The sequence below is a fragment of the Blautia intestinalis genome, assembly GCF_014297355.1.
Lineage (GTDB): Bacteria > Bacillota > Clostridia > Lachnospirales > Lachnospiraceae > Blautia_A > Blautia_A intestinalis.
In genome coordinates this window covers 115,344-173,014 of the sequence record NZ_JACOQE010000004.1, presented here as the reverse complement: position 1 = coordinate 173,014, position 57,671 = coordinate 115,344, and the positions used below count along the sequence as shown (strand labels likewise).

Annotated in this window: 50 protein-coding genes and 1 riboswitch (2 of these 51 cut by a window edge); of the genes, 45 read left to right on the top strand and 5 right to left on the bottom strand. The window is 44.2% G+C overall.

Annotated elements, in window-relative coordinates; all coding sequences use genetic code 11:
- The 3 genes from H8Z79_RS08930 to H8Z79_RS08920 form a co-directional block, all read right to left on the bottom strand.
- On the bottom strand, positions 1–718 hold the 5' portion of the coding sequence (locus H8Z79_RS08930) for an NCS2 family permease (RefSeq protein ID WP_118039082.1). It extends 659 nt beyond the left edge of the window; only the first 718 of its 1,377 coding nucleotides appear in the window; its start codon is at positions 716–718; its stop codon lies off the left edge, out of view.
- A gap of 34 nt (positions 719–752) precedes the next feature.
- Positions 753–2,039, bottom strand: coding sequence for an amidohydrolase family protein (locus H8Z79_RS08925; RefSeq protein WP_118039083.1), 1,287 nt, complete (start codon positions 2,037–2,039; stop codon positions 753–755).
- Between the two features lie 67 nt (positions 2,040–2,106).
- Positions 2,107–2,202, bottom strand: a riboswitch (purine riboswitch).
- 174 nt (positions 2,203–2,376) lie between these two features.
- On the bottom strand, positions 2,377–3,609 hold the full coding sequence (locus H8Z79_RS08920; protein WP_072522947.1) for an argininosuccinate synthase: 1,233 nt from the start codon (positions 3,607–3,609) through the stop codon (positions 2,377–2,379).
- A gap of 437 nt (positions 3,610–4,046) precedes the next feature.
- Here H8Z79_RS08920 and argC point away from each other — a divergent pair, with 437 nt between their 5' ends.
- The 4 genes from argC to H8Z79_RS08900 are packed head-to-tail and all read left to right on the top strand — an operon-like array spanning position 4,047 to position 8,468.
- Positions 4,047–5,087, top strand: a complete 1,041-nt coding sequence (gene argC / locus H8Z79_RS08915; RefSeq protein WP_015543274.1) for an N-acetyl-gamma-glutamyl-phosphate reductase — start codon at positions 4,047–4,049, stop codon at positions 5,085–5,087.
- Positions 5,088–5,141: 54 nt separating this feature from the next.
- Positions 5,142–6,365 (top strand): bifunctional glutamate N-acetyltransferase/amino-acid acetyltransferase ArgJ, encoded by a 1,224-nt coding sequence (argJ, locus tag H8Z79_RS08910; protein WP_118039084.1) that lies wholly within the window; start codon positions 5,142–5,144, stop codon positions 6,363–6,365.
- Positions 6,366–6,388: 23 nt separating this feature from the next.
- Positions 6,389–7,285 carry an acetylglutamate kinase gene (gene argB, locus H8Z79_RS08905; protein WP_015543276.1) on the top strand — a complete coding sequence of 299 codons (897 nt, stop codon included), beginning with the start codon at positions 6,389–6,391 and terminating at the stop codon, positions 7,283–7,285.
- Positions 7,278–8,468, top strand: coding sequence for an aspartate aminotransferase family protein (locus H8Z79_RS08900; RefSeq protein ID WP_334291041.1), 1,191 nt, complete (start codon positions 7,278–7,280; stop codon positions 8,466–8,468). The genes argB and H8Z79_RS08900 overlap by 8 nt, the downstream gene beginning before the upstream one ends.
- Positions 8,469–8,482: 14 nt before the next feature.
- Here H8Z79_RS08900 and H8Z79_RS08895 read toward each other — a convergent pair whose 3' ends face one another.
- Positions 8,483–8,857, bottom strand: coding sequence for a metal-dependent transcriptional regulator (locus H8Z79_RS08895; RefSeq protein WP_015543278.1), 375 nt, complete (start codon positions 8,855–8,857; stop codon positions 8,483–8,485).
- 443 nt (positions 8,858–9,300) lie between these two features.
- Here H8Z79_RS08895 and H8Z79_RS08890 point away from each other — a divergent pair, with 443 nt between their 5' ends.
- The 17 genes from H8Z79_RS08890 (at position 9,301) to nadA (ending at position 25,398) form a co-directional block, all read left to right on the top strand.
- On the top strand, positions 9,301–9,510 hold the full coding sequence (locus H8Z79_RS08890; RefSeq protein ID WP_072523453.1) for a FeoA family protein: 210 nt from the start codon (positions 9,301–9,303) through the stop codon (positions 9,508–9,510).
- Between the two features lie 278 nt (positions 9,511–9,788).
- Positions 9,789–10,007: a FeoA family protein gene (locus H8Z79_RS08885; RefSeq protein ID WP_015543280.1), complete on the top strand. Its 219-nt coding sequence runs from the start codon at positions 9,789–9,791 to the stop codon at positions 10,005–10,007.
- Between the two features lie 94 nt (positions 10,008–10,101).
- Positions 10,102–12,282 (top strand): ferrous iron transport protein B, encoded by a 2,181-nt coding sequence (gene feoB, locus H8Z79_RS08880; RefSeq protein WP_118039085.1) that lies wholly within the window; start codon positions 10,102–10,104, stop codon positions 12,280–12,282.
- A 136-nt stretch (positions 12,283–12,418) separates the two neighbouring features.
- Complete coding sequence (locus tag H8Z79_RS08875; protein WP_118039086.1) at positions 12,419–12,625, top strand: FeoB-associated Cys-rich membrane protein; 207 nt, start codon at positions 12,419–12,421, stop codon at positions 12,623–12,625.
- A 14-nt stretch (positions 12,626–12,639) separates the two neighbouring features.
- Positions 12,640–12,789, top strand: a complete 150-nt coding sequence (locus tag H8Z79_RS08870; protein ID WP_182001906.1) for a hypothetical protein — start codon at positions 12,640–12,642, stop codon at positions 12,787–12,789.
- Positions 12,789–13,154 carry a heavy-metal-associated domain-containing protein gene (locus H8Z79_RS08865; RefSeq protein ID WP_118039087.1) on the top strand — a complete coding sequence of 122 codons (366 nt, stop codon included), beginning with the start codon at positions 12,789–12,791 and terminating at the stop codon, positions 13,152–13,154. The genes H8Z79_RS08870 and H8Z79_RS08865 overlap by 1 nt, the downstream gene beginning before the upstream one ends.
- A gap of 203 nt (positions 13,155–13,357) precedes the next feature.
- Positions 13,358–13,789: a DMT family transporter gene (locus H8Z79_RS08860; RefSeq protein ID WP_118039088.1), complete on the top strand. Its 432-nt coding sequence runs from the start codon at positions 13,358–13,360 to the stop codon at positions 13,787–13,789.
- A 96-nt stretch (positions 13,790–13,885) separates the two neighbouring features.
- On the top strand, positions 13,886–14,590 hold the full coding sequence (locus tag H8Z79_RS08855) for a helix-hairpin-helix domain-containing protein (protein ID WP_118039089.1): 705 nt from the start codon (positions 13,886–13,888) through the stop codon (positions 14,588–14,590).
- Between the two features lie 10 nt (positions 14,591–14,600).
- A complete protein-coding gene (locus H8Z79_RS08850; RefSeq protein ID WP_015543287.1) occupies positions 14,601–15,290 on the top strand; it encodes a response regulator transcription factor in 690 nt (229 codons plus the stop codon).
- A 3-nt stretch (positions 15,291–15,293) separates the two neighbouring features.
- Positions 15,294–16,721: a sensor histidine kinase gene (locus H8Z79_RS08845; protein ID WP_015543288.1), complete on the top strand. Its 1,428-nt coding sequence runs from the start codon at positions 15,294–15,296 to the stop codon at positions 16,719–16,721.
- 10 nt (positions 16,722–16,731) lie between these two features.
- Positions 16,732–17,679: a GerMN domain-containing protein gene (locus H8Z79_RS08840; protein ID WP_118039090.1), complete on the top strand. Its 948-nt coding sequence runs from the start codon at positions 16,732–16,734 to the stop codon at positions 17,677–17,679.
- Positions 17,680–17,722: 43 nt separating this feature from the next.
- On the top strand, positions 17,723–19,900 hold the full coding sequence (locus tag H8Z79_RS08835) for a DNA internalization-related competence protein ComEC/Rec2 (RefSeq protein ID WP_118039091.1): 2,178 nt from the start codon (positions 17,723–17,725) through the stop codon (positions 19,898–19,900).
- Between the two features lie 66 nt (positions 19,901–19,966).
- Complete coding sequence (holA, locus tag H8Z79_RS08830) at positions 19,967–20,947, top strand: DNA polymerase III subunit delta (RefSeq protein WP_118039092.1); 981 nt, start codon at positions 19,967–19,969, stop codon at positions 20,945–20,947.
- Positions 20,948–21,786: 839 nt separating this feature from the next.
- Complete coding sequence (locus tag H8Z79_RS08825) at positions 21,787–23,076, top strand: L-aspartate oxidase (RefSeq protein ID WP_118039093.1); 1,290 nt, start codon at positions 21,787–21,789, stop codon at positions 23,074–23,076.
- Entirely contained in the window at positions 23,069–23,920 is an 852-nt protein-coding gene (nadC, locus tag H8Z79_RS08820) for a carboxylating nicotinate-nucleotide diphosphorylase (RefSeq protein ID WP_015543292.1), read from the top strand. The genes H8Z79_RS08825 and nadC overlap by 8 nt, the downstream gene beginning before the upstream one ends.
- Before the next feature lie 12 nt (positions 23,921–23,932).
- Positions 23,933–24,484: a transcription repressor NadR gene (locus H8Z79_RS08815; protein WP_015543293.1), complete on the top strand. Its 552-nt coding sequence runs from the start codon at positions 23,933–23,935 to the stop codon at positions 24,482–24,484.
- On the top strand, positions 24,481–25,398 hold the full coding sequence (gene nadA / locus H8Z79_RS08810; protein WP_015543294.1) for a quinolinate synthase NadA: 918 nt from the start codon (positions 24,481–24,483) through the stop codon (positions 25,396–25,398). The genes H8Z79_RS08815 and nadA overlap by 4 nt, the downstream gene beginning before the upstream one ends.
- A 143-nt stretch (positions 25,399–25,541) precedes the next feature.
- On the opposite strand, the gene rpsT is transcribed toward nadA, so the two are convergent.
- Positions 25,542–25,805, bottom strand: coding sequence for a 30S ribosomal protein S20 (gene rpsT, locus H8Z79_RS08805; RefSeq protein ID WP_118039094.1), 264 nt, complete (start codon positions 25,803–25,805; stop codon positions 25,542–25,544).
- Positions 25,806–25,974: 169 nt separating this feature from the next.
- Between rpsT and gpr the strand changes: the two genes are divergently transcribed.
- From gpr to H8Z79_RS08685, 24 genes are all read left to right on the top strand, one after another.
- The gene (gene gpr, locus H8Z79_RS08800; protein WP_015543295.1) at positions 25,975–26,907 is read left to right on the top strand and encodes a GPR endopeptidase; all 933 of its coding nucleotides are present in this window, start codon (positions 25,975–25,977) and stop codon (positions 26,905–26,907) included.
- A gap of 94 nt (positions 26,908–27,001) precedes the next feature.
- Positions 27,002–28,147 (top strand): stage II sporulation protein P, encoded by a 1,146-nt coding sequence (locus tag H8Z79_RS08795; protein ID WP_270443381.1) that lies wholly within the window; start codon positions 27,002–27,004, stop codon positions 28,145–28,147.
- 207 nt (positions 28,148–28,354) lie between these two features.
- Positions 28,355–30,163, top strand: a complete 1,809-nt coding sequence (lepA, locus tag H8Z79_RS08790) for a translation elongation factor 4 (RefSeq protein WP_015543296.1) — start codon at positions 28,355–28,357, stop codon at positions 30,161–30,163.
- Between the two features lie 65 nt (positions 30,164–30,228).
- On the top strand, positions 30,229–30,645 hold the full coding sequence (locus H8Z79_RS08785; RefSeq protein WP_015543297.1) for a hypothetical protein: 417 nt from the start codon (positions 30,229–30,231) through the stop codon (positions 30,643–30,645).
- Positions 30,629–31,777: a radical SAM family heme chaperone HemW gene (gene hemW, locus H8Z79_RS08780; protein ID WP_182279206.1), complete on the top strand. Its 1,149-nt coding sequence runs from the start codon at positions 30,629–30,631 to the stop codon at positions 31,775–31,777. Before H8Z79_RS08785 ends, hemW begins: the two co-directional genes overlap by 17 nt.
- 14 nt (positions 31,778–31,791) lie before the next feature.
- Positions 31,792–34,632 (top strand): excinuclease ABC subunit UvrA, encoded by a 2,841-nt coding sequence (gene uvrA, locus H8Z79_RS08775; protein WP_118039096.1) that lies wholly within the window; start codon positions 31,792–31,794, stop codon positions 34,630–34,632.
- A 93-nt stretch (positions 34,633–34,725) separates the two neighbouring features.
- Complete coding sequence (mreB, locus tag H8Z79_RS08770; RefSeq protein ID WP_015543299.1) at positions 34,726–35,715, top strand: rod shape-determining protein; 990 nt, start codon at positions 34,726–34,728, stop codon at positions 35,713–35,715.
- Positions 35,716–35,831: 116 nt separating this feature from the next.
- Positions 35,832–38,060, top strand: coding sequence for an SF1B family DNA helicase RecD2 (gene recD2, locus H8Z79_RS08765; RefSeq protein WP_015543301.1), 2,229 nt, complete (start codon positions 35,832–35,834; stop codon positions 38,058–38,060).
- Between the two features lie 62 nt (positions 38,061–38,122).
- A complete protein-coding gene (locus H8Z79_RS08760) occupies positions 38,123–38,839 on the top strand; it encodes a ComF family protein (protein ID WP_225876950.1) in 717 nt (238 codons plus the stop codon).
- A gap of 140 nt (positions 38,840–38,979) precedes the next feature.
- Positions 38,980–39,414, top strand: coding sequence for a hypothetical protein (locus H8Z79_RS08755; RefSeq protein ID WP_015543302.1), 435 nt, complete (start codon positions 38,980–38,982; stop codon positions 39,412–39,414).
- Positions 39,411–40,526 carry a hypothetical protein gene (locus H8Z79_RS08750; RefSeq protein ID WP_015543303.1) on the top strand — a complete coding sequence of 372 codons (1,116 nt, stop codon included), beginning with the start codon at positions 39,411–39,413 and terminating at the stop codon, positions 40,524–40,526. Before H8Z79_RS08755 ends, H8Z79_RS08750 begins: the two co-directional genes overlap by 4 nt.
- Positions 40,527–40,582: 56 nt before the next feature.
- Entirely contained in the window at positions 40,583–41,470 is an 888-nt protein-coding gene (gene cdaA, locus H8Z79_RS08745) for a diadenylate cyclase CdaA (RefSeq protein WP_118039098.1), read from the top strand.
- Positions 41,448–42,728 (top strand): CdaR family protein, encoded by a 1,281-nt coding sequence (locus H8Z79_RS08740; RefSeq protein ID WP_015543306.1) that lies wholly within the window; start codon positions 41,448–41,450, stop codon positions 42,726–42,728. The genes cdaA and H8Z79_RS08740 overlap by 23 nt, the downstream gene beginning before the upstream one ends.
- A gap of 13 nt (positions 42,729–42,741) precedes the next feature.
- The gene (locus tag H8Z79_RS08735) at positions 42,742–43,005 is read left to right on the top strand and encodes an HPr family phosphocarrier protein (RefSeq protein WP_015543307.1); all 264 of its coding nucleotides are present in this window, start codon (positions 42,742–42,744) and stop codon (positions 43,003–43,005) included.
- A gap of 33 nt (positions 43,006–43,038) precedes the next feature.
- On the top strand, positions 43,039–45,639 hold the full coding sequence (locus H8Z79_RS17265; RefSeq protein WP_118039099.1) for a L,D-transpeptidase family protein: 2,601 nt from the start codon (positions 43,039–43,041) through the stop codon (positions 45,637–45,639).
- A 54-nt stretch (positions 45,640–45,693) separates the two neighbouring features.
- Positions 45,694–46,776 carry a dTDP-glucose 4,6-dehydratase gene (gene rfbB / locus H8Z79_RS08725; RefSeq protein ID WP_015543308.1) on the top strand — a complete coding sequence of 361 codons (1,083 nt, stop codon included), beginning with the start codon at positions 45,694–45,696 and terminating at the stop codon, positions 46,774–46,776.
- Between the two features lie 199 nt (positions 46,777–46,975).
- On the top strand, positions 46,976–48,295 hold the full coding sequence (locus H8Z79_RS08720; RefSeq protein ID WP_118039100.1) for a D-alanyl-D-alanine carboxypeptidase family protein: 1,320 nt from the start codon (positions 46,976–46,978) through the stop codon (positions 48,293–48,295).
- Positions 48,296–48,340: 45 nt separating this feature from the next.
- A complete protein-coding gene (gene rfbA / locus H8Z79_RS08715) occupies positions 48,341–49,219 on the top strand; it encodes a glucose-1-phosphate thymidylyltransferase RfbA (RefSeq protein WP_015543310.1) in 879 nt (292 codons plus the stop codon).
- A gap of 1 nt (position 49,220) precedes the next feature.
- Positions 49,221–49,790, top strand: coding sequence for a dTDP-4-dehydrorhamnose 3,5-epimerase (rfbC, locus tag H8Z79_RS08710; protein WP_015543311.1), 570 nt, complete (start codon positions 49,221–49,223; stop codon positions 49,788–49,790).
- Positions 49,787–50,593: an ABC transporter permease gene (locus H8Z79_RS08705; RefSeq protein ID WP_118039101.1), complete on the top strand. Its 807-nt coding sequence runs from the start codon at positions 49,787–49,789 to the stop codon at positions 50,591–50,593. Before rfbC ends, H8Z79_RS08705 begins: the two co-directional genes overlap by 4 nt.
- A gap of 12 nt (positions 50,594–50,605) precedes the next feature.
- A complete protein-coding gene (locus tag H8Z79_RS08700; protein ID WP_015543312.1) occupies positions 50,606–51,865 on the top strand; it encodes an ABC transporter ATP-binding protein in 1,260 nt (419 codons plus the stop codon).
- Positions 51,865–54,048: a methyltransferase gene (locus H8Z79_RS08695; RefSeq protein ID WP_118039102.1), complete on the top strand. Its 2,184-nt coding sequence runs from the start codon at positions 51,865–51,867 to the stop codon at positions 54,046–54,048. Before H8Z79_RS08700 ends, H8Z79_RS08695 begins: the two co-directional genes overlap by 1 nt.
- Positions 54,049–54,058: 10 nt before the next feature.
- Positions 54,059–56,497: a glycosyltransferase family 2 protein gene (locus tag H8Z79_RS08690; RefSeq protein ID WP_118039103.1), complete on the top strand. Its 2,439-nt coding sequence runs from the start codon at positions 54,059–54,061 to the stop codon at positions 56,495–56,497.
- 21 nt (positions 56,498–56,518) lie between these two features.
- On the top strand, positions 56,519–57,671 hold the 5' portion of the coding sequence (locus H8Z79_RS08685; RefSeq protein WP_118039104.1) for a glycosyltransferase family 2 protein. The gene runs 1,292 nt beyond the window's last position; 1,153 of the gene's 2,445 nt are visible here — the first part of the coding sequence; the start codon lies at positions 56,519–56,521; its stop codon lies beyond the right edge, outside the window.

The window sequence follows — 57,671 nt, the reverse complement described above, 5'->3', positions numbered from 1 at the left end:
CCGGAAGCAGGCTGTAATAACCAAGATCTGCATTTGGCACATAAAGGTGTGTCAGCTGACAGATGATACCAAGGATCCATGTGATCAGGATTCCCCAGAGGATACCGCCTTTGACATTTTTTGCAAGGAGAATCGCAGTAACAAGGACACCGATCAGTGCAAGCAGTACTGTGATTCCCTGAGAAGAAAATGTTCCTTCTGCAACGGAAGATTTGAAAGAAAAGATGCTGACAAGTGTAGAATCATTTCCGACAACGATCTTTGCATTCTGCAGTCCGATAAATGCGATAAAGAGACCAATACCTACGGATACTGCATGTTTCAGGTTCATCGGGATGGAGTTGAAGATTGCTTCACGCACATTTGTAAGAGAAAGTAAAATAAAAATGATACCTTCTGCAAATACTGCAGCAAGCGCCTGCTGCCATGTATATCCCATACCGAGGACTACTGTGTAGGTGAAGTATGCGTTCAGGCCCATGCCGGGAGCAAGAACGAACGGATAGTTGGATAAAAGAGCCATCAGGCAGGTTGCGATAAATGCGGACAGTGCGGTTGCAGTAAAGACGGCACCGCGGTCCATGCCGGAAGCGGACAGGATGTTCGGATTGACAGCCAGAATGTAGGCCATTGTCATAAAGGTTGTGATTCCTGCCATCACTTCTGTTTTGACGTCGGTGTGGTTTTCCTTCAGGTGAAAGATTTTGTCAAGATTCATAAAAGTACCCCCTTCGTATTGTGCAGATCGTGCACTAAAAGATTTTGTTTCCGGAAACATACTTTCCGGTGATGCAATGATCATCTGAAAGATAGACAAGCCGCTCCAGCCGTTCTCGTGCAGAGAGCTGCTGAGGATGGCGGAGACTGCTGTCATCCAGAATCAGTGCATCAAACTCGTAGCCTTCCAGGAATGAGCCGACTTTTCCGAAAAATGCACCGCCGCCCATCGTGGCCATATAAAAGGCTTCTTCGAGAGAAAGCGGTTTGAGAGTGTCATCCACAAGCCTCCAGCGGAGTTTTGATACCTGAATGGCATCTGCGACTGCGCGGAGCATGGAGAGCGAATGACCGCCTGCGATATCAGTGCCGAGTCCGATGTGAAGTCCTTCATCGAGATAACGCCGTGCCGGTGCGATCCCGGAGGAAAGATTGGTGTTGGACTGTGGACAGTGGGCAATAAATATGCCGCGCTTTTTCATAAGGGAGATTTCTGCGTCAGAACTGTAGACACAGTGTGCCATGATGGTCGGACAGTTTTCGCCGCCAAAAAGACCAAACTGGTCATAGGCTTCCCCATAAAATGAAGTACCCGGACATAATTCTTTTACCCATGCGATCTCGCTTCGGTTTTCGGAAAGATGAGACTGTACCGGAAGACAATAAGTTCTCTGGATTTCCGCCAGACCGGTCATAAGTTCATCTGTGCAGGAAGGAGTGAAACGTGGGGTGAGAATCGGTTTGACATTCTCATATTTTCCTGCAGTATCAGTTAACCAGCGGACAGTATCCCGAACAGAAACAACAGCACTTTTTTCCTGAAGAGCGGCAGAGCCGTTGCGGTCCATATTTACTTTGCCGATGAAAGTCCTGAGACCGGTTTTCTCCATAAGGTCCATCAGAAGCTCAGTTGCCTCTACATGTAAAGTGCCAAAGACAGAAGCACGGGTAGTGGCGCTCTTTTTTATGTCATCGGCAAAAATAGTATAGGCTTTTGCAGCGTAGTCCGGATCCGAATATCTGGATTCTTCCGGGAATGTGACGGTGTTCAGCCAGTCAAGCAGCTCCAGATCCATATACATGCCGTGGAATGCATACTGCGGGGCATGCAGATGAAGATCAGTCATTCCGGGGATGATCAGACATGGACTGACATCGTGTACCGGAATACCGGAAAAATACTCCGGAAGCTTCGGGAAAACACCGACACTTCTGCCATCCTGACAGACAAGATAAGCGTCTTCAAGACAGGTCAGATGCCGGGAATCTGTGCTGAAACAGACGGCGCCTTTCAGTGCAAAAGTGGTTGGATTCTGTGTCATATAATCTACCTCCTTTTTGATAAACAGAGCTTTCCGCGCAAAAAAAATACCGAATATTTATGCCCGACAAGTTCCGCAAAGAACTTATAGACAACTATTACGGTAGTTGGTAGAAACGTCCAACCAATTATGGACCTATATAAGTTTCGTGATGTTGTTTATAAAATTATTATAAAATAGAGGGCGTTTTCTGTCAAATGCAATTTCAAGAATATATAGGATAATATTGCACAAAAATGTACACAAAATTTTATACAAAAAGTTAAAAGCAGAATTTCGGAGCAGATATAAAAAACCGACAGACGATAGACCGCCTGCCGGTTTGTAAGATCAATGATTATTTGTTGTTTTTATTTTTTTCTACTTCGAGTAATTTCATGGCACGAACTTTCAGCGGAAGACCAAACAGTGTGATGAATCCGTCTGCATCGTGGTGGTCATACATATCACCGGTAGTGAAGGATGCAAGAGATTCATTGTACAGGCTGTATGGAGAAGTGGTTCCTGCCTTAATGATGTTTCCTTTGTAAAGTTTGAGTTTTACTTCACCGGTAACATATTCCTGAGTGGATTTTACGAATGCTTTGATTGCATCGCAAAGTGGTGTGAACCATTTTCCTTCGTATACGACCTGAGCAAACTGGCTGCCGAGTTTCTTTTTGGCTTCCATGGTATCACGGTCAAGGCACAGCTCTTCGAGCTGTTCGTGAGCTGCCATCAGGATCGTTCCGCCAGGAGTTTCGTATACACCACGGGATTTCATGCCAACAACACGGTTTTCTACAATGTCAATGATACCGATGCCGTTTTCACCGCCGAGACGGTTCAGCTCTGTGATGATCTCAGAAACTTTCATTGCCTTGCCATTCAGTGTTTTTGGCACACCTGCTTCGAAAGTCATTGTGATCTCGGTTTCTTTATCCGGTGCTTTTTCAGGAGTAACACTTAATACAAGCATGTCATCATAGTTTGGAGCCTGAGAAGGATCTTCGAGTTCCAGACCTTCATGGCTGATGTGCCATAAGTTACGGTCACGGCTGTAGCTGTGGCTTGCGTCGAACGGAAGGTTGATTCCGTGAGCCTGACAGAATGCGATTTCATCTTCACGGGACTGCATGGTCCATACATCTGTCATTCTCCATGGAGCAATGATCTTGATGTCCGGAGCAAGTGCTTTGATTCCGAGCTCAAAACGGATCTGGTCGTTACCTTTACCGGTAGCACCGTGGCAGATTGCAACGGCATTTTCCTTACGTGCGATCTCAACAAGTTTCTTGGCGATTGCAGGACGTGCCATAGAAGTTCCGAGCAGATATTTATGCTCATATACAGCGCCTGCCTGTACGCAAGGCATTACATAGTTGTCGCAGAAATCATCAACAATGTCTTCGATGTATAATTTGGAAGCTCCGGAAAGTTTTGCTCTTTCGTCCAGACCATCCAGTTCGTTACCCTGTCCGCAGTTTACACAGCAGCAGATAACTTCATAATCAAAAGTTTCTTTCAGCCACGGGATCAGTGCTGTGGTATCAAGACCACCTGAATATGCAAGTACAACTTTTTCTTTCATAATATATTCCTCCTGAAAATAATTCTCTGCCTATTGGCAGATGCGCGAATGTTTGTTATTATAAAAGTTAAAAGATTCATACGCTTTAGCGTGATTTTGTGATAAAGCAGTGAATCATGTAACGATGTCGTTTCTCGACAAAAGGTAATATACAACATTTTTAATAAATATGCAATAGCAATCTATGAAAAAATTCAAAAAAATTTTGCATAAAAATACGCCATTAAATAGGAAATAACTAATAAAAACACATGAAAAATGAGAAAAATAAATGTAAAACAAGTGAAAAATATGTATTGCATATTATGCAAATTAGATGTATAATTTGCGCAGAGAATATCCCGTGAAGTATTTTGCAGGATACAGTATAATCATCATAGTTTATGTGGTTACCGGGAAGTAACTGCTAATTTGTGATTCAGGAGGAGAGAGAAAAAATGATCAAAGCAGGAATTATCGGAGCAACAGGATACGCTGGAAATGAGCTGGCAAGACTGCTCCTTGGACATAAAGAAGTAGAAGTGGCATGGTACGGATCAAGAAGTTACATTGATCAGAAATATGCAGATGTTTATCAGAACTTTTTTAAACTGATTGATGCAAAATGCATGGATGACAATATGGCAGCGCTTGCTGACGAAGTCGATGTGATTTTTACTGCTACACCACAGGGGCTTTGTGCATCACTTGTAAATGAAGAAATCCTTTCCAAAGCAAAGGTCATTGATCTGAGCGCGGATTTCCGTATTAAAGATGTAAAGAAATATGAAAAATGGTATGGCATCGAGCACAAAGCACCGCAGTTTATTGATGAGGCGGTTTACGGACTCTGCGAGATCAACCGTGAGGATATCAAAAAAGCAAGACTCATTGCGAACCCGGGATGTTATCCGACCTGTTCGACATTATCTGTCTACCCGCTTCTGAAAGAAGGGCTGATTGACCCGAATACGATCATTATCGATGCAAAATCAGGAACTTCAGGTGCCGGCAGGGGCGCAAAAGTAGCAAACCTTTACTGCGAAGTAAACGAAAACATCAAAGCATACGGCGTAGCAACACATCGTCATACACCGGAGATTGAAGACCAGCTCGGTTATGCATGCGGACAGGAAGTACTGATCAACTTCACACCACATCTGATTCCGATGAACAGAGGTATTCTGATCACAGCATATGCTTCTCTCAAAAAAGAAGTTTCTTATGAAGAGATAAAGGCGGCTTATGACAAATACTATGAAAATGAGACATTTGTTCGTGTTCTGGACAAAGATGTATGCCCACAGACAAAATGTGTAGAGGGCAGCAATTATGTTGATGTAAACTTCAAGATCGACCCGAGAACCAAACGTGTCATCATGATGGGGGCAATGGACAACCTTGTAAAAGGTGCAGCCGGACAGGCAGTGCAGAATATGAATCTGATGTTCGGATTTGACGAGGCAGAGGGACTTCACCAGATCCCGATGCTGCCGTAAAGAAACAGCATTATATATGAAAATATTTTATAACGCAGAGAGGAGCGTCTTATTATGAAGATCATTACCGGCGGAGTTACCGCAGCAAAAGGTTTCCGGGCAGCATCTACAGCAGCCGGAATCAAATATCAGGGAAGAACAGATATGGCGATGGTTTACAGTGAAAAACCATGTGTGGCAGCAGGAACTTTTACGACAAATATCGTAAAAGCAGCACCTGTAAAATGGGATCAGGATATCGTGTACAATCATCCGAGTGCGCAGGTGATCATCTGTAACAGCGGTATTGCTAATGCATGTACCGGCGAAGAAGGGTTTGGTTACTGCCGTGCGACTGCGAAAGCGGCAGCAGAAACTTTAAATGTAGATGAAAACAGCGTTCTTGTTGCATCTACCGGTGTTATCGGTATGCAGCTTCCAATCGAAAAGCTTTCTGCCGGTGTCAAAGCAATGGCCCCGAAGCTTCAGGGAACACTGGAAGCAGGAAATGATGCGGCGAAGGCAATCATGACAACTGATACAAAAGAAAAAGAAGTGGCTGTAGAGATTGAGGTTGGTGGTAAGACCGTTACGATCGGTGGTATGTGTAAAGGTTCCGGAATGATTCATCCGAATATGTGCACCATGCTTGGCTTTGTCACCACAGATGCATGCATTTCCAAAAAACTTCTGCAGGAAGCACTGAGCGAAGATGTAAAAGATACCTATAATATGGTATCTGTTGACGGTGATACTTCCACAAATGATACCGTACTTCTGCTTGCAAACGGTATGGCAGAAAACCCGGAGATTAATGAGAAAAACGAAGATTATCAGAAGTTCTGTGAGGCATTGAATTATATCAATACTACACTTGCAAAGAAAATTGCCGGTGACGGTGAGGGTGCAACGGCGCTGTTTGAGGTCAAGATCATTGGTGCCGAGAGCAAAGAACAGGCAGTAACTTTAAGTAAATCCATTGTTACGTCTTCGCTGACTAAAGCAGCAATTTACGGACACGATGCAAACTGGGGAAGAATCCTTTGTGCAATGGGATATTCCGGTGCACAGTTTGATCCGGAAAAAGTGAATCTTTATTTTGAAAGCAAAGCAGGAAAGATTCAGATCATCGAAAATGGTGTGGCAGTTAACTACAGCGAAGAAGAGGCAACAAAGATCCTTTCCGAAGATGCAGTGACAGCAATCGCCGATGTAAAGATGGGTGACTGCACAGCAACTGCATGGGGCTGTGACCTGACCTATGATTATATAAAAATTAACGCAGACTACCGGTCTTAAGTAAAAACGAGGAGATATGAAAAATGGTAAATCAGAAATATCTGGATAAAGCAGAAACTTTGATTGAAGCGCTTCCTTATATACAGCGTTTCAATCGTAAGATTGTAGTAGTAAAATACGGCGGAAGCGCAATGCTTGATGAAGAACTGAAAGCAAACGTTATCAAAGATGTAGTTCTTCTGAAACTTATCGGATTCAAACCGATCATCGTTCATGGCGGCGGTAAGGAAATCAGCCGCTGGGTCAATAAAGTCGGCATGGAACCACGTTTTGTCAATGGGCTGCGTGTGACAGATAAGGACACAATGGAGATTGCTGAGATGGTTCTTGCAAAAGTAAACAAAGAACTTGTCACACTGGTAGAATCTCTCGGTGTACAGGCAGTCGGCATCAGCGGAAAAGACGGCGGCCTTCTTCAGTGCCATAAGAAACTTTCCAAAGGCGAAGATATCGGCTACGTAGGCGATATCGAAAAAGTAAATCCGAAGGTACTTCAGGATCTTCTTGAGAGAGATTTCCTTCCGATTGTTTTTCCTGTTGGATTTGATACAAACTTTGATTCTTACAATATTAATGCGGACGATGCGGCATGCGCGATCGCAGAAGCTGTCCATGCAGAAAAGCTGGTTTTCCTTTCTGATATTGAAGGTGTATACAAGGACAAAGATGATCCGGATACACTGATCTCTGAGTTGCATGTACATGAAGCGGAAAAACTGATCAGCGAAGGTTATGTAGGTGGTGGAATGATCCCGAAACTTCAGAACTGCATAGATGCGATCGAAGAGGGTGTAAACAGAGTGCATATTCTGGATGGACGTATTCCGCACAGCCTCCTTCTGGAGATATTCACAAACAAAGGTATCGGAACAGCTATTTTGAGAGAAGACGGGGAGAAATATTACAATGAGTATGAATGAACAGATGAATCATGCAGAAGAAAACATTCTGCATACATATAATCGTTTCCCGGTCATGTTTGACCATGGCGAGGGATGTTATCTTTATGATACAGAGGGCAAAAAATATCTCGACTTTGCTGCCGGAATTGCAGTAAACTCACTGGGATATCATTATCCTGGCTATGATGAGGCTCTGAAAGCCCAGATCGACAAACTGACACATATTTCCAATCTTTATTATAATGAGCCGATGAGTGAAGCCGGAGAAAAACTGGTCAAAGCAAGCGGACTGTCCAAAACCTTCTTTACAAACAGTGGTACCGAAGCAATTGAAGGTGCGCTGAAAGCGGCACGTAAATATGCTTATACAAAATACGGCAAAGAAGCAGAAAAATACGAGATCATTGCGATGAATCATTCCTTCCATGGAAGAAGCATGGGAGCACTTTCTGTTACAGGAACTGAGCATTACAGAGAGCCGTTTGAGCCACTGATCGGTGGCGTGAAATTCGCAGATTTTAATGATCTGGACAGCGTCAAAGCGCAGATTACAGACAAAACATGTGCGATCATTACAGAAGTTGTACAGGGTGAAGGCGGAATTTATCCGGCGGAGAAAGAATTTCTTGAAGGGCTCCGTGCACTGTGTGATGAAAAAGACATCATTTTGATTTTTGATGAGATCCAGTGTGGGATGGGACGTACCGGATATTATTTTGCGTGGCAGTCATACGGCGTGAAACCGGATGTGATGACGTGTGCAAAAGCTCTGGGCTGCGGTGTGCCGGTCGGTGCATTTGTCCTCGGAGAAAAAGCAGCATCAGCATCTCTTATACCGGGAGATCACGGCACAACTTATGGTGGAAACCCGTTCGTATGCGCAGCTGTCAGCAAAGTGTTTGATATTTATGAAAAAGACGATATCCTTGCACATGTGCAGGAACTGACTCCGTATCTGGAAGAAAAACTGGATAAACTTGTGGATAAGTATCTGGTCGTAGCAGCCCGTCGTGGAAAAGGTTTCATGCAGGGACTGGTCATCACCGGAACAACAGTCGGAAGTATCGTTACAAAAGCACTTGAGAACGGACTTCTGGTAATTTCCGCAGGAAGCGATGTACTGCGTCTTGTACCACCGCTTGTGATCACAAAAGAAAATATCGACGAAATGGTCGAAAAATTAGAAAAGAGCCTGGCGTAATCGCCGGGCTCAAATTATTTCATATTGTTCAGATCAATGTGTTTCTTAATCGCTGCGAAGCTCTCAGAACTGATCACATGCTCGATCTTGCAGGCATCGTTAGCTGCAACGACCGGATTGACACCAAGCTTTTCCAGCCATTCAGAAAGGAAAAGATGACGTTCGTAGATTTTTTCGGCAGTTGCGCGCCCTGTCTCTGTAAGATAAAGATATCCTTCAGGAGATACGGTGATCTGATCTGTTTCGCGAAGCTTTTTCATTGCAACACTGACACTGGATTTCTTGAAGCCAAGTTCAGAGGCAACATCTACGGAACGTACAACCGGATGTGATTTGCTTAAGATTAAAATAGTTTCCAGATAATTTTCGGCAGATTCGTTTGTTTGCATTCCTTACACCCCAATTTCTTTTGATCTAATTGAAAATGATTCCTCATTTAGTTGCATAAAAATTCAAGATTATTCCTCAAATTTGTATTACTTTTATGATAACATATTTTGGCTGCAGAGACAACAAAAATGTCACTGTTCGCTTCGCTTACGGTAACGTAAAAGTTACTGTGATATATAGGCTCTTTTTGATAAATACCGGTTATATGATGCGAATATAAGTTGTGCAGAACAAATCTAAGTTAAATACAACGAATAATAGTTTTGTAAAACGAAAAAAAGTACTTGACAGCTTACAAACGTTAGCATATACTAACCAATGTAAGAAAAGTAAACAGAGTTTAACTGTGAACTTTTTTCAATAAAGAAAAAAATTCTCAACAAGGTCCTGACAGCAGAATCTGAGAATCTGAATTCAAACAGAAAGTGAGCTGATACATATGATGCCTTTAACTATGGCAGGAATCGGTGAGAAATGTAAAATCCAGAAAGTTGGCGGAAATGACGAGACAAGACGTTTTCTTGCAAACCTCGGGTTTGTAAATGATGCAGAAGTGAGTATAGTGTCTGCAATCGGCGGAAACGTGATTGTTAACATCAAAGATGCCCGTGTAGCAGTCAACTCCGATATGGCAAGACATATAATGATATGAATTAATACCAGGGTTCAAAAGCTCATGCATTGAGCGTGCTTGCACGCAGAAATGCATGGATTTGGAACCCGCCCAAACATGAGAAAGAAGCAAGTTCCATTAAGACACTATGAACAACGTGAATAGTGAATTAATGAACGCCGCGGATTTCGAATGTTTGCAGAATTGCGAAAGCTGCAAGGCAGCGGAGCAATTCGTCAGGTATTAATTATTATAAAAGTTATAAAAGCTATAAAAGCTTTAAGCAATATAACAAAGAGGAGAAAGGAGACAGAACAATGACTTTAGGTGATGCAAAAGTCGGAACTACCGTTGTTGTAACGAAAATTGAAGGAGACGGCGCATACAAACGTCGTATCATGGACATGGGAATTACAAAAGGAAGTGAGCTGTACATCAGAAAAGTTGCTCCGCTTGGAGATCCTGTAGAGATCACTGTAAGAGGTTATGAGTTATCCGTAAGAAAGAACGATGCTCAGTGCGTGCAGGTAAAATAAGTGCGCAGTAGTGTTCTGTAGGAACTATTATGAAAAATGCAACTGTGTAAGAAGCATGCAGTTACAATAAGAGGGATTAAGGAGGTAAGAAAAAATGGCAATTAAGATTGCACTTGCCGGCAACCCGAACTGTGGTAAAACAACAATGTTCAACGCATTAACGGGCGCTAACCAGTACGTAGGAAACTGGCCGGGAGTTACTGTAGAGAAAAAAGAAGGTAAATTAAAGGGAAAGAAAGGTAAAGGCGAAGACATCATCGTAACTGACCTTCCAGGTATTTATTCTCTTTCACCATACACACTGGAAGAGGTAGTCAGCCGTGACTATGTTCTCAAAGAAAATCCAGACGTAATCATTGATCTTGTCGACGCAACAAACATCGAGCGTAACCTGTATCTGACCACACAGCTGATCGAGACAGGCGTTCCGGTTGTTATCGCACTGAACATGGCAGATCTTCTTGAAAAAAGAGGAATCAAGATCGACACCAAGCGCCTTTCCATGCTGCTTGACTGCCCGATCATTGAGACATCTGCACTGAAAGGTGAAGGTCTTGACAAGCTGATCGACGAAGCAGTAAAAACTGCAAAGAAGAGCAGTGCAGATCTTCCGAAAGAAATCTTTACAAAAGAGATGGAAGAAGCAATCAGTGAAGTAAAGGAAGTTCTTCCGTCCTCCATCACAGAAGACAAGAAGAGATGGTATGCAGTAAAATTCCTCGAGAACGACGAAAAAGTAAAAGAAGCTATGAAGCTTTCTGCTTCCGGACAGTCTCTGGTAGACAGCAAACGTCAGGATCTTGAGAAAAAACATGACGATGACCTGGAGAGTATCGTAACAGACGAGAGATACAAATTCATCCAGAAGATCGTTAACACAACCGTTAAAAAAGCAAAAGACAAACTGACTGTATCTGATAAGATCGACCGCATCGTTACCAACCGTATCCTCGGCATCCCGATCTTCGTTGCAGTCATGTGGCTTGTATATTATGTATCTGTTACAACTGTTGGTACATTCGTAACAGACTGGACAAACGATGTATTCGTAGTAGCTATTCAGAACTTCTTTACAAATATCCTTACCGGCATCGGTGCAAGTGACATGGTAATGGGACTTGTAGTTGATGGTATCATCGGTGGTCTCGGTGCAGTACTTGGATTCGTTCCGCAGATGGCAATCCTGTTCCTGTTCCTGTCTATCCTTGAAGACTGTGGCTACATGGTACGTATCGCATTCGTTATGGACCGTGTATTCCGTCACTTCGGACTTTCCGGTAAGAGTTTCATTCCGCTTCTGATCTCCTCAGGATGTGGTATCCCTGGTATCATGGCTTCCAAGACCATCGAGCAGGACAATGACAGACGTCTTACTATTATGACAGCAACCTTTATTCCCTGTGGTGCAAAACTTCCGGTTATCGCTCTTATGGGTGGTGTAATTGCCGGTGAGACTGCAGGATATGCAGAGAGCTCATTTATCGCTCCGCTGATGTACTTTATCGGTATTGTAGCTGTACTTGTAGCTGCAATCATCCTTAAGAAAACAAAACCGTTTTCCGGTAAACCGGCTCCTTTCGTAATGGAGCTTCCGCAGTATCATATTCCACAGGTTAAAACAGTTCTCCTTCATGTATGGGAAAGACTGAAAGGATTTATTATCAAAGCAGGTACAATCCTCTTCCTTGCCTGCGTAGTAATGTGGTTCCTTGGTGGATTCGGATTTACAGATGGTGGATTCGGTATGGTAGAAGACAGCGCAGACAGCCTTATGGCAGCAATTGGTGGTGTGATCGCTCCGATCTTTGCTCCGCTTGGATTTGGCGAGTGGCAGCCGGTTGCAGCTTCTATCTCCGGTTTCACAGCAAAAGAAGCTATCGTATCTACCATGGGTGTTCTGGCTAATGTGGCAGGTGATACAGAAGATGCAGTAAACGTTGCAGCAGGTGTTGCAAGCTGGTTCCCGACAGGAATCGCAGCGTTCTCCTTCCTGATGTTCAACCTTCTTGATTCTCCTTGCCTTGCAGCTATCGCAACGATGGCAAAAGAAATGAATGACAGAAAATGGTTCTGGTTCGCAATTCTCTTCCAGAATATATTTGCTTACATTGTTTGCCTCTGCTTCTATCAGATCGGTTCCTTCGTAACCGGTGGAGCATTTGGAATCGGTACTGTAGTAGGATTTGCAGTGCTTATCGTAATGCTCTTCCTGCTGTTCAGACCAGATCCGTACAAAGATCAGAAAGTTTATTCCAAACGTTCTGTACAGGCATAAAAAATTATGAAATAATAAAGAGGCTGGATACAGAAATGTGTCCGGCCTCTGCTTTCAATTTATAGAAATTACTCTGTAATGAACAGAGCAGTAACTCGTGTGGTTAGCAGTATTTCATTAAGAGAGGATGAGTAAAATGCTGGCAAATATTATTATAATGATTCTGATTCTCGGATATTGTGCATTCGTGATCTATAAAAGTGTAAAGAATTCCAAAGAGGGCAAACATATGGGATGCGCCGGATGCAGTGGAAACTGTGGAAGCTGCGGTGGCGGATGCGGATGTGGAAGTGCTGCTTTTAAGGGAAGTGCACAGGAGGCATCACATAAAAAAAATATCTGAAACAGGAGGCAGACATGGGAAATTCAACTGGCTCCACGATGTATATGTTTGGAGCAGTCATTGTAATTTATATTGTGGGAGTGCTGATTTATCAGGGATATCTCTGGTTTAAGAAAAAAAGAGAACAGAAAAGAGACGAAGAGTTCAGAAGAGGTGATGAATAATGGCAAATATCATTATTATACTGATCGTGATCGTGCTGCTTGGATTTGCGCTGAAAGGCACATTCAAGCATATGAAGGGGGAAAGCCCGTGCTGCGGTGGCGGCGGTGGAAGCATTGTCCTTGACATTCCTGATAAAAAGCTGGATAATCCGGTGCTCGGAAAAAAGGTTCTCAAGATTTCCGGTATGCACTGTGAACATTGTGCAAAGGCAGTAACAGAGGCAATCAACAAAATCGACGGAGCATCCGCAAAAGTAAAGCTTTCCGAAAACGAGGCAGTCGTATCCTATGACCGTGAACTTGACGAGGAACAGCTTAAAAGAATCGTCAAAGATGCCGGATACAGAGTCGTAAGCATCAAATAATATACGGTAAATGAAATTAGATATTATTATTTTACAGATCCCGTGGCATGAAGCTGCGGGATTTTTTTGTTATGAAGGGTTGCATATGATATTTTGCTAAAAGGGATGCCTGTATAAAATACAGATTTTGTGCATATGCTGATAATAAAATCAACAGGTGGATACAGGAAAAAGAGACCACCTGATCTGTACGGAGGTATTTTATGTGGGGATTTCTGGTGGCACTGATTTCCGGCGCATTGATGAGTGTTCAGGGTGTTTTTAATACGGAAGTGACAAAACAGACCAGTCTCTGGGTATCGACCGGGTGGGTACAGCTTTCTGCGTTTGTGGTATGCGTGGCAGCGTGGCTTTTTACCGGACGGCAGAGCATTGGAGCACTCTGGCAAATTGAAAATAAATATACACTGCTGGGTGGTGTGATCGGAGCTTTTATTACGATCACGGTGATTCAGAGTATGGGTGCGCTGGGTCCGGCAAAAGCGGCAATGCTGATCGTGATCTCGCAGCTTATCGTAGCATACGTGATTGAACTTTTCGGAATGTTTGGTGTAGAGCGAGAACCTTTTGTATGGAGGAAAGTCCTTGGAATGCTGATTGCGATTGCCGGGATCGTGATTTTTAAATGGGAATAGGGGTTGTAAAACCCTGTAAAATTCGTTAAAATGAAATATGGTTAAGTATGAAAATCGGGGAAGTCTGCCGTAATGCTACGGAGGGAAGTGAACCGAATGATCATAACAAAAAAATATAAACTGATCATCTGTATTTTCTGGCTGCTTTGCAGCGTCGGATTAAGTGGCTGCCGGGATCACCGGAGTGAAATGCTGCTGACGGGTCAGGCTGAGACAGAAAATACAAAGACACCGGAAGAGACGGAAGCTGTAGATGCAGAAATAACAAAGGCAGCCAAAGAGGAAGAACAGGCGGAGCCGGTTGAGACTCCGACAGAGACTGCCGAGACTCTGGCAAAGATATTTGTGGATGTCTGTGGAGCGGTCGTAAATCCCGGTGTATATGAAATGGAAGGTGACAGCCGGATTTTTCAGGCGATCGAAGCAGCGGGAGGTTTTTTGCCGGAAGCGGCGACGAGACTTGTCAATCAGGCGCAGCCGGTCAGTGATGGTCAGCAGATTTATGTACCTACACAGGAAGAAGCAGAAGCAGGCGATTATTCGATGCAGGAAGAAAGTACATCCACTGCCATAAGTTCAGGAGGCAATACGGATGAGAGTGTTTCCGGTATGGTCAATATCAATACCGCGGATGCTGCGGCACTGAAGACACTGACAGGAATCGGAGAGGCCAAGGCACAGGCAATCCTTTCTTATCGAGAAGAACACGGAGCTTTTTCTACGGTGGAGGAAATCATGCAGGTACCCGGGATCAAAGAAAGTACATTTTCGGCGATCAAGGATAAAATAGCAGTAAAATAAGGAGAAAAGAATGAGCAGGAAAGTTTTAGTGGTGGATGACGAGAAACTGATCGTAAAAGGAATCCGTTTCAATCTGGAGCAGGATGGCATGGAGGTTGACTGTGCATACGACGGCGAGGAAGCAGTCGAGAAAGCAAAGGCAAATAAATATGACATCATTCTTCTGGATCTGATGCTTCCGAAGATGGACGGACTGGAGGTATGCCAGCAGATCAGGGAATTTTCTAATGTTCCGATCGTTATGCTGACTGCAAAAGGTGAAGATATGGACAAGATTCTGGGACTGGATTACGGTGCAGATGACTATATCACAAAACCATTCAATATTCTGGAAGTCAAGGCACGTATTAAGGCGATCATGCGTCGTGCACGTTCCGAACATGAAGAAAAAGAAAAAGCAAAGACGATCGAGTCCGGAGATCTGAAACTGGACTGCGAGAGCCGCCGTGTATTTATTGCAGGCAAGGAGATCAATCTTACCGCAAAAGAGTTTGACGTGCTGGAACTTCTGGTGTTCAACCCGAACAAAGTTTACAGCCGTGAGAACCTTCTGAATATCGTTTGGGGATATGAGTATCCGGGAGATGTCAGAACTGTGGATGTACATATCCGTCGCCTCCGCGAAAAGATCGAGACCAACCCGAGCGAGCCCAAATATGTACACACCAAATGGGGTGTAGGATATTATTTCCAGGCGTAAGATATGGTAACAAAAAAGAAAACCAAATTTTTTAAGAGCCTGCGTTTTCGCATTCTGGTCATTCTGGTCATTCTCGGAATCGTGCCGGGAATCATTGCGACACAGCTCATGATCGGCAATTATAAACAGCAGGCGATTGAGGTACGGACAGGCGAGATACGGACGCAGTGCGCAATACTCTGCAACCAGATCATTAAAGAAAATTATCTCAATGATCCGAGCCCAGAGTCGATCAACAGCAAACTCGAGGTTCTGGCCAACGCTTACGGTGGCAGGATCATGCTGGTGGACCGTGATTTTAAGGTGGTGAAAGATACCTATAATGTAGATGAAGGTAAGATACTGATCTCGCCGAAAGTGGTCAAATGTTTTAAGAGCGGAGAGGCGACTGATTATCGTGAATATGGTCAGACACTGGAACTTGCTGTTCCGGTCAGAAGTGCAGATGTGCCGCAGATGCAGGGGGCGATGCTGGTAAATGTTTCTACAAGTGCGGTGATCGCGACAGTAAGTGAGCTGGAGCAGAGGGGCATGCTGATCGTTGGAATCATCATTGTGCTGTCTGTATTTCTGGCATATATTCTGGCGGCTGTACTTGTCAAACCGCTGGCGAGGGTTACAAAGTCCATCGAAGACCTTACGGATGGGTATCAGAAGGATGAAATTTCCGTACCGGATTATACGGAGACAGAACTGATCACAGATGCATTTAATAAAATGCTGACGAGAATGAAAGTACTGGATGAATCGCGATCCGAGTTTGTGTCCAATGTGTCACATGAATTAAAGACACCGATGACTTCTATGAAAGTGCTGGCTGATTCGCTGGTTGGTCAGGAAGGCGTGCCGGAGGAACTTTATCAGGAATTTATGCGTGACATTACAGCTGAGATCGACAGAGAAAACCGTATTATCACGGATCTTCTGACACTGGTTAAAATGGACAAGAAATCAGCTGACCTTCAGATCAGCCATATGAATATCAATCAGCTCCTTGAGGACATTCTCAAGCGTCTTCGTCCGATTGCAGACAAGCGTAATATAGACCTGATCCTTGACAGTTTCCGGCCGGTAGAAGCGGACGTAGATGAGCTGAAATTTACTTCTGCGATCAGCAATCTGGTTGAAAATGCAATCAAATATAATGTGGATGACGGATGGGTACGCGTCTCAATTGATGCGGATCACAAGGATTTTTATGTCACAGTAGCAGATTCCGGAATGGGTATACCGGAGGATTCACTGGATCGTATTTTTGAGCGTTTTTATCGTGTAGATAAATCGCATTCAAGGGAGATCGGTGGAACGGGCTTAGGACTTGCGATAACAAGAAGTACGATCACAATGCATCATGGTGTGATCAAAGTATTCAGCAAAGAAGGGGAAGGAACGACATTTTCCGTTCGTGTGCCCCTGTCATATATTCCGTAGGAGGTGCCGGATGAAGAAATCAGTTAGCATACTTCTTCTGGCAGCACTGATATGCAGTCTTTTTGCAGGATGCAGCATTGAGACGAAAACGCAGTCAGGCACGGAAGAAAGTAAATACAGTTTTTATTATCTGAATGCGTCAGAAACGGTACTGAAAGAAGAACCGTATGAGCCAAAGGAAGAAACAACCGAATTTATGGTTAAAGATCTGATGCAGAAACTTGGCAAGAAAGAAGTTCTGGACGGAGGAGTCAGCCTGCTTCCGGAAGAGGTGTCGATCAATTCATATGATGTACAGGACGATCTTCTGGTCATTGATTTCAGCAAAGAGTACAGTGATATGAGTAAAGTACGTGAGATCATGACACGTGCAGGAATCGTGCAGACGCTTTTGCAGGCGCCAGACATCGCAAAGATTCGATTTACCGTAGTCGGACAGGCACTCAAAGACTCACGAAACGAAGAAATTGGTGAAATGACCGGCAAAACATTTGCAGAGTATTCCGGAAAAGACACTGAAAGCTATCGGTATGATACGTTTACGCTGTATTTTGCAGACAAAAGCGGCAAAAAGCTTGTGAAGGAAGTACGAAATGTCTATTACAGACGTTCTCTTCCGAAAGAGCGCATTGTACTTGAACAGCTTGCGAAAGGACCGATGGAAGAGGGACATTATCCGACGATATCGGAACATTCTTCTGTATTGAGTGTGATAACGGCGGATAAGATCTGTTATGTCAATATGAACAGTGCTTTCCGTGAAGGAACAGCGGATGTGTCCGAGGACATTTCGGTTTATTCTGTTGTAAATTCTATTCTGGATTCCTGTGATGCAGAAAAAGTCCAGATTTCCGTTGAGGGCAGTATGGACGGTGATTTCCAGGAAAGTCTGCCGTTATACAAATTTTATGAAAAAAATGAAGATCTTATTGCGCAGGACGACAAAAAGAAGTCCTGAGAAAATTCTATAAACATGCAGAGCCATACAGAAAGGAAAGACAATGAAAAGACGCCCGGTGTGTCTGGTCTGTCTGTTTCTGATGCTTTGTCTCTATGTGACGGATCTGGTGGGGATTTCTATGATAAACGGAAATCCGCTGCCGGTGTCTGTACAGAAGTATATTTCGGAACATCCGAAACTTACTGTAAGCGGCGAGGTGCAGGAATGTCAGGCTGAAGAGTATTCTCTTTCTGTCTATCTGAAACAAGTCTGTCTGACTGTCGGGTCAGAACAAATTCCCATTGAAAATATAAAAGTTTATCTGAATAAAGAAGAGCAGATCCGAATCGGGATGTTTTTGCGGGTCTGTGGAAAATTAGAAGAGATTCCGGGATCTCGAAATCCCGGAGAATTTGATTCAAAACAGTATTATGCATGCCGGAAAATCTATTACCAGATGAAAGACGGGGAAGTCTGTGACAAAAGTACCGGTTATTCATACTTTGGACAGTTTTTGCAGGAAATCCGCCAGAAAGCGGAAACTATACTGGACGAAGCGGCCGGGGCATATGCAGGGATTTTTCAGGCAATGATCCTTGGAGAGAGAGGAAATCTTGATGCAGAAACAAAAATGCAGTACCAGATGGCCGGAATCATGCATATACTTGCGATTTCGGGACTGCATATCAGCTTTGTCGGTATGGGCTTCTTTCGATTGTTGAAAAAGGCAGGAGCCGGAAACGGTGTGGCCGGTGCGGTCTCGGCATTTCTGATCTATGCTTATGGGATCGTGACAGGGGGAAGCGTGTCTGCAATGCGTGCGGTCGGAATGTTTCTGGTGCTGGTCGGCGCCGGAATAGCGGGGAGAAGTTATGATCTCCTAAGTGCAATGGCGCTTTCAGCAATCGTGCTTTTGCTGGACGCGCCGGCATACCTGTACAATGTGAGTTTTTTGCTGTCGTTTGGGGCGGTGATTGGAATCGGTGCCCTGACACCGGAAATCTGTTCCCTGCTTAATCTGAAAAAAAGGACAGCAAAAAGTCTTGCCGGTTCGGTAATTGTGTGGTTGATAACACTTCCGATTGCATTACACGCGTATGGAGAAGTGTCGCTTGCCGGTGTGATTCTGAATCTGCTTGTGCTGCCGACATCGGGGATTGTGCTGGCAAGTGGGATTTTTGCATTGCCGGTGGGAATATTTGTGATTGAAATTGCGAAGAGGGTAGTATTTCCGGGAAAATGTGTGCTGTTTTTATACGAAAAACTATGTGAAGTGGTGGGCTGGATACCGCACAGCACCTGGATCGCGGGAAGTCCCCAGCTGTGGCAGTGTGCGGTGTATTATGTGATGCTGGGTGTGGCTTTTACGGGAGTGAAATGGGGGAAGAAGGCAGCGTCCGTTGCTTTAGTGATATTTGCAGTCGTTTTTCTTGGATATCATTCCCGTAATGGATTAGCGATCACCTGTCTGGACATCGGGCAGGGGGACTGTTGTGTACTTAAAATGCCCGGGGGAGAGAATTTCCTGATCGATGGTGGCAGCAGTAATAAGAAAAATACTGCAGTCTATCAGATTCTTCCGTATCTGAAAAATCAGGGAATTGCGATACTTGACGGGATTTTTGTTTCACATACAGATCAGGATCATATCAGTGGGATCGAGGAACTTCTGGAACTATGCGCACAGAAGCTTACGACAGTGCGTGTCAAAAATCTGATTTTGCCGGACTGGGATACGACAGGTGGGGAGTACGAGAAGCTGAAAATGCTGGCAGAGCAGACTGGAATTCGGGTACAGACTGTCCGGGAGGGGAATCTGCTTAAAACAAAGGAAGCTCAAATAGAGATTCTGGCACCGGAAAACGGGGCGGATGGCAGTGATACGAATGAAGACGGCATGGTCATGAAAGTTCATTTTGGAAAGTTTCGGGGACTTTTTACCGGGGATATCGGGGCAGAGACTGAGAAAAAGCTGCTGGATTCAATGGAAGATGTGGACTTTCTGAAGGTGGCACATCATGGATCAAAATATTCGACCTGTCAGGGATTTCTGGATGTTGTAAGTCCTGAGATTGCGGTGATTTCCTGTTCGGCAAAGAATACATACGGTCATCCGTCGGCAGATACAATAAAAAAGCTGGAAGATTGCGGTGCGCAGGTGGAATATACGATGAAAAACGGAGCGATTACTGTGCGGACAGACGGGGAAGGAATCTGGCTGGACAGATTTATAGATTGAGAAAAAAGAAAAAATCGTCTATACTAGAGAAACAGATAGGGTGATTTTCAGGAGGATTTGTCAGCATTGAAGAATTTACAGGAAGATATTAAGACAGGCAATTTTAAAAATGCGTACCTTTTATTTGGCGAAGAAACATATCTTAAAATCCAGTATAAAGAAAAACTGATACATGCGTTGAATCCCGATGATGATACCATGAATTTCAGTAAATATGAAGGCAAAGGAATCGAAGTAAGAGAAATGATCGATCTCTGCGAGACGATGCCCTTTTTTGCAGACCGCAGAGTAGTTTTGGTAGAAAATTCGGGATTTTTCAAAAATAAATGTGACGAGCTGGCGGATTATATGAAGGAGCTTCCTGACTACCTGCGTATTATTTTTGTGGAGGAAGAAGTCGACAAACGAAACAGGATGTACAAAGCAGTCAAAAGCTGTGGCAGAATTGTGGAATTTGCAAAGCAGGATGAGAAAACTCTGATGCGCTGGGCGGCAGGAATCCTTGCGAAGGAAGGCAGAAGAATCCGTCCGGGAGATATGGAACTGTTCCTGACAAAGACCGGCACGGACATGGGAAATATCCGTATGGAGCTGGAAAAGCTGATTACGTACACGATGGGAAAAGATGTCGTCACAGCAGAGGATATCGAGGAAATCTGTACCACACGGACTGAAAACAAAATTTTTGATATGGTACGTGCCGTTACAGAAAAGAATCAGCGTAAAGCGCTGGATCTGTACAATGATCTTTTGACACTTCGTGAGCCGCCAATGAGGATTCTGTTTCTGCTTTCGAAGCAGTTCCGGCAAATGTGTTTTGCGAAGAAGATGTCGGTGGAGGGCGCTTCCCAGAATGAGATAGCCACAAGACTGGGCGTGCCGTCGTTTGCGGTGAGAAATCTGCTGGTATGTGCGAGGGCGTACAAGATTGAGGAGCTTGAAAAAGCGGAGGCGGATTTTGTAGATGCAGAGGAGGCCGTGAAGACCGGAAGACTGCAGGATGTATTGAGTGTGGAATTGTTGATAGTAAAATATAGCATGAAATAAATAAAACAAACAGGTGAGAAAAGTCTGGTGGAAGGAACAAAACCTCTGACAGCTATCCCATCTGCGAGCAGTTTCGATATCTGGTTGTACTAGGTCATGATCTGTCTGCTAAACCCATTCAGGAATGCCAGCAAACTCGCTGACGCTCAGACAGAGCTGGCATTTCTGAATAACGCAGACATTTCAGAACCAAGTACAACTACAGATATCTGCAAAGGCTCGTGGAATGGGATAGTTGTCGAGGTTTTTGTGCTTTCAGGACAGAAATAGTCTCACCTGTTTCGCTTTATTTATCTCGAGGGGGCGGTGGATGGCCGGTTGACCGGAACCGGACCGGGCGGCGGGAAAGCCGCAAACAGCAGGAGTTGCGTCAGCGCCGCCCTACGAGGGAAGGATTGTGTCATATATTGGAAAGGTGTAGCGAAAGTTCAAAAGAATAGGATGTGCAGAATTGGAAAAGTGTAGAACAGGGTTAATGGATCCGAATGGGCAACCTCTGCAGAGACTGTAGAAACCCTTAGAATTTCTGAGACTGCATTATGAGAAAAAATCGCACTGCTTGAGCCGAAGGCGAGTTTGTGATTTTTTCGAATGAGTTTAGCAGTCGAAGAAGTTCATAGTGTTTCTCAGTCTCGAAGCCGTTTTCCCATTCGGATCCATTTAGCCCTGTTACCAAATTTTTCCTGGTTGCAGTTGTCTTATATAAATTTCTTTCACCTTTACAATAATATACACAGGTGTCTTGACACCTAACATGTCGGGTAGTATAATCACAAAACAGAAAACACAAATCCAAACTCATAAGAAAATCCGGCATCACCGGTACGAGGACACAAAAAATGAAAGAAAATTACGACGTCATTATCGTAGGAACAGGAGCAGCGGGCCTTTACTGTGCCCTGAACCTCCCGGAGCGCACAAGCATCCTGATGATCACCAAACAGGAAGCGGATCAGTCTGATTCCTTCCTTGCACAGGGCGGTATCTGCATGCTGCGCGGAGAAGACGATTATAATGATTACTTTGAAGATACCATGCGTGCAGGACATTACGAAAATGACAAAAAAGCGGTTGATCTTATGATCCGCAGCTCCAACAGCATCATCCGTGATCTTCTTCAGCGCAATGTTACATTTGCGAGAACTCCGGACGGAGAACTTGATTTTACAAGAGAAGGTGCACATTCCCAGCCGAGAATTCTTTTTTATAAAGATATCACAGGCAAACAGATTACACAGACTTTACTTGAACAGGCACGCACCAGAGATAATATCGAAATCTGCGAATACATGACGATGGTCGATCTGATTTCTGACGACAATATCTGCGGCGGTATAGTTATCATGGATGAGCAGAATGAGGTTTACCCGGTACATGCGTCCAACGTTGTACTGGCATGCGGCGGACTTGGAGGCCTTTATAAGAATTCCACGAACTTCCCGCATATTGCCGGTGATGGTCTCGGAATTGCGATGAAACATCAGGTCGTTCTTGAACATCTTGATTACATACAGATTCATCCGACAACACTTTATTCTCGTAAGCCGGGCAGAAGATTCCTGATTTCCGAATCTGTCCGTGGTGAAGGGGCACTTCTCTATGACAAGAACGGACAGCGTTTTACAGATGAGCTGCAGCCACGTGATCTTCTGAGTCAGAAGATTTTCGGGCAGATGAAAAAAGACGAGACAGAATTTGTCTGGGAAGATATGCGTCCGCTGGGCGAAGATACGATTATGAAACATTTCCCGAATATTTTCCACAGATGTCTTGAAGAAGGTTTTGATCCACGCAAAGAGCCGATTCCGGTCGTTCCGGCGCAGCACTATTTCATGGGCGGAATCAAAGTTGACCTGGGAAGCCGTACTTCTATGAAGGGGCTGTATGCCTGCGGTGAGACGAGCTGTAATGGTGTTCACGGCAAAAACAGACTGGCAAGTAATTCCCTGCTGGAATCTCTGGTCTTTGCAAGAAGAGCGGCAGATGATATAATTTTCGGAAAGAAGCATGAGCCGTGCAGACTCGGTTCTGTAGATATGAAACCATATGAAGACAAAGAAGCAGTACTGGATGGTTATCACAAAATGGTATTAAAGGAAATCGAAAGGATGAAAATGAGCCATGAATGAAATTACAATGAAAATGCAGGCGGATCAGTTAATCCGTATGGCGTTGCAGGAAGATATCACGAGCGAGGATGTTTCTACAAATGCAGTAATGCCGACTGCCACAAAGGGAACCGTTGACCTGATCGCAAAAGAAGATGGAGTGGTTGCCGGACTGGAAATCTACGCGAGAGTATTTACGATCCTTGATGAAAAGACAGAAATTGATCTTCATTGCAAGGACGGAGATGAAGTAAAAAAAGGTGAGCTGATGGCCACTGTAACCGGAGATATCCGCGTACTTCTTTCCGGAGAGCGTGTTGCCCTGAACTATCTGCAGAGAATGAGTGGCATTGCAACTTACACCAGACAGGTGGCAAAGCTTCTTGAAGGAAGTAATGTGACACTTCTTGATACAAGAAAAACAACACCAAACTGCCGTGTGTTTGAAAAATATGCAGTAAGAGTCGGGGGCGGACATAACCACAGATACAACCTGTCTGATGGTGTCCTGCTGAAAGACAACCATATCGGAGCTGCGGGCAGTGTTGCAAAAGCAGTCAAGATGGCAAAAGCATATGCTCCATTTGTACGCAAGATTGAGATTGAAGTAGAGACACTTGATCAGGTAAAGGAAGCAGTTGAAGCAGGTGCAGACATTATCATGCTGGATAATATGACACCGGAAGTTATGAAACAGGCAGTTGAACTGATTGACGGAAGAGCGCAGACAGAGTGCTCCGGCAACATCACAAAAGAAAATATCCAGAAGATCCGTGAGATCGGCGTTGATTTTGTTTCCAGCGGTGCGTTGACGCATTCTGCTCCGATTCTTGACATTTCCATGAAAAACCTTCATGCAGTATAAGGAGAAAATTCTATGAATACAGGAGAACGACGCGGAGAAATATTAAAGATCCTGAAACAGACGGAAGTTCCGATTGCAGCAAGAGAACTGGCAGGACGTTTTGGGGTCAGCCGCCAGGTGATCGTGCAGGATCTGGCGGTGATCCGTGCATCCACACCGGGAATCCTCTCCACAACAAAAGGCTATGTCATGGAGCAGGACAGCAGCTGTACCCGTGAATTCAAAGTACGTCACAGTCAGGACAAGGCAGCACAGGAGCTGAATCTGATCGTGGATTGCGGCGGACACGTAAAAAATATCAGCATCAGTCACAGGGTTTACGGGCGTGTCAGTGCGGAGATGGATATCCGCTCAAGACAGGATGTCAGAGAATTTATTCAGGCACTGCAAAACAGCCGTTCTACGGTGCTCAGCAGTGCAACTTCAGGATATCATTATCATCTGATTGAAGCATCAAGTGAGGAAAGGCTGGATCTGATCCGGAATCAGCTGGAGAAAGCAGGATTTCTTGCACCACTTCAGCCGTGGGAGCAGCATACAGAGAAAGGTAATATAAAATTATGACAATACAGGAAATTCAGCAGGAGATCCTGCGAATGAAAAAAGAGCAGGATGTCTGTATTCTGGCACATGCGTATCAGGGACAGGAAATACTGGAAGTTGCAGATTATATGGGGGATTCCTATGGACTGAGTGTACAGGGAGCAAAAAGTAAATGTAAAGGTATGATCATGTGTGGTGTCCGTTTCATGGCAGAGACATGTAAAGTACTGAGTCCGGAGAAAAAAGTATGGCTTGCAAATCCTTCAGCGGGATGCCCGATGGCAGAGCAGCTTGATCTAGAGGGACTCCGTAAACTGAAAGCAGAGCATCCGGATCATACGGTTGTGGCTTATATCAACACGACTTCTGAGCTGAAAACGGAATGTGATGTTTGTGTGACATCTTCTTCGGCGGTTCAGATATGCAGTAAGATTGAAAATGATAAGATTCTGTTTATTCCGGATCCGAATCTTGGAAGATTCGTATCCGAAAAACTTCCGGAAAAATCCTTTGTTTTCTATAAAGGTGGATGTCCGAGACATATTGTTGTCAGTGCAAAAGATGTCGAAAAAGCTCGAAAAGCGCATCCGGAGGCACTTCTTCTTGTTCATCCGGAATGCCGTCAGGAAGTAGTTGAGCAGGCAGATTATATAGGTTCTACAACAGGCATTATAGATTATGCAAAAAAATCCGATGCAAAAGAATTCATCATCGGTACAGAAAACAGCATCGTTGAACACCTGCAGTTTGCATGTCCGGATAAGCAGTTTTATCCCCTTTCCGTTATGCTTACCTGCATGAATATGAAAATTACAACGTTGATGGATATTTACAATTGTCTGAAAGGAACGGGCGGAGAAGTGATTGAACTTCCGCAGGATATCGTTGATGGGGCAGGACGCTGCATTCACCGTATGGTAGAACTTGGCGGCTGATCATGCGAATAAAAGAAGAAAAGGCGGGCAGATTTTTAAAGAGATCTGTCTGCCTGATTTATAGAAATAAAAAAGACAGTCACTGACGGTTGTGACTGTCCTTTTAATTATAAGCTTATAATTAAAAATAAGTGTTTCCTGAATTAGCCAATGCTGTTGACAGCTTTAGTAAGACGGGAAATTTTTCTTGCACAGTTGTTTTTGTGATAAACACCTTTGGAAGTTGCTTTGCTGATTGTAGAGATAGCCTCTGTAAGAGCAGCCTGTGCAGCAGCTTTATTGTTTTCCTGAACTGCAGCTTCTACTTTTTTGATAGAAGTTTTAACAGCAGAGCGGATAGATTTGTTTCTTGCAGCTTTAGTTCTGTTTACTAAAATTCTCTTCTTAGCAGATTTGATGTTAGCCAATTGGTACACCTCCGTTTCAAATTCTGATATTGTGTCGTTGTTACAGAAACAGACACGGGCGCTTCTGTAAACATGCTTATATATATTAGTACATTTGGCAGGGATTGTCAATACATAATTCACGTAAAAACTACAGATAATTCTTATAAATATTACAGAAAGCAAAAATATGAAAAAACAGGAGGATGCAGATATGTCGGGGAGCAGAAGAATCAGGACGGATCTTGCGCTTGAAACAACAGAACGGTTTGCGGAGGAAAATACGGAAATAAGGGGTGTAGAGGTACATGAAGAATACGATGAAGAAAAAGATGTGCGGACGACAGTTGTAAAAATCGTGACGGAAAATGGGGCAAAATCCATGGGACGGCCACAGGGAACGTATATTACGATCGAGGCACCGGAGCTTTCGACACCGGATGAGGACTATCACAGGGAAATATCCGAAGAGATTTCGACACATCTGCGAAAACTGATCGATCTGGAAAAAGAAAAGTCGGTCCTTGTCATTGGGTTGGGAAATGCAGCGATCACTGCCGATGCGCTTGGGCCTCAGGTTGTAGATAATCTTCTGATGACGCGCCATATTATAAAAGAATATGGGCTGCGTGGAATCAAACATAAAAAAATGCACCGGATCAGCGGAATCGCCCCCGGAGTGATGGCACAGACCGGTATGGAGACTGCGGAGATCGTGCAGGGAATTGTTTCTGAGACAAAACCGGATGTCGTGGTTGCAATTGATGCGCTTGCAGCAAGGAGTGTGCGCAGGCTCAGCCGTACGATACAGATTACGGACACGGGAATTCATCCGGGCTCGGGTGTCGGAAATCATAGAAATGGTCTGACTGAGGAAAATTTACAGGTGAAGGTGATTGGAATCGGTGTGCCGACTGTGGTGGACGCAGCTACGATCGTTCATGATTCGATGGCACACCTTTTGGATACACTGGAGGAAACGGAGCAGAAGGAGTTTTTGGACGAAATGATCACTCCTAATCTGTACAGTATGTTTGTTACGCCGAAAGATGTGGATGAAACTATAAAATATCTGAGTTTCACAATATCTGAAGGTCTGAACATTGCGTTCAGTCAAGTATAATCCGAAAAAAAATATCATAGGATTATCTGAAAGGGGTGATCCTGTGTCAAAGGTCCGGCAGGTACTTTATCTTGTTTTGGAGTGTTGCATATTTGTGGTTCTGGCGATTGTGCCGGGAGTATTTGCGCTGCAGAAAAATGTATTCCGGCAGCTCCCGCTGTATCGTTTTCTGGAAGGACAGGCCGTGGAAGATCTGCAGAGACAGGATCAGGAGACATATGAAAAGCTGGTGGAGAGTAATACGCGATATCTTGGAAAGATGGTGCGTGAAGAAAATAGAGATGCGAGAGTGACACCGGAAATTACGGAGAAGCCTCAAATTATGGATTTTGCTAAAAATGAAGAAAGATCGGAGGTGACAGAAACTCCGAAACCAGAGAAGGATAATGTTCAGACGGTCAGGACAGAAGCTCCTGCGGAAGAGGAGACTGCAACAGCAGCAGCGCAGGTCGTCCCGGTGCCGGAAATCGATCTGGCACCGGAAACACTGGCAGATTATGATTATCTGATGAATCATTTTTTTATTGTAGATTCTGCTACAGAAACAACGGCAGAGCAGATCAATGCTGCTTCTTTTCTGGCAGAAGACCTTACCCTGCAAAAAGAAACAGAGGCACCGCAGATTCTTATTTATCACAGCCATTCACAGGAGACTTTCTGCGATTCAAGGGAAGGGAAAGAGGAAGACACGATCGTCGGAGTGGGAGCTTATCTCACAAAACTTCTTTCAGAAACGTACGGCTATCAGGTGATGCATGTGACGGAAAAGTTTGACCTTGCGGGAGGTGAGCTTGATCGCAGCAAAGCATATGATTATGCACGGGCATGGCTGGAGCCTGTTCTGAAAGAAAATCCTTCCATACAGGTGGTGATCGATCTGCATCGGGACGGTGTACCGGATGACCGCCGTCTGGTGACAGAGATCAACGGAAAAGAGACGGCACAGTTACTTTTTTATAATGGACTCAGCCATACGATAAACAGCGGAGATCTTTCATATCTTCCGAATCCTTATATTCAGGACAATCTGGCATTTTCATTTCAGCTGGAATATCAGGCGGCGCTTTATTATCCGGAACTTTACAGGGGGATTTATCTTGCGGGACTTCGTTATAATCTGCATCTGCGTCCGCGTGCACTGCTTCTGGAAGCGGGGGCACAGACAAATACTGTGCAGGAGGTAAAAAATGCGATGGAGCCGTTTGCAGATATTCTGGATCGGGTGCTGCAGGGAAAATAAAAATGAAGTTTCAAAAAGAAAGACTTGCAAACTAGAACGTATGTTTGTATAATGGTAGCATACAGAGACAGAAGTGGCGGAAGAACTGGACTAAAGGTAAATTTCTATGCTATAATGCCCGTGATACAATTCTTTATTATAGAAAGATTATATAAGAAAGAACTTATTTGAAATAACAGTCAGATACATAAGGAGGAACACCGCAGAATGATAGATCAGAGCAAAATCCGCAATTTCTGCATTATTGCACATATAGACCACGGGAAATCCACACTGGCAGACCGTATTATTGAGCAGACGGGTACACTGACCGAGCGTGAGATGCAGTCTCAGGTTCTTGATAATATGGAACTTGAGAGGGAACGTGGAATTACGATCAAGTCACAGGCCGTACGAATCGTATATAAGGCAAGTGACGGGGAAGAATACATTTTCAACCTGATAGATACTCCCGGACATGTCGATTTTAACTACGAGGTGTCGAGAAGTCTTGCTGCCTGCGACGGCGCAGTACTGGTCGTAGATGCGGCACAGGGAATCGAAGCACAGACACTTGCGAATGTATATCTTGCGCTGGATCATGACCTGGATGTCCTTCCGGTCATCAATAAGATCGACCTGCCAAGTGCGGATCCTGATCGTGTTGTCAGTGAGATCGAAGATGTGATCGGACTTGAGGCAGAGGATGCACCGAGGATTTCTGCGAAGACCGGTCTGAATATCGGTGAAGTGCTTGAGCAGATCGTGACAAAGATTCCGGCACCTTGCGGGGATGTAGATGCACCGCTGAAGGCGCTGATCTTTGATTCGATTTATGACGCTTATAAGGGCGTTATTGTATTCTGTCGTATTATGGACGGACGCGTAAAGAAAGGCACACAGATCCGTATGATGGCAACCGGATTTACGACAGAGGTTGTTGAAGTGGGATATTTTGGCGCAGGACAGTTTATTCCGTGTGATGAGCTGACTGCCGGTATGGTTGGATATATTACAGCAAGCATTAAAAATCTTGGTGATACCCGTGTGGGTGATACCGTTACTGATAATGAGAGACCATGTGCTGAGGCACTTCCGGGCTATAAGAAAGTACAGCCGATGGTATACTGTGGTCTGTATCCGGCAGATGGTGCGAAGTATGGTGATCTCCGTGATGCGCTGGAGAAGCTTCAGCTCAATGATGCATCACTGTTTTTTGAGCCGGAGACATCTATTGCTCTTGGATTTGGTTTCCGCTGTGGTTTCCTTGGGCTGCTTCATCTTGAAATCATTCAGGAACGTCTGGAACGAGAATATAATCTTGACCTTGTAACGACAGCGCCGGGTGTAGTCTACAAGGTATACAAGACAAACGGAGATGTTATCGAGCTGACGAATCCGTCGAATCTTCCGGATCCATCCGAGATTGAATATATGGAAGAGCCGATGGTAAATGCCGAGATCATGGTAACGACAGAATTTATCGGTGCGATCATGGATCTCTGTCAGGAACGCCGTGGACAGTATGAAGGTATGGAATATATGGAAGAAACACGTGCGCTTCTGAAATATAAACTTCCGCTGAATGAGATTATTTATGATTTCTTTGATGCGCTGAAATCCAGATCTAGAGGATATGCCTCTCTTGATTATGAGCTGTGTGGCTATGAGCGCAGTGAGCTTGTGAAGCTTGACATTCTTGTCAATAAAGAAGAAGTCGATGCACTTTCTTTTATTGTACATGCTGATACTGCTTACGAGCGTGGACGCAAGATGTGTGAGAAGCTTAAAGAAGAAATTCCGAGACAGCTCTTCGAAATTCCGATTCAGGCAGCAATCGGAAGCAAGATCATTGCCAGAGAGACCGTACGTGCCATGCGTAAGGATGTGCTTGCGAAGTGCTATGGTGGTGATATTTCCCGTAAAAAGAAACTTCTGGAGAAACAGAAGGAAGGTAAGAAACGAATGCGTCAGGTAGGTAATGTGGAGATTCCGCAGAAAGCCTTCATGAGCGTATTGAAACTGGATGATAAATAATCGTAACTGTGAGGGTACTGAACAGTTACAAATAATCTTTGTTCCCGAAGAAAGGGGAGAGGACTATGAAAATCAGATTGTTCAAAACAGTGCTTATATTATATATACTGGTTTGTTGTGTGACGCTTGCCGGATGTGGCTGTGGAAAGAAAAAGACAGATCCGGCATCGGAGCAGGTCCTTAAGATCAGCATCACACCGACGCCGTCTCCGACACCTGAACCGGAGCAGGTCGATTCCGCAGCAGTAACGACGAACGGTGATGTTACGATGGTGAATATCTATGCGGCAGAGAATCCGGGTGTAACGACATCAGCGGACAGTACCGCAGATTCAGGTAATACTGACAATTCTGAAAATACAGATAATTCGAGCGGTACGGATGATTCTGAAAATATGAGTGAATCTGACAGTTCAGATGAGTATGATAATTCCGGTGATTCATATGACTCCGAAGATCAGGGGGATGACAGTGAAGAATAACAGGAGAATTCCCCTCGAGCTGTATGTTCATATCCCGTTCTGTGTCCGTAAATGCCAGTACTGTGATTTTCTTTCCGGCCCATCGGATGAAGAGACGAAGGACAGATATATAGAAGCTTTGCTGAAAGAAATTCGTGCGGCAGAGCATACAGAAGACTATGAGATCGTTTCTGTTTTTATCGGAGGTGGAACACCTTCCGCACTGAAAGCAGAAGCGATTGCTTCTATTATGAGGACTTTACAGGAGAAATTTTTCTTCTGTGAGGATGCGGAAGTAACGATTGAAGCGAATCCGGGGACAGTAGATCCGGAGAAGCTGACGATTTACCGCAATGTCGGAATCAATCGGCTGAGTCTTGGACTGCAGTCGACAGATGCAGAAGAATTAAAGCTGCTTGGCAGGATCCACAGTTATGAAGAATTTCTGAAGAGCTATGAATGGGCGAGAGAAGCAGGATTTTCTAATATCAATATTGATCTGATGTTTGCCATTCCGGGGCAGACCGGTGAGGCATGGCGGCAGCATCTGTATCAGGTGGCAGAATTAAATCCTGAACACATTTCGGCATACAGTCTTATTATTGAAGAGGGAACTCCATTTGCAGAACAGAATCTTGATCTTCCGGATGAGGACACAGAGTATCAGATGTATGAGGACACTGCAGAGATTCTTGAAAGATATGGATATCGACAGTATGAGATTTCAAACTATGCGAAGCAGGGATATATGTGCCGGCATAATGCAGGATACTGGCAGCGCCTTGAATACCTGGGATTTGGTCTGGGTGCTTCATCTCTTTACGGGGGAATGCGTTTTTCGAATACGCATCAGATGCAGGAATACCTGACAGACAGTAGGAAACCGGAGCAGATCCGTAAAGATGTGACAGTTCTGTCACGCAATGAGCAGATCGAAGAATTTATGTTTCTTGGTCTTCGGATGACAGAGGGTATTTCTGAAAAAAATTTTGAAGAAAATTTTAATGTCCGGCTTATGGATATTTACGGAGATATCCTGCAAAAATATGAAGAAACAGGATTTATGGAACATATAGAGACAAAATGGCGACTCACACGTAAGGGAATACATGTGAGCAACCATATTCTGGCAGATTTTTTGCTGGATGAGTGACAGAGGAGAGAAAGATGGCAGAACGAACATCGGGGAAAAAATTTATTAAGATCAGAGGGGCAAATGTCAACAATCTTAAGAATTTAAGCGTGGACATTCCAAGGGACGAATTTGTGGTACTGACAGGTGTCAGTGGTTCCGGTAAGTCTTCGCTGGCTTTTGATACAATTTATGCGGAAGGGCAGAGACGGTACATGGAATCTCTGTCGTCATATGCGAGACAGTTCCTGGGACAGATGGAAAAACCGGATGTGGAATCGATCGAGGGACTTCCTCCGGCAATCTCTATTGACCAGAAATCGACCAACAGAAACCCACGTTCTACCGTGGGAACCGTTACGGAAATTTATGATTATTTTCGACTGCTGTATGCACGTATCGGTATTCCTCACTGTCCGAAATGCGGCAAAGAAATCAAGAAGCAGACTGTCGATCAGATGGTAGATCATATTATGGCACTGCCGGAGCGGACGAAACTGCAGCTGCTGGCACCGGTTGTCCGCGGTCGTAAGGGTACCCACGCAAAACTTCTGGAACAGGCAAAGAAAAGTGGCTATGTAAGGGTGCAGATTGATGGCAATCTTTATGAACTTTCCGAGGAAATCAAGCTGGATAAGAATATCAAGCATAATATTGAGGTCATTGTAGACCGTCTGGTGGTCAAACCGGGAATCGAAAAGCGCTTGTCTGATTCTATTGAGACAGTGCTGGATCTGTCAGACGGGCTTCTGATGGTCGATACGATGGATGGTAATATCCGTACATTCAGTCAGAGTTTTGCATGCCCGGATTGTCAGATCAGTATTGATGAGATTGAACCGAGAAGTTTTTCCTTCAACAATCCGTTCGGTGCATGCCCGGACTGTTTTGGTCTCGGATACAAAATGGAATTTGACATTGATCTGATGATACCGGATAAATCCTTAAGCATCTCGCAGGGCGCGATCGCTGTAATGGGCTGGCAGTCCTGTACGGATAAGGGAAGCTTTACGAGAGCAATTCTGGATGCTCTTGCAAAAGAATACAGGTTCAGTCTGGACACACCGTTTGAAGACTACCCAGACAAGATAAAAGATATTCTGATCCATGGTACAAACGGTCATGCAGTCAAAGTTTATTATAAAGGTCAGAGAGGAGAGGGAATCTATGATGTTGCTTTTCCGGGCCTGATAAAAAATGTCGAGCAGAGATACCGTGAGACAGGATCTGATGCGATGAAGCAGGAATACGAAACTTTTATGCGCATTACTCCGTGTAAGTCCTGTAAAGGCCAGCGTCTGAAAAAGGAATCTCTGGCAGTAACTGTGGGTGAACGTAATATCTATGAGCTGACTGCACTTTCCGTAGCGAAACTTAAAGTTTTTATGGAAGAACTGAAGCTGACGGAGCAACAGGAGCTGATCGGAAGACAGATTCTGAAAGAAATTCGTGCAAGAGTAGGTTTTCTTGCAGAAGTCGGACTGGATTACCTGTCTCTGAGCCGTGCGACAGCAACGCTTTCCGGGGGCGAGGCACAGAGGATCCGACTTGCGACACAGATTGGTTCCGGACTGGTCGGAGTTGCGTACATTCTGGATGAGCCGAGTATCGGTCTTCATCAGAGAGATAATGACAGACTTCTTCGTGCGTTGATGCGCCTTCGTGATCTCGGAAACAGCCTGATCGTGGTCGAGCATGATGAAGATACAATGCGTGCGGCAGACTGCGTGGTGGATATCGGACCGGGAGCCGGCGAACATGGCGGAGAACTCGTAGAAATCGGCACAGCTGAGGCGCTTATGAAGAATCCGCGTTCTGTGACAGGAGCATACTTAAGTGGCAGGTGCAAGATTCCGGTACCTTCTGAACGTAAAGCGCCGACCGGATGGCTGAAGATCCGGGGAGCAGCAGAAAACAATCTGAAACAGGTAAATGTTGATATTCCGCTTGGCATTATGACATGTGTGACAGGTGTGAGCGGATCCGGCAAGAGTTCTCTGATCAACGAGGTTCTGTACAAGACACTGGCACGCGATCTGAACCGTGCAAGAGTGATTCCGGGTAAACACAAAGAGATTCAGGGGCTGGATCAGCTTGATAAGGTGATCAGCATCGATCAGTCACCGATCGGAAGGACACCGAGATCTAATCCGGCTACTTATACAGGTGTGTTTGATCAGATCCGTGATTTGTTTGCATCGACAGCAGATGCAAAGGCAAGAGGTTACAAGAAAGGCCGTTTCAGCTTTAATGTCAAGGGTGGACGATGCGAAGCCTGCAGTGGAGACGGCATCATCAAAATCGAGATGCATTTCCTTGCCGATGTCTATGTACCGTGCGAGGTCTGCAAGGGCAGACGCTACAACAGAGAGACACTGGAAGTCAAATATAAAGACAAGAGCATTTATGATGTGCTGAACATGACGGTGGAAGAAGCGCTGACTTTCTTTGAGAATATTCCGTCTATCCGCAGAAAGATCCAGACACTCTATGATGTGGGACTTTCCTATATTCGTCTGGGACAGCCGTCCACGGAGCTTTCCGGCGGTGAGGCACAGCGAATCAAGCTTGCGACAGAACTGAGTAAGAGAAGCACCGGACGTACAATCTATATTCTGGATGAGCCGACGACAGGACTCCATTTTGCAGATGTACACAAGTTGGTAGAAATCCTGCAGCGACTGACTGAAAATGGAAATACGGTCGTTGTCATTGAACATAATCTGGATGTTATCAAGACTGCAGATTACATTGTTGACATGGGACCGGAAGGCGGCGACTGTGGCGGCACGGTTGTTGCAACCGGTACACCGGAAGAAATTGCAGGATGCCCGGATTCTTATACCGGCCAATATGTGGCTAAATATCTTAAATAAATACAGTGAGAAACAAGGGCTTTTCATTTTGATGAAAGTTGTTTATAATAATCTCTGATATAAGATTTGGAATTGTTACGGAAGGGGATTTATATGCCTGCAAATGATATAGGAATAGATCTTGGAACGACGAACTGTCTTGTATATTCTACAGGCAAAGGCCTTGTACTGCAGGAACCGTCTGTCGTTGTATATGATAAAGATACTGAGAAGATCCGTGCGATCGGAGAAGAAGCAAAGCAGATGAGTAATCATGTGAACTCTAACATGGAAGTGATCCGACCAATCCGCCAGGGAGTGATCGTGGATTTCGTGGTACTGGAAAAAATGCTGAAATACTTTATCACGAAAGCAATGGGACGCCGCGCGTTTCGAAAACCGCGAATCAGTGTCTGTGTACCGAGCGGGATCACAGAGATTGAGCGTAAAGCCGTAGAAGAGGCAACATATCAGGCGGGCGCGCGGGAAGTCTATCTGGTAGAAGAGCCGATCGCGGCGGCAATCGGAGCCGGAGTGGACATCACGAAACCATTTGGAAACCTGATTGTGGATATCGGAGGAGGAACGACAGATATTGCGGTGATCTCAATTGGCGGTGTGGTAGTTTCTTCAACGATCAAGGTGGCAGGGGATTCTTTTGATCAGGCAATCATCAGCTACATTCGCAAGACGCATGGGCTGTTTATCAGTGAGGATGCAGCGGAGACGATCAAAGTCAGAATCGGAACTGCGGTTGAGGAAGCAAACCCTCAGGTTATGGAAGTAAAAGGAAGAAACGTGCTTACCGGCCTTCCCAAAAAAATAAAACTTACATCAGAAGAAATCCGTGAAGCTCTTAAGGACGCTACAGGACAGATCGTGGAAGCAGTCCATGGCATTCTTGAAAAAACTCCGCCGGAACTGGTTGCAGATATTGTTGACCGGGGAATCGTTCTGGCAGGTGGTGGCGCACTTCTTAAAGGCATGGACACACTGATCGAACAGCGGACAGGAGTCAATACGCTGACTGTCCAGGACGCGATGCATGTTGTGGCTGTGGGTACAGGGATGTATGCGGAAATAATGAACAGAATGGATGCCTGACCGGCATTGGAGAAAAGCCATGAGTATTTGTGAAATGTATCATAGATATTCTGGCTTTTTGCTGTATTATGGTTTGAAGAGAAATTCCAGAAGAAAACAGGAAGAAAGAGGCAGGTATGAGTGAATGTGTGACCGGATATATTGATCATATCATTTTCCGGAACGAAGACAATGGATATACAGTGATGGTGCTGAAAGGCGTAAAAGACGAGGATGAACTGACCTGTGTCGGTACATTTCCGGTCATTACGCAGGGAGCATCGATAGAGGCAGAGGGAAGTTTTATACAGCATCCCGTATATGGCAAACAGTTTCAGGCAGTGCGGCTGACTGAAAAGATGCCGGAGGATGCAATGGCTATGGAACGATATCTGGGCTCCGGTGCGATCAAGGGCATTGGTGCAGCACTTGCAGGCAGAATCGTACGTCATTTTGGAGCGGACACTCTCAGAATCGTAGAGGAGGAGCCGGAGCGTCTTGCAGAAATTAAGGGGATCAGTGAGAAAAAAGCACATGAGATTGCGATACAGATTGCAGAGAAATCCGAAATGCGAAAAGTCATGATGTTTTTGCAAAAATATGGAATTTCTCTGAACCTCGGAGCAAAGATTTATCAGAAATACGGGGATTCTGTGTATAGCGTTTTACAGGAAAATCCATATCGCCTGGCAGATGATATCAGTGGCGTCGGATTCAAGATTGCCGATGAGATTGCATATCGGATCGGAATTCATACAGATTCAGATTACAGGATAAAGAGCGGGCTGGCGTATACTCTTTTGCAGGCAGGCGGCGAGGGTCATGTATATCTGCCAAGGGAAGAGCTGTTTCGGAGAGCAGAGCAGCTTCTGGGAGTAGATGCTTCTTACATGGAAAAGCACCTGGTGGATCTTTCAATGGAACGAAAGATCATTCAGAAAGAAGAAAACGGACAGGTATTTGTTTATCCGGCGCAGTATTATTATCTGGAATTAAATACTGCCCGGATGCTCAGGGAACTGGATATTGACTGCCCTGAGGACGAACACATTGTTGAGCGCAGGATCAGCCAGATTCAGAAAGAAACAGGCACAGTGCTGGATGAAATGCAGAAAAAAGCAGTCAAAGAGGCGGCCGGACATGGCCTTCTGGTGCTGACCGGAGGTCCGGGTACAGGTAAGACGACCACTATCAACGCAATTATCCGCTTTTTTGAAAGTGAGGGGGCAGAGCTTCGGCTGGCAGCACCTACCGGCAGAGCTGCGAAGCGTATGACGGAGGCAACCGGATATGAGGCACAGACTATTCACCGTATGCTGGAGCTGACCGGAATGCCGGAAGACGACCGGGAAGGACAGCCGGTTCACTTTGAACGAAATGCGGAGAACCCCCTGGAAGCAGATGTGATCATCATAGATGAGATGTCTATGGTAGACATTCATCTGATGCATTCTCTTCTGATGGCAGTGACTGCAGGGACAAGACTCATACTTGTCGGTGATGAAAATCAGCTTCCGAGTGTCGGTCCTGGAAATGTTCTGCGAGATATTATCCGAAGCGGACAGTTTCCGGTTGTAGAACTGACGAAAATCTTTCGTCAGGCGTCTGAGAGCGATATTGTCGTGAATGCACATAAGATCAATCGTGGAGAACAGGTTGAGATCAACAATAAAAGCCGTGACTTTTTCTTTTTGAAAAGATATGATGCAGACATTATCATTCGTGTTGTCATTGCACTCATTCAGGAAAAACTTCCCAAATATGTCGAAGCAAAGCCGTTTGAGATACAGGTACTTACACCGATGCGTAAAGGCCTTCTGGGTGTGGAACGTCTGAACCAGATTCTGCAGAGATATCTTAATCCGCCGGATCCGTCCAAAAAAGAAAAAGAAATCGGGCAGGGACTTTTCCGTGAAGGTGACAAAGTTATGCAGATTCGCAATAATTATCAGCTTGAGTGGGAAGTGCGCGGAAGATATGGAATCCCGGTAGACAAGGGAGTTGGCGTTTTTAATGGTGATACAGGAATCATCCGCACGATCAATGAATTTGCGGAGCTTGCCGAGGTTGAATTTGAGGACGGACGTTATGCACAGTATACATTTAAGCAGCTTGATGAACTGGAACTTGCCTATGCAGTTACGATACATAAGTCACAGGGGTCGGAATATCCGGCGGTAATTATTCCGATTTTGTCCGGACCGCGGATGCTGATGAACCGGAATCTTCTTTACACAGCAGTAACAAGAGCAAGAAAATGTGTTACAGTGGTCGGAAGTGAAGAGACTTTCCGGGAAATGATCAACAACGAAAAACAGCAGAGAAGATATAGTTCACTCGACAAGAGGATTCAGGAAGCAGAGTAAAGAGAGCGTGCCATCGGGGAGAAAGGCATATTCTGAATAAAGAAAATATAAGAATCAGGACTTTGAACTTTCTCAGAACAATATGGGAATTGTTTCTGGAAGCGTTGTATCCATCACGCTGTCCGGTATGTAACAGGATACTGCCGGGCAGAAAACTTCGAATCTGTCCGGTGTGCGGCGGAAGCTTCCATCTTATAGAAGAACATTACTGCCTGAAGTGTGGCAAACCTGTACCGGAGATGGAAGAATACTGTGTGGATTGTAAAGAAAGAAAACGGGAATTTTGTCAGGGACGAGGCGTTTTTCTGTATAATATGCAGATGAAAAACTCTCTCTTGCGATACAAATATTACGGCAGCCGGGAATATGGCCGGTACTATGCAGAGGAAATATTCAGGCATGTCGGAACTCAGATAAAGCACTGGAAGCCGGATGTTCTGGTGCCGGTGCCGATGACGCGCCGTAAGAAGCGCATCAGGGGATTCAATCAGGCAGAAGATCTTGCGGAAAAAATCGGTGAACTTTTACAGATTCCGGTGGCAGCAGGACTTGCTGTGAAGAAAAAAGAAACAAAATCACAGAAAAAGCTGAATGCAGCTGAGCGTATGGGGAATCTGAAAGATGCATTCGTAATCACGGAATCCGTGCAGGGGCTTAAAATCCTGATCGTTGACGATGTCTATACGACAGGGAGTACGATCGAAACGCTTGCAGGATGCCTGAAAGAAAGCGGTGCCGGAGAAATTTATTTTGTTACTTTGTGCATCGGACAGCTGTAGGACGGAGAAAAAACACTTTTCATGGTTGTGGATATATGTTACAATTAATCCAAATATGATTATTTCGTAACTGTTCAGTACTTTTTCTGCTGAATAGTTATATTATTTAATTCAGAATTAAAGTTTATGAGGAGCATAATATGATCAATGAAGAAAAGGTCAAGATAATGACAAAGCTTGCCATGTATGAGCAGGGTAAGGGCAGAAAATATCTTCCTGTCAGTCGATATTACAGAAGTGATTATATTGGGCTGGCACTGATTAAGAACTTTTTTCTCGTAACAATCGGATATGTGCTGATTGTGGCAGCGGTAGCTGTTTATTTCGGGGAATATCTTCTGGAAAACATTCATAAGATGAATCTGGTGGCACTTGGTGCTTATATTATTATCGGCTATCTGGTTGTTCTTGTGTTCTATTCTGTTTTGACCTATATACAGTATTCGGTCAAATATTACCGCGCAAAGAAGAGTGTCAGGGAGTACTACAGTCAGCTGACTTCACTGAGTAAGATCTATGCCAGGGAAGAAAGAAAAGCATCCGGCAAAGGAGCCGCAGGAGGGTATCGCAAATGACAGCATTACTGGAATTTAAACAAAAATTAAAAGGATTATATGCACAGTATGAAATATACTTGCTGCCTCTGCTGAAATTTATTCTTGCAGCGGTCTATTTTACCTGGATCAATACCAATATGGGATATATGAGAGCTCTGGACAACATGTTTGTAGTTCTGATCCTTTCGTTGATCTGCTGTATTCTTCCATCAGGTATGATGGTCTTTACAGGTTTTGCACTGATGATCGGACACAGTTATGCGCTTGGAATCGAAGTAGCAGGATTTATGCTTGTCCTGATTCTGTTTATGATGATTCTTTTTCTGCGTTTCAGCAATGGCAAAAATATGGTTCTTATTTTTGCACCACTTGCATTTGGTTTTGATCTTCCGGCACTTCTTCCGATCGGATGCGGTCTCCTGAGCAGCGCTGTTTCTGCACTTCCTGCAGCAGGCGGCGTGATCATCTACTATTTCGTACGTTTTATCAGAGTACAGTCTCAGGCTCTGATGGGAACTGATCTTGATATTATGGGCAAGATCACACTTCTGGCGGATGGTCTCATGAAAAACGGTGAGATGTGGCTGAATGTAATCGCGTTTGTAGTGGTTGTTCTTGCAGTAAATTTGATTCGTACCCGTATGATGGATTATGCATGGCGAATTGCCATTATTGCAGGTGGTGTACTTTACATTGTGATTATGCTTGCGGGAAGTATGAGTATTGGTGTTGAGGTTTCCATGGTGTCACTGATCATCTATACAGTAGTTGCGGTTCTGATCGGAATCATACTGGAATTTTTCGTTTTTGGTGGAGACTACACCAGAACAGAACGGCTTGAATACGAAGATGATGATTATTATTATTATGTAAAAGCTGTTCCGAAAGCTCTGGTTGCTACTTCTGAGAGAAGCATAAAGAAAATCAACGGTGAAGCGGACAGAGAAGAAAGAAGAACATCTGAGAAAACGGCGGACTATACATCATCGCTTTTCCAGAATGAGCCGAAATCTGAGAAGCGTTCTGCAAAGCGGAAACCGGTTCAGGAAGAAGCTTCCGTTGTCGAAAAAGCGGATATCGATGATATTGATTTTGAGAAGAAACTTGAAGAATCACTGAAAGATCTTTAAGTTCCGGCTGATTCCGGTATTACATAAAAATCTGCAGCAAAAGGAGAAGAGAGTTTATGCGAAATATTACAGATGTATTGGCAAGGTATTTATCAGATATTAATCTGCCGTCTGTCAGTATTATCGATGTAATTGAAATCATTCTGATCTCATTTTTTGTGTATCAGTTTATGGTATGGATCAAATTTACCCGCGCATATACTCTGCTCAAAGGTCTCCTTGTAATCGGTGCATTTCTGATCATAGCATATATTTTCAAGATGAACACGATCCTGTGGATCGTATCTCGTCTGGCAGGCGCGCTGATCACGGCGATAGTCGTTATTTTCCAGCCTGAACTACGTAAGGTGATCGAACAGCTCGGTCAGAAAAAAATCATGGCATCAATTATTCCGTTTGATGCAGGTAAAGAAGTAAAGGAACGTTTTACGGACAAGACAGTCAATGAACTGATCAAAGCATGTTATGATATGGCAGAAGTCAAGACGGGTGCCCTGATCGTTATTGAACAGGAAATCCGTCTGGACGAGTATGTCAGAACAGGCATTAATGTCGATGCAATCCTGACAAGTCAGCTTCTGATCAATATTTTTGAACATAATACACCGCTTCATGACGGAGCGGTCATTGTAAGAGAAAACCGTATTGTGGCTGCGACCTGTTATCTGCCGCTTTCTGATAATATGGAACTCAGTAAGCAGCTTGGAACAAGACATCGTGCCGGAGTGGGAATCAGTGAAGTAACAGATTCCGTTACGATCATCGTATCCGAAGAGACCGGACAGGTATCTGTGGCGCAGGGGGGCAGGCTGATCCGAAACATCAGCAGTACACAATTACGGGAAGTTCTGGAGAAAGCGCAGAACAAAAAAGTCGTAGATAATAACCGATTCAGACAGTTGTTGAAGGGCAGAGTGAAGCATGAAGAAAAAACTGGGAAATAATTTAGGCCTGAAAATTCTTTCTTTTATGATTGCGATCCTGGTGTGGCTGCTTGTAGTCAATATAAATAACCCGATCGGTACGAAGTCTTTTGTCATATCGGATGTACAGCTTTTGAATGAAGCGTATATAGATGCTGATGGCAAGATGTGCATGCAGGATGAACAACAGGTTCCAATTCGTGTGACGATCAAGGCACAGAGAAAAATCCTTGACAGAATATCGGTGAATGATATTCGGGCAGTGGCAGATCTTCAGCAGGCGGTCAGCCTGAACACAGACCCGGTAATGGTTCCGATTACGGTATCATGCGACCGTATTCTGCAGGACAATATAGAAGTCAGCCCTCAGAATCTCAGCCTTCATCTGGAGGATAAAGATACTCAGGAATTTGTAGTTAACGTTACAACAAATAACACAAAGCCGGACAGAGGATATGAGATAGGTTCACTTACTTCGAATCCGGAGAAAATTAAAATTACAGGACCGACTTCTCTGATTAATAAAATAGATAAAGTAAATGCGTCTATTGATGTGGATGGTGCGACAGAAGACATTACCACAGAAAAAGATGTAAAGATCATTGATAAGAATGGCGAAGAATTTACAGATTCTGATATGAGTTATCTGAACGTTTCACGAGTATATGTAACTGCAAAACTCTGGAAGGTACAGGCAGACGTCAAAATCAAAGCAGGATACAGCGGCTCTCCGAAATCCGGCTATCAGGTAGAAAGTGTAAGTACTACGCCGAATGTGGTCAGTGTTGCAGGAAGTGAAGAAGCACTTGCTGCCCTGAAAGAGCAGAACAATACGATTACAATTCCTGATTATGTTGCGGATATTTCTGACAGGGACAGTGATTTTGAAGAAAAAATCAACATTTCAGATTATCTTCCGGATGGACTGAAACTGACCAGTGATTCCAGCGAAGACATGTTTATCCGGGTAAATGTATTACCGATTGGAAGCAGTGTATGTGAAGTCCCTACGAAAAATATCGTAGTGAATCATGCTCCGGATGGTATGCAGGTATCTTTTGATACCGCAAATATAGAAGTTCGCGTCCAGAAGACGGACAGTTCACTTGATGATCTTACAGAAGATCAGATAAAAGCCTCTATAGATCTGAGTGATGTGAAGGAAGGCAGCCATGAGGTGTCGGTGAGCATTGAGATACCGGACGGATATGAACTTGTAGATGATGTGACAACAGGTGTGGAAGTATCTGTGATTTCCACAGCAGAAGGAAACAGCTGACAGGAGATAAAAAATGGTCAATCAGAAAATAATAATCAACAATCCGTCAGGCCTGCATTTACGGCCGGCCGGGAATTTGTGTAACGAAGCAATGAAATATCAGTCTGCAATCACGTTTGAATTTGAAGGCGGAACGGCCAATGCGAAAAGTGTTCTGAGCGTTCTGGGTGCCTGTGTAAAATGTGGCGATGAGATTGAACTGATCTGTGATGGCGCAGATGAGCAGGAAGCAATGAAAGCTTTGACTGATGCAATCAGCGGAGGTCTGGGTGAATAGATTTTTAACAAAAGGGAAATAGGAGGAGTAGTTGTGAAGAAACGAGTTGTGGCAATAATGTTGAGCCTGACAATGTGCCTGTCCATGACGGCAGAAGCAAGTGCTGCCAGTGAGGCTGATTTTACAGCTGAGACAGCTGTGTCAGATGTTTCAGAAGCGGCTGTATTTGATGATACAGCGGATGAAGGTTCTTCGGATGATGCAGTAGTTGTTGAGCCTGATGATACAGGAGCAGACGATGTACAGATTGATATGGGCTCTGATGAAGACACCAATACAGATGATACAAAAGAGACCAATGAACAGGAATCAGAAGGTGGTGCATTCAGTTCAGAGGATGAAGCAGTTGACATTCAGATATATGGTCCGGATGAAACTACAGGTGCAGAAGATTCATCTGATCAGATTGCTGCTGAATGGCTGAATGGTCAGGAAGCAGCCGTAAAAGAAACCAGATGGATCGAAGAAAATGGCAAGTGGAAGCTGGAAAAACCTGTTGCAAAACCGGTTGTAGTACCGAGTGAGGAATCCGTTGAAGCACCTGCGGAAGAGAATGCATCTGATGATGAAGTACTTGTTGCTTCAGAAGAAAATCAGGATGCAGAAATTGCAGCAGAACCACAGGATGAAGCATCTGCCGAAACAGTAGAAGCACAGGATCAAGCATCTGCCGAAACAGTAGAAGCACAGGATGAAGCATCTGCCGAAACAGTAGAAGCACAGGATGTGGAAGCAGCACAGGCAGCTTCTCCGTATTTTACTTCTGCAGATGGTCTTGTAAAAGTTACTACAATGAATACAGACAGTGCAAATACAGAGCTGGCTGAAGGATACTATACATTTGATAAGGATGGATATCTTGTTACAGGAAGAAGCCAGGTAGAGAATGATTATTACTACTTTAAGACTTCCGATGAAGTAAACGTAATAAAAGATCTGGGAACAGATGCAATCACTCCATATAATTCTGAACTCGGTCAGAAAATTACAAATGCATGGAAATGGAATGCAGCTGATCAGGTGTTCAATTACTATGGCAATGACGGTAAACAGGAGACAATCGCTCCAAACAAGATCTACACGATCAACGGAGATTCTTATTTCCTGCTGAGCGGCGGAAAGCCGTATGTTGGTACCCGTACTATTGACAAAGCAATCTACAGCTTCAGAAGTGCTGTAAATTCCAGTGATATTCCTGGTAAGATGATATGTAATGCATGGGTAAGCGAAAACACCAAGAATGGTGTGCAGTGGCGTTATTTCGGTTCTGATGGACGTTACCAGAAAAAAGGAATCGGAGCTTACAAAGTTTTAGCAGACAGCAAAGATTATTATCTCCTTGATGCAAATGGCTATCTGATCAAAGGCAAAATGGTAAAGGCAGCTAATAAGTACTATTATATGTCCAAGAAAAATGGTGTAGTTTACAGAGAAAAACTCGTAAAATACGGTAAATACAGATACTACTTTACATCAGACGGCCGCCGTGCAACATGGAAAAAACGCTGGGTACTCTGCAAAGGAGCCGGAAACAGATATTACTATTTCGGTAAGACAGCAGGCCGTGTACAGGAGAAAAAAGGAATTCAGAAAGTTACTGTAAAAGGTAAATTCAAAGGATGGTTCTATTTCTCCCAAAAAGGAAATATACTCCAGAATAAATGGGTAAGCGGAAGATACTACAAAGCAGACGGTTCTATGGCAAGTGGTCTGACAAAGATAGGAAGTAGATATTACTTTTTCCAGAGATCTACCCAAAAGGCATATAGAGGTAAAGTTTATAAGAGCCAGTGGATCAAATTCAATAATAAATATTACTGTGCATCCAAAAACGGAATCCTCTATGTAAATGGATGGAGAAGGGTAAGCTGTGGTGGTCACAAGTATTACTTCTACTTTAAAGACTGTGTGGCTCAGACAAACCAGAAGATCAAACGTGGTGATGTATATGGTACTCTTGACGGCAGAGGCCGTTTCATTGAGTCCGGCTGGGTTGTAGTAAACAGCTCAAGAAATCTTGTTCGTTACATGGATCCAAAGACCGGAAAGTACGTAAAAAATACTATAAAAGAAATCAATGGTATTCAGTATCGTTTTGATAAGAAGGGATACAGAGTAAATGACAGAACGAATGAAGTCAAACGCAGCAAATATTATCTGAGCTGTGATCGTGTCAATGGCCTTATGACTGTATATGCAGACAAGAGCCGTACGATTCCAATCAAGACTATCCGTGTTTCTGTAGGAAACCCGACCACACTGACACCAGCCGGAACTTTTACAGTTAAGAGATCACTCAGATGGCAGCCTTTGATGGGACCGTCATGGGGACAGTATGGATCACACGTTGTAGGTGGTATTTATGTTCACTCTGTTGCATGTGGTGAGAAGAATGATCATAACCTTCCGGTTGGAGAGTATCTGAGACTTGGTAATCCGGCATCTCACGGATGTATCCGCTGCTGTGTAGCAGATGCAAAATGGGTATTTGATAACTGCAATGGTTCAGAAATCAAAATCTACGATGGCATTTATAAGTCTGATGAAGCCTTAAAAGGACCTCTCGGAAGAAAAGCCCTTACACCACTTCGTGGAGCTAAGAACTTTGACCCGACAGATCCGGCATATAACTAATAAAATACAGGGCGCTCTCCCAGAGGAGGGCGCTTTTCAGGAGGAAAAGAAAATATGAGAACATACCTTGTAACAGGTGGAGCCGGATTTATCGGATCCAACTATATTCATTACATGTTTCAGAAATATGATAATGAGATCCGTATTATCAATGTAGATAAACTGACGTATGCGGGAAATCTTGAGAATCTTAAGGATATCGAGAATCGTGAAAACTATACATTTGTAAAAGCTGATATCTGTGACAGTGAAGCAATTATGAAAATCTTTGATGAAAATGATATCGACCGCGTTGTTCATTTTGCAGCAGAGAGTCATGTGGACAGAAGTATCCGTAACCCTGAAGTATTTGTAAAAACAAATGTACTTGGTACACTGGTTATGCTGAATGCAGCAAAATCTGCATGGGAGCTTCCTGACGGAACTTTTAGGCCGGACAAGAAATTCCTGCATGTTTCTACAGATGAAGTGTATGGTTCCCTTGAGGAAGATGGCGGCTTCTTCTATGAGACAACTCCATATGATCCGCACAGCCCATATTCTGCAAGTAAGGCATCTTCTGATATGCTGGTAAAATCCTATATGGATACTTACAAATTCCCGGCAAACATCACAAACTGCAGCAATAACTACGGACCATATCAGTTTCCGGAAAAACTGATTCCGCTGATCATCAACAATGCACTTCAGGGAAAGAAACTTCCGGTATATGGCGATGGTAAGAACGTGCGTGACTGGCTGTATGTAATGGATCATGCAAAGGGCATCGACATGGTACAGGAAAAAGGCCGCCTGTTTGAGACCTACAACATCGGTGGACACAATGAGAAACAGAATATCCAGATCATCCACATTATTCTGGATACATTACAGGAAATGCTGCCGGATAATGATCCACGTAAAGCTCTTGTAAGCGAAAATCTGATCACATATGTAGAAGATCGTAAAGGACATGACCGTCGTTATGCGATCGCACCGGATAAGATCAAAGAAGAAGTTGGCTGGTATCCGGAGACATGCTTTGAAGATGGTATCCGTCTGACTATTGAATGGTTCTTCGAGCATGAAGACTGGATGAAGAATGTGACCAGTGGTGATTATCAGAAATATTATGAAGAAATGTACAAAACCAGATAATCAGTTTTTACAGTGACCAAAATGCTGTGATTCCCGAATTTGTCAGGGAATTACAGCATTTTTTCTTTCAGGAGATAAAGAGTAACATTATTTTGGCGAAAATAGGCATTGAATTTACTCTATGATTGTGCGAAAATAATATGAGATATGTCTTGCGTTAGAAGAGACTTGAATTTAGTTTAATAGTGGAGGTACACAGATGAATAAAGGAATATACCGAATTGCGGCGGGGATAGGAGCTGCGGTGATTCTGGTGTCTTCTTGTACGGTACAGGCTTCTATGGTAACGACTAATGGTACACCGGCAGCGGTTGCCACGGACAGTATAGCGAACTGGCCGACTGCCCCGGCTGTAACTTCCGAGACAGCTGTTTTAATGGATGCAGATACAGGAGCGATTTTGTACGACAAAGGAATGGATGAATACCGTTATCCTGCAAGCACAACGAAACTAATGACACTTCTGGTTGCAATCGAAAACAGTTCACCAAAGGACGTTGTGACATTTACAGAAACAGGCGTCCGCGATGTGACCTGGGACAGCAGCAACATCAATGCACAGCTTGGCGAGACCATGACGATGAAGGACTGCTGGTTTGCTGCATATATTAAATCAGCGAATGAGGTCTGTGCGCAGATCGCAGAATATGTTGGTGGTACAGAAGCAAACTTTGTGGAGATGATGAATCAGAAAGCAAAGAAGCTGGGATGCACGCATACACATTTTGTAAATGCGAGCGGTCTTCCGGACGAAAACCATTATTCCTGCGCAGAAGATCTTGCGAAGATCATGCGGGCCGGGCTTAAGAATGCCAGATTTCGTAAAGTTCTGGAAACAGTAAACTATACAATACCGGCAACAAACTTAAGTGCAGCGAGATCTCTGCACACACACGTGCCGCTTCTGGCCAAAGAGTCCAGCCTGTATTATGAAGGCTGCATTGGCGGAAAGACCGGATTTTCCACAGAAGCACAGAACTGTCTTGCTGCGGCTGCAGAACGAAATGGAAGAACCTATATTGCAGTAACTATGCGTGATACGGATCTTGGTATCAACTGTGCAGACAGTACCGCACTGTTTGATTATGCATTTAACAGCTTTGACAGCATTGAGGTTGACGGAAAGGCAATGACAGTACCGAAAGGTGTAACAGCCGCTGACCTTACGATGGAAAGCAAACAAAAAGGCAAAAAAACATTAAATCAGTACTATTATCAGGGGCAGTTTGTCGGTTATGTAACGGTGAAAGATACACCGTCACCGGAACCGGCACAGGAAGCCAAAGAGATGCCGGCTGAAGAGGAGTCAGAAGCAGAAAGCACACCGGCGACAGCTCAGACAGATGAAGCAGATACAAATGATACTACTGCATCCGAACATAAATCAGTAGATGAGCAGATTCGTGAGATGCGTACAGAAGGAATTTCTTCGACAGTAAAAATGCTTCTGATCATCGGTGGTGCGATGATTGTAGTACTGATCGGACTTCTGATCGCGCTTTATTTCAAAGACAGATAACAGACAAAACAAATAAAAACAAAACAGAGAAAAAGGAGAAACCTTATGAAGGGAATTATCTTAGCAGGTGGTTCAGGAACCAGATTATATCCATTAACAAAAGCTATTTCCAAACAGATCATGCCGGTTTATGATAAGCCGATGATCTATTATCCATTATCAACTCTGATGCTTTCAGGAATCCGTGAGATCCTGATCATTTCCACACCAAGAGACCTTCCGGTCTTCCGTGATCTTCTCGGTGACGGAAGTCAGCTCGGCATGCGTTTTGAATATGCGGTTCAGGAACAGCCGAGAGGACTTGCAGATGCATTTATCATCGGTGAAGAATTTATCGGAAACGATGCGGTTGCACTTGTACTTGGTGACAATATCTTTTATGGTCAGAGCTTCTCAAGAGTACTGCAGAATGCTTACAAACGTACCGAAGAAGAAAAGGGCGCAACCATTTTCGGCTATTATGTAAGAGATCCTCGTGAATATGGCGTGGTAGAATTCGACGAAAACGGCAAGGCTCTTTCCATCGAGGAAAAACCGGAGCATCCGAAGTCAAACTATGCAGTTCCGGGACTGTATTTCTATGACAACGATGTTGTAGAGATTGCAAAAAATGTCAAACCATCTGCACGTGGTGAGATCGAGATCACAAGCATCAACAATGAATATCTCAACAGAGGTACACTGAAGGTTGAGACACTTGGACGCGGATTTGCATGGCTGGATACCGGAAACCATGATTCTCTTCTTGATGCTGCAGATTTCGTAGCTGCATTCCAGAAACGTCAGGGACTTTACATTTCCTGTATTGAGGAAATCGCATACAAACGTGGATTTATTACAAAAGAACAGCTTGTAGAACTGGCACAGCCACTTCTCAAGACAGCTTACGGCAAATATCTGATTGAAGTAGCGGAGGGATTATAAAATGGGTAAGATCACAGTAGAAACCTGTCATATCGAAGGATTAAAAGTAATTACACCAACCGTATTCGGGGATGAGCGTGGTTACTTCATGGAAACATATAACTATAACGATTATAAAGCAGCAGGAATTGACATGGAGTTTGTACAGGATAATCAGTCAAGTTCCCGCAAGGGCGTGCTGCGTGGACTTCATTTCCAGATCAACTATCCGCAGGATAAACTTGTGCGTGTAGTGAGTGGTGAAGTTTTTGACGTTGCTGTTGACCTGCGTGAAGGTTCTGCAACTTACGGACAGTGGTATGGAGTTCTTCTGTCTGCAGAAAACAAAAAACAGTTCTTCATTCCGAAAAACTTTGCACACGGATTTGTCGTACTTTCTGATACCGCAGAGTTTGCATACAAATGTACAGATTTTTATCATCCGAACGATGAGGGCGGTCTTGCGTACAATGACCCGGACATCGGTGTGGAATGGCCGATTCCGGAAGGCATGGAACTGATTCTTTCTGACAAAGACCAGAAATGGGGAAGCTTTAAAGAGTACACAGCCAACAGGAGTAAAAAAGATTGAAAAACGAGACATGGCTGCCGGGAGAAATCTACAAAAACAGAAAGTTAGTCTTCTCTCTGGCAAAAAATGATTTCAAAACAAAATATGCCGGTTCTTATTTCGGAACAATCTGGGCGTTCATTCAGCCGATCGTAACGATCTGCGTATATTGGTTTGTGTTCGGACTTGCACTTCGCAATGGTTCAGACAAGGGAGTTCCCTTTGTTCTGTGGCTGATCGCGGGGCTGATTCCGTGGTTTTTCTTTCAGGAAGGACTGATCGGGGGAACCAATGCGCTTCTCGAATACAATTATCTGGTCAAAAAGGTCGTATTTAATATCAGGATCCTTCCGGTTGTGAAAGTATTTTCAGCAGTTTTTGTACATGCATTTTTTATCATTATTGTACTGCTGATCTATACTTTTATGGGATATCCGCCGAGCCTGTATGCGATACAGCTTCTGTATTACAGTTTCTGTATTTTTATGCTGATCCTTGCAATGACTTATCTGACGAGTGCAGCGGTTGTATTTTTCCGTGACCTGAGTCAGATCATCAATATCGGACTGCAGGTAGGTGTGTGGGTGACACCGATCATGTGGGATTTCAATGACCTCGGGCTGAGCGGCATCCTTACAAAAATACTGAAACTGAATCCACTGTTTTATATTGTACAGGGATATCGTGATTCTCTGATAAACAAGGTGGCAATCTGGCAGCATCCGGTTTTTACCCTTTACTTCTGGGGATTTACGCTTATCGTATTTTTCCTTGGAACCAGATTGTTTAAAAAACTTCAGGTACATTTTGCGGATGTACTGTAAACGGAGAGTAGAATGAGTGAATTTGCAATTGAAGTAAAGCATCTGGACAAGATGTACAAATTATACAACAAGCCTTCCGACCGACTTCGGGAGGCGCTTGGATTTAAGGTTCCCGTGCGTGAGCACTATGCTCTCCGGGATGTAAATTTCGAAGTAAAAAGAGGCGAGACTGTGGGAATTATCGGAACGAACGGTTCCGGTAAATCCACCATTCTCAAGATCATCACAGGTGTGTTGAATCCTACTGCCGGTGAAGTGAAAGTTGACGGAAGGATTTCCGCACTTCTTGAACTCGGGGCCGGATTTAATATGGAATATACGGGAATCGAAAACGTATATCTCAACGGTACCATGATGGGATTTTCCAAAGAAGAAATTGATGCCAGACTACAGGATATTCTGGATTTTGCCGATATCGGTGATTTCGTACATCAGCCGGTTAAGGCATATTCCAGTGGTATGTTCGTTCGTCTGGCTTTTGCTGTTGCAATCAACATTGACCCGGAGATCCTGATCGTCGATGAGGCTCTTTCCGTCGGCGACGTGTTCTTTCAGGCAAAATGTTATCGTAAATTTGAAGAATTTAAAGATATGGGAAGAACCATTCTCTTTGTAAGCCACGATCTCAGCAGTATTTCCAGATACTGTGACCGTGTAGTCCTTCTTAATAAAGGTGTAAAGCTGGCGGAAGGTTCTCCGAAGAAGATGGTTGATATGTACAAACAGCTTCTGGTCGGACAGGATCCGGCAAAAGCTGCGGCAGAAAACGAAAAGAAAAAACGCGAAAGCTGGAGTGAGAAGTTCCAGGTCAATCCGAATATGCTGGAATACGGCAGCAAGCTTGCAGAGATCACGGATTTTGTCGTGATGGACGAAAAAGGCCGCTATACCAACACCATCGACAAAGGATCTGCCTTTACGATCAAGATGCGTGTGAAATTCCATGAAAGCATTCAGGAACCGATCATGGCATATACCTTTAAGGATATTCGTGGAACAGAGATTACCGGAACGAATACCATGTTTGAGAAAATGCATGTAGAGCATTCTGACGCCGGGGATGTGTGTACCGTAACCTTTACACAGGACATGTTTTTGCAGGGCGGAGAATATCTGCTTTCTTTCGGATGTACCGGTTACAAAGACGGTGATTTTACGGTATTCCACAGATTGTATGATGCATGCAACATCACGGTTATTTCAACACAGAATACCGTTGGCTTTTATGATATGAATTCAAAAGTAGAAATCTACTGTGGAGATGAGGATTAATGGAAAAAATCGGACAGGTTCTTCTGGATGATACACTTTATCCGGGCAAAGATTTATATACAGATGGTGCAATTGAAGATGAGATGCTGGAGATTGCACGCAATTACCGTGAAGAAGAATGGAATCAGGTGATCGCGGAGCGTGCAAGCTGGCCGATTCTTTATCATTTTTCTCATATCAGAGAAAACATTCTGAGCTGGCTTCCGTTTACCGGGGAGGAAAATGTTCTCGAGATCGGATCAGGATGCGGTGCAGTTACCGGTGCTCTCTGCAAGAAAGCAAAACAGGTGACCTGTATTGAACTTTCAAGAAAACGCAGCCACATCAATGCATGGAGACACCGGAACTGCGACAATCTGAAAATCCTGATGGGAAATTTTCAGGATATTGAAAAAACACTTACAGAAAAATATGATTACATTACCCTGATCGGGGTTTTTGAATATGGAGAAGCTTATATCCAGAGCGATACACCGTATGTAGATTTCTTAAAAATTATTTCAAAGCATCTGAAACCGGACGGAAAGATCGTCCTTGCAATCGAAAACCGTCTTGGACTGAAATACTGGGCAGGATGCACGGAAGACCATTTTGGTACCCTTTTTGAAGGGCTGGAAGGTTATCCGACGACCAAAGGTGTCAAAACTTTTTCAAGAAAAGAGTTTATGCAGATTCTTTCCGATGCCGGTGATCTGCAGGCAGAATGGTATTATCCATTCCCGGATTACAAGCTTCCGATGACGGTTTATTCTGACCGCCGTCTTCCGCTGAAGGGTGAGCTGAACCGTCTGGAGACAAACTACGACCGGCTTCGTCTGCAGCTCTTTCAGGAGTCTTCGGTATATGATACACTGCTTGCAAATGAGATGTATCCTGATTTTGCCAATTCTTTTCTGCTTTTGATCAGTAAGGAAAAAATAGAGACCAGTACGATCTATGCGAAGTTTTCCAATGAGCGGGCGCCTGAATTTTCAATCATCACAGAAATCTGCGAAAATAATAAGAAAGAAAGAATTGTGCGCAAGGTTCCGACAGATACCAGAGCCGAAGCACATATAAAAAACCTTCCGAAGATTGAGGAAGAACTTTCCGGTTTCTATGGCAGGGAAGGGCTGAAATTGAATGCCTGCAGGACAGAAGCTGATGGAGTTGTTCTGGAATATCTGGATGGTGAGACACTGGAATCCCGTCTGGACAGCCTGCTTGAACAGGGCAAACTGGAAGAACTGGAAAAACTTTTGTTTACCTATATTGATAAGGTACGCCGCATCCATGCGGGTGAAATGTTTTTCAAGACACCGGAGTTTACCGGGGTATTTGGTGATGTTTCACTGGAAGAAAATTATCGGTGCAGTGGTATTTCCAATATTGATCTGGTTCCGGCAAATATTCTGCTTCAGGATTGTGGTGTATCGGTGATCGATTATGAATGGACATTCCGATTCCCGATTCCATGCAACTTTATTCTCTATCGAATGATTCATTATTATCTGGAAAGTGATGGCAAACGTGCAGTATTGCGTGAGCTTGACTTCTATAAAAAGGCAGGAATTTCAGAGGAAGAACTGGAAATCTATGCAGAAATGGAACGTAATTTCCAGAAGTATATGGAAGGCAGCCATGTGCCGCTTCGTTCTATGTATGATGAGGTTTCACCCGGAAAAGTAGATGTGATGGCTTATTATGACAGAATCCGCGTGGCATTTGCGCTGAGAAGACTGCAGGTATTTTATGACAGAGGCAGTGATTTCTCGGAAACGGATTCTGCTGTTTATCCGATGGCAAGATCCGGGCTGGATCTTTGTATCGCTGTTCCGGACGATGTACACAGACTGCGACTCGATCCGGGTGAGGCTGCCGGTGGACTGATTCTTAAGAAACTGACATTTGAAAACGGAAAAGCTGCTGTTTTTACTTCCAATGGTTTCCCGATGGGAGAAGGCAGATATTATTTTGGCGGCGGAGATCCGCAGTTTGTAATAGACAGTATTCCGGAGAATGCGGGAAAGCTTCATGTTGAGATTGAAGTAATGAAAGAGACTGAAGCGCAGGATGCATTCTGGAAGAGTTTTTCGAAAATTTCTTCTGAGAAAGATCAGGAGATACAGAGACTGAATCGCCGGATTCATGAAATGGAAAATACAAAGGCATGGAAACTGTACCGGAGTATTAAAAAGAAATAGGGGAGTATTTATGGACAAACTTTGTTTCAGCATTGATGAAGAACGATATGATGACAGACACGGACATGTGCTGAGTCTTGTAGGCTGGTATATGCATCCTGATAAGAAGGAATGTGGTTTTCAGCTGATTGGTGACGGATATGAAGTAATCGATATACCAGAAGTGGAGAGGTATGACCGACCGGATGTGGCACAGTCTCTGGAAGTGGAGACAGAGGGCTTTCTTCCGGGATTTACAGTTACGATTCCGGAGGTTCTGAAACTTCGCCAGAAGTATGACATACTGGAACTTCTTTTGCTGGACGGAGAAGAAAAGACCGTAATCTGGGAGCGTACAGGTGATGAGCTGGATGAACTGGTCAAAGATAAGCTGGTTGAATTTCATATTGACCGTGTAGAAGTTCTCTACGGACTGATGCTTGAGATTCAGGGATGGACAACAGATCAGAGAGGTGAAGTTGAAGTAACCGTTCATAAAGAAAATGCAGAACTTCTCGACTGCAAAATTACGAGAGGCCGCAGGCCGGACGTTGTAGAACGACGTCATCTTGATGACGATTACAGGAATCAGGAGATCGGTTTCAGTATTTCCGCGGCATTTCTCGAAATTCCGGGAAACAGGATCGTACTTCATTTCTGCGGTGATTCTACAACCAAAACATATGAGATTGATATAAAGGCTCTTCGCAGGGAACAGAAGGATAAAGAGAAAGCAAAAAGTTTCTGGGGACGTCTTTTCCGCAAAGACAAAAACGGAGAGCACAAAGAAGATTATGAAGAATGGTTTAACCGTCATAAAGCGGACAGAAAGACTCTTCGCAGACAGCGCCATGTACATTTTGAACAGAATCCGCTGATCAGTATTGTGATTCCGTTGTACTGTACACCGATACCATATCTGAAGGAACTGATTGATTCTGTATGCGCACAGACTTACACGAACTGGCAGCTTTGTCTGGCAGACGGAAGTCCGGATCAGAAAGTAGAAGAATACATTCAGAAGCGTTATGGTAAAGATAAAAGAATTCTCTATAAACATCTGGAGGATAATGGAGGAATCTCTGTCAATACAAATAAAGCAATCGAGATGGCAACCGGTGAATATCTGATGCTGAGCGACCATGATGATACACTGGAACCGGATGCGCTGTATGAGATTGTTAAGGCAGTCAACGATCATCACGGACCGGAGATCATTTATACAGATGAAGATAAGCTGAGCATGGACGGAGAATTCTATTTTGAGCCTCATTTCAAATCAGATTATAACCTGTTCCGTTTAAGGGATAATAATTATATCTGCCATATTTTTGTTGTAAAGAAAGCACTGGTGGATCAGGTCGGTGGCCTCAGACCGGAGTTTGACGGCTCTCAGGATTATGATTTTATTCTGCGCTGCTGCGAGCAGGCGAAACAGGTGATTCATATTCCGAAAGTGCTGTATCACTGGAGATGTCATATGAATTCTGTTGCGGCGAATCCGGAGAGCAAAGCTTATGCATATGAGGCTGGATGCCGTGCAATCCAGGAGCATTATCGCAGAGTCGGCATTGAAGCGGAAGTAGAGATGACGAAACACCCGGGCTGGTACCGGAGTCATGTAAAGATCCAGGGAGAACCGCTTGTTTCGATCATCATTCCAAACAAGGATCACACTGATGACCTTGAGAAATGTCTTTCTTCTGTTTATGAGAAATCTACCTGGAAGAATTACGAAATCCTGATCGTCGAGAACAACAGTGAAGAGCAGGAGACTTTTGAATATTATAAGAACCTTTCCTGGCGTTACCCGAAAGCACGGGTACTTACGTGGGAAGATGGATTTAATTATTCTGCGATCAATAATTTTGCTGTAAAAGAAGCTAAGGGAAGTTATCTTCTCTTCCTGAATAATGATGTGGAAGTGATCAGTCCGGGCTGGATCGAGGAAATGCTGATGATCTGTCAGCAGCAGGATGTCGCAATCGTCGGAGCAAAACTCTATTATCCTGACAATCTCATCCAGCATGCCGGAGTTGTTCTTGGCATGGGCGGTATTGCTGGCCATATCATGTGTATGGCATCCTGCGAAGATAAGGGATATTTCGGCAGGGCCGTAAATGTACAGGAAATCAGTGCCGTAACTGCGGCATGTATGCTCATGAAAGCAGAAGACTTCCGGTCAGTGGGCGGATTTGACGAAGAGTTTGTTGTCGCTTTTAATGACATCGACCTGTGTATGAAAGCGCGAGCAGCAGGTAAAAAGGTTGTATTTACACCGTATGCAGAGCTTTATCACTACGAATCCAAGTCAAGGGGAATGGAAGATACGCCGGAAAAACAGTTCCGTTTCGAAAAAGAAACGAAGCATTTTGAGGAAAAATGGGGAGACGAGATGGCAAAAGGAGACCCGTACTATAATCCGAATCTGTCTCTGAAAGAAGCTGACTGTTCCCTGAGAGAAGACTGAGAAACGAGGATGGGTATAGATATGTCGAGAGAAATATTTGAGGTAACAAAGGACAGATTCCATTTGCAGGATCCAAATTGTTATATTCTGCAGGGAACGTGGCCGAAAGAAGCAAAAATGCGTGCCATGCTTGACGGTTCCGAAATAAAATCCGAGATCCGGCGTCTGGAAGTGGTCAGTGCTCTGGAACGTTTTAAAGATCCGGATCTGATGCGCGGAGAGCGTATCACGGCAGCGGTCCGGCTTCCGGAGTCGCTGGAAGGATATCAGAAGCTGAGCGTCTATGCAGACATGCCGGATAAAACCTTCTGCTGGTTTTCTGTTTCAGCAAAAAATCTGGAAAAGCGCAGAGGAAAGCCTCAGTTTTATATTGAGGAAGAAAAAATTCAGCAGGGATTCCTGCGAATCCGCGGGTGGGCAGTAGCAGACTGTCCGGTGAAAATACAGATTTTTGACGAAAACAAAGAGAAAATACAGGCAGAAATCCTTCGTACAGAACGTGTCGATGTGGAGCAGATGTATGAGGAAATGGATCACGAGGACAAGACCGGATTTTTTGCAGAGCTGACAAATCTTACCGGAAAGGTCGTTTATGTGGTGTTTTATGCCGGAGAGACGAAGTCCGTACATGTGGTGAACTTACAGCCGACGGTTATTCTGCGCAAAAAAATAGAAAAATATGCACAGAAAGGTATGCGTTACTGGAAATCACAGGGAAGTGCCGCACTGGCAGGAAAAATTGCAAACAAGATCAAAACAGCTTCAACAAGAGAAATTCCGTACCAGAAATGGATCGTGCGTCATCTTCCGGGCGCAAAGGAACTGGAGCGCCAGAGGAGAGAAAAATTCGAATATCAGCCAAAGATCAGTATTGTGATTCCGCTGTACAAAACACCGGAGAAATATCTCCGTCAGCTTGTAGAGACTGTGAAGGCACAGACTTATCCGAACTGGGAACTCTGTCTTTCCGATGGAAGCGGAGAGAATTCACCGATTGCAGAACTTCTGAAATCTCTTGCGGCATCGGATGAGAGAATACGTGTCATTTCCCACAAAGAACCACTTCAGATTTCCGAAAATACCAATGCCGGAATTGAGATCGCGACCGGCGATTATATCGCATTTGCAGATCATGATGATGAACTGACTCCACATGCGCTGTTTGAGTGTGTGA

Coding starts and splice junctions, on each gene's coding strand:
- lepA (WP_015543296.1), top strand. CDS start 28,355: ATGATAGATCAGAGCAAAATCCGCAATTTCTGCATTATTGCACATATA.
- H8Z79_RS08740 (WP_015543306.1), top strand. CDS start 41,448: ATGAAGAAAAAACTGGGAAATAATTTAGGCCTGAAAATTCTTTCTTTT.
- rfbA (WP_015543310.1), top strand. CDS start 48,341: ATGAAGGGAATTATCTTAGCAGGTGGTTCAGGAACCAGATTATATCCA.
- cdaA (WP_118039098.1), top strand. CDS start 40,583: ATGCGAAATATTACAGATGTATTGGCAAGGTATTTATCAGATATTAAT.
- H8Z79_RS08855 (WP_118039089.1), top strand. CDS start 13,886: ATGATCATAACAAAAAAATATAAACTGATCATCTGTATTTTCTGGCTG.
- H8Z79_RS08885 (WP_015543280.1), top strand. CDS start 9,789: ATGACTTTAGGTGATGCAAAAGTCGGAACTACCGTTGTTGTAACGAAA.
- H8Z79_RS08700 (WP_015543312.1), top strand. CDS start 50,606: ATGAGTGAATTTGCAATTGAAGTAAAGCATCTGGACAAGATGTACAAA.
- H8Z79_RS08825 (WP_118039093.1), top strand. CDS start 21,787: ATGAAAGAAAATTACGACGTCATTATCGTAGGAACAGGAGCAGCGGGC.
- gpr (WP_015543295.1), top strand. CDS start 25,975: ATGAAAAAACAGGAGGATGCAGATATGTCGGGGAGCAGAAGAATCAGG.
- H8Z79_RS08695 (WP_118039102.1), top strand. CDS start 51,865: ATGGAAAAAATCGGACAGGTTCTTCTGGATGATACACTTTATCCGGGC.
- uvrA (WP_118039096.1), top strand. CDS start 31,792: ATGGCAGAACGAACATCGGGGAAAAAATTTATTAAGATCAGAGGGGCA.
- H8Z79_RS08865 (WP_118039087.1), top strand. CDS start 12,789: ATGGCAAATATCATTATTATACTGATCGTGATCGTGCTGCTTGGATTT.
- rfbB (WP_015543308.1), top strand. CDS start 45,694: ATGAGAACATACCTTGTAACAGGTGGAGCCGGATTTATCGGATCCAAC.
- recD2 (WP_015543301.1), top strand. CDS start 35,832: ATGAGTGAATGTGTGACCGGATATATTGATCATATCATTTTCCGGAAC.
- H8Z79_RS08735 (WP_015543307.1), top strand. CDS start 42,742: ATGGTCAATCAGAAAATAATAATCAACAATCCGTCAGGCCTGCATTTA.
- H8Z79_RS08690 (WP_118039103.1), top strand. CDS start 54,059: ATGGACAAACTTTGTTTCAGCATTGATGAAGAACGATATGATGACAGA.
- mreB (WP_015543299.1), top strand. CDS start 34,726: ATGCCTGCAAATGATATAGGAATAGATCTTGGAACGACGAACTGTCTT.
- H8Z79_RS08925 (WP_118039083.1), bottom strand. CDS start 2,039: ATGACACAGAATCCAACCACTTTTGCACTGAAAGGCGCCGTCTGTTTC.
- H8Z79_RS08870 (WP_182001906.1), top strand. CDS start 12,640: ATGGGAAATTCAACTGGCTCCACGATGTATATGTTTGGAGCAGTCATT.
- H8Z79_RS08755 (WP_015543302.1), top strand. CDS start 38,980: ATGATCAATGAAGAAAAGGTCAAGATAATGACAAAGCTTGCCATGTAT.
- H8Z79_RS08895 (WP_015543278.1), bottom strand. CDS start 8,857: ATGCAAACAAACGAATCTGCCGAAAATTATCTGGAAACTATTTTAATC.
- H8Z79_RS08890 (WP_072523453.1), top strand. CDS start 9,301: ATGCCTTTAACTATGGCAGGAATCGGTGAGAAATGTAAAATCCAGAAA.
- argC (WP_015543274.1), top strand. CDS start 4,047: ATGATCAAAGCAGGAATTATCGGAGCAACAGGATACGCTGGAAATGAG.
- H8Z79_RS08850 (WP_015543287.1), top strand. CDS start 14,601: ATGAGCAGGAAAGTTTTAGTGGTGGATGACGAGAAACTGATCGTAAAA.
- H8Z79_RS08900 (WP_334291041.1), top strand. CDS start 7,278: ATGAATGAACAGATGAATCATGCAGAAGAAAACATTCTGCATACATAT.
- argB (WP_015543276.1), top strand. CDS start 6,389: ATGGTAAATCAGAAATATCTGGATAAAGCAGAAACTTTGATTGAAGCG.
- nadC (WP_015543292.1), top strand. CDS start 23,069: ATGAATGAAATTACAATGAAAATGCAGGCGGATCAGTTAATCCGTATG.
- H8Z79_RS08835 (WP_118039091.1), top strand. CDS start 17,723: ATGAAAAGACGCCCGGTGTGTCTGGTCTGTCTGTTTCTGATGCTTTGT.
- H8Z79_RS08750 (WP_015543303.1), top strand. CDS start 39,411: ATGACAGCATTACTGGAATTTAAACAAAAATTAAAAGGATTATATGCA.
- hemW (WP_182279206.1), top strand. CDS start 30,629: ATGACAGTGAAGAATAACAGGAGAATTCCCCTCGAGCTGTATGTTCAT.
- rfbC (WP_015543311.1), top strand. CDS start 49,221: ATGGGTAAGATCACAGTAGAAACCTGTCATATCGAAGGATTAAAAGTA.
- H8Z79_RS08875 (WP_118039086.1), top strand. CDS start 12,419: ATGCTGGCAAATATTATTATAATGATTCTGATTCTCGGATATTGTGCA.
- nadA (WP_015543294.1), top strand. CDS start 24,481: ATGACAATACAGGAAATTCAGCAGGAGATCCTGCGAATGAAAAAAGAG.
- H8Z79_RS08720 (WP_118039100.1), top strand. CDS start 46,976: ATGAATAAAGGAATATACCGAATTGCGGCGGGGATAGGAGCTGCGGTG.
- H8Z79_RS08785 (WP_015543297.1), top strand. CDS start 30,229: ATGAAAATCAGATTGTTCAAAACAGTGCTTATATTATATATACTGGTT.
- feoB (WP_118039085.1), top strand. CDS start 10,102: ATGGCAATTAAGATTGCACTTGCCGGCAACCCGAACTGTGGTAAAACA.
- H8Z79_RS08860 (WP_118039088.1), top strand. CDS start 13,358: ATGTGGGGATTTCTGGTGGCACTGATTTCCGGCGCATTGATGAGTGTT.
- H8Z79_RS08845 (WP_015543288.1), top strand. CDS start 15,294: ATGGTAACAAAAAAGAAAACCAAATTTTTTAAGAGCCTGCGTTTTCGC.
- argJ (WP_118039084.1), top strand. CDS start 5,142: ATGAAGATCATTACCGGCGGAGTTACCGCAGCAAAAGGTTTCCGGGCA.
- H8Z79_RS08920 (WP_072522947.1), bottom strand. CDS start 3,609: ATGAAAGAAAAAGTTGTACTTGCATATTCAGGTGGTCTTGATACCACA.
- H8Z79_RS08840 (WP_118039090.1), top strand. CDS start 16,732: ATGAAGAAATCAGTTAGCATACTTCTTCTGGCAGCACTGATATGCAGT.
- H8Z79_RS08815 (WP_015543293.1), top strand. CDS start 23,933: ATGAATACAGGAGAACGACGCGGAGAAATATTAAAGATCCTGAAACAG.